General features: G+C 68.8%; 57 protein-coding genes (2 of these 57 running past the window's edge). 40 read left to right on the top strand and 17 right to left on the bottom strand.

The genetic code is table 11. From position 1 onward, the window contains the following. Positions 1-88: the end of a LysR family transcriptional regulator gene (locus tag WIX39_RS05190; protein WP_081267392.1), read on the top strand. It extends 893 nt beyond the left edge of the window; the window shows 88 of its 981 coding nt (coding positions 894-981); its start codon lies beyond the left edge, outside the window; the stop codon is at positions 86-88. A 20-nt stretch (positions 89-108) separates the two neighbouring features. On the opposite strand, the gene WIX39_RS05185 is transcribed toward WIX39_RS05190, so the two are convergent. Then, positions 109-282 carry a hypothetical protein gene (locus WIX39_RS05185; protein ID WP_172839818.1) on the bottom strand — a complete coding sequence of 58 codons (174 nt, stop codon included), beginning with the start codon at positions 280-282 and terminating at the stop codon, positions 109-111. 126 nt (positions 283-408) lie between these two features. Between WIX39_RS05185 and WIX39_RS05180 the strand changes: the two genes are divergently transcribed. Then, a complete protein-coding gene (locus WIX39_RS05180) occupies positions 409-1,215 on the top strand; it encodes a metallophosphoesterase (RefSeq protein WP_409194606.1) in 807 nt (268 codons plus the stop codon). Positions 1,216-1,455: 240 nt separating this feature from the next. After that, a complete protein-coding gene (locus WIX39_RS05175) occupies positions 1,456-2,826 on the top strand; it encodes an amidase (RefSeq protein ID WP_409196319.1) in 1,371 nt (456 codons plus the stop codon). Between the two features lie 17 nt (positions 2,827-2,843). On the opposite strand, the gene WIX39_RS05170 is transcribed toward WIX39_RS05175, so the two are convergent. Next, on the bottom strand, positions 2,844-3,461 hold the full coding sequence (locus WIX39_RS05170) for a TetR/AcrR family transcriptional regulator (RefSeq protein ID WP_081267389.1): 618 nt from the start codon (positions 3,459-3,461) through the stop codon (positions 2,844-2,846). A gap of 85 nt (positions 3,462-3,546) precedes the next feature. Continuing rightward, positions 3,547-4,281, bottom strand: a complete 735-nt coding sequence (locus WIX39_RS05165; RefSeq protein ID WP_081267388.1) for a GntR family transcriptional regulator — start codon at positions 4,279-4,281, stop codon at positions 3,547-3,549. Positions 4,282-4,543: 262 nt separating this feature from the next. Between WIX39_RS05165 and WIX39_RS05160 the strand changes: the two genes are divergently transcribed. The 8 genes from WIX39_RS05160 to WIX39_RS05125 all read left to right on the top strand — a co-directional run bounded on the left by WIX39_RS05160 (position 4,544) and on the right by WIX39_RS05125 (position 12,321). Beyond that, positions 4,544-5,878 carry an aromatic ring-hydroxylating dioxygenase subunit alpha gene (locus WIX39_RS05160; RefSeq protein ID WP_106936175.1) on the top strand — a complete coding sequence of 445 codons (1,335 nt, stop codon included), beginning with the start codon at positions 4,544-4,546 and terminating at the stop codon, positions 5,876-5,878. Between the two features lie 10 nt (positions 5,879-5,888). After that, positions 5,889-7,343 (top strand): glutamine synthetase family protein, encoded by a 1,455-nt coding sequence (locus WIX39_RS05155; RefSeq protein ID WP_106936176.1) that lies wholly within the window; start codon positions 5,889-5,891, stop codon positions 7,341-7,343. Between the two features lie 19 nt (positions 7,344-7,362). Then, positions 7,363-7,686: a 2Fe-2S iron-sulfur cluster-binding protein gene (locus tag WIX39_RS05150; protein ID WP_081267385.1), complete on the top strand. Its 324-nt coding sequence runs from the start codon at positions 7,363-7,365 to the stop codon at positions 7,684-7,686. Positions 7,687-7,792: 106 nt separating this feature from the next. Further along, positions 7,793-8,992: an ABC transporter substrate-binding protein gene (locus tag WIX39_RS05145; RefSeq protein WP_106936177.1), complete on the top strand. Its 1,200-nt coding sequence runs from the start codon at positions 7,793-7,795 to the stop codon at positions 8,990-8,992. A 45-nt stretch (positions 8,993-9,037) separates the two neighbouring features. Then, on the top strand, positions 9,038-9,898 hold the full coding sequence (locus WIX39_RS05140; RefSeq protein WP_081267383.1) for a branched-chain amino acid ABC transporter permease: 861 nt from the start codon (positions 9,038-9,040) through the stop codon (positions 9,896-9,898). Next, positions 9,895-10,857, top strand: a complete 963-nt coding sequence (locus WIX39_RS05135) for a branched-chain amino acid ABC transporter permease (RefSeq protein ID WP_081267382.1) — start codon at positions 9,895-9,897, stop codon at positions 10,855-10,857. The genes WIX39_RS05140 and WIX39_RS05135 overlap by 4 nt, the downstream gene beginning before the upstream one ends. Further along, on the top strand, positions 10,854-11,624 hold the full coding sequence (locus tag WIX39_RS05130; RefSeq protein WP_106936178.1) for an ABC transporter ATP-binding protein: 771 nt from the start codon (positions 10,854-10,856) through the stop codon (positions 11,622-11,624). The genes WIX39_RS05135 and WIX39_RS05130 overlap by 4 nt, the downstream gene beginning before the upstream one ends. Further along, positions 11,617-12,321, top strand: a complete 705-nt coding sequence (locus WIX39_RS05125; RefSeq protein ID WP_106936179.1) for an ABC transporter ATP-binding protein — start codon at positions 11,617-11,619, stop codon at positions 12,319-12,321. Before WIX39_RS05130 ends, WIX39_RS05125 begins: the two co-directional genes overlap by 8 nt. Here the strand turns inward: WIX39_RS05125 and WIX39_RS05120 are convergent. Next, positions 12,318-13,478 (bottom strand): ABC transporter substrate-binding protein, encoded by a 1,161-nt coding sequence (locus WIX39_RS05120; protein ID WP_081267379.1) that lies wholly within the window; start codon positions 13,476-13,478, stop codon positions 12,318-12,320. The genes WIX39_RS05125 and WIX39_RS05120 overlap by 4 nt on opposite strands. 104 nt (positions 13,479-13,582) lie before the next feature. Continuing rightward, positions 13,583-15,166 (bottom strand): phospholipase D family protein, encoded by a 1,584-nt coding sequence (locus WIX39_RS05115; protein ID WP_106936181.1) that lies wholly within the window; start codon positions 15,164-15,166, stop codon positions 13,583-13,585. Between the two features lie 75 nt (positions 15,167-15,241). Here WIX39_RS05115 and WIX39_RS05110 point away from each other — a divergent pair, with 75 nt between their 5' ends. Next, positions 15,242-16,471 carry a nucleoside recognition domain-containing protein gene (locus tag WIX39_RS05110; RefSeq protein ID WP_106936182.1) on the top strand — a complete coding sequence of 410 codons (1,230 nt, stop codon included), beginning with the start codon at positions 15,242-15,244 and terminating at the stop codon, positions 16,469-16,471. 210 nt (positions 16,472-16,681) lie between these two features. Here WIX39_RS05110 and WIX39_RS05105 read toward each other — a convergent pair whose 3' ends face one another. Then, a complete protein-coding gene (locus WIX39_RS05105; RefSeq protein WP_106936183.1) occupies positions 16,682-18,658 on the bottom strand; it encodes an alkyl/aryl-sulfatase in 1,977 nt (658 codons plus the stop codon). 73 nt (positions 18,659-18,731) lie between these two features. Here WIX39_RS05105 and WIX39_RS05100 point away from each other — a divergent pair, with 73 nt between their 5' ends. Genes WIX39_RS05100 through WIX39_RS05090 form a run of 3 tightly spaced genes read left to right on the top strand, consistent with a single transcriptional unit; the run spans position 18,732 to position 20,721 of the window. Further along, on the top strand, positions 18,732-19,670 hold the full coding sequence (locus WIX39_RS05100; protein WP_081267375.1) for a LysR family transcriptional regulator: 939 nt from the start codon (positions 18,732-18,734) through the stop codon (positions 19,668-19,670). A 44-nt stretch (positions 19,671-19,714) separates the two neighbouring features. Beyond that, complete coding sequence (locus tag WIX39_RS05095; RefSeq protein ID WP_081267374.1) at positions 19,715-20,224, top strand: flavin reductase family protein; 510 nt, start codon at positions 19,715-19,717, stop codon at positions 20,222-20,224. Further along, complete coding sequence (locus WIX39_RS05090) at positions 20,221-20,721, top strand: BON domain-containing protein (RefSeq protein WP_234382165.1); 501 nt, start codon at positions 20,221-20,223, stop codon at positions 20,719-20,721. The genes WIX39_RS05095 and WIX39_RS05090 overlap by 4 nt, the downstream gene beginning before the upstream one ends. Positions 20,722-20,734: 13 nt before the next feature. Here the strand turns inward: WIX39_RS05090 and WIX39_RS05085 are convergent, their stop codons facing one another. The 4 genes from WIX39_RS05085 to WIX39_RS05070 are packed head-to-tail and all read right to left on the bottom strand — an operon-like array spanning position 20,735 to position 24,402. Continuing rightward, positions 20,735-21,538, bottom strand: coding sequence for an ABC transporter permease (locus WIX39_RS05085; RefSeq protein WP_106936184.1), 804 nt, complete (start codon positions 21,536-21,538; stop codon positions 20,735-20,737). Positions 21,539-21,548: 10 nt separating this feature from the next. Beyond that, entirely contained in the window at positions 21,549-22,316 is a 768-nt protein-coding gene (locus tag WIX39_RS05080; protein ID WP_106936185.1) for an ABC transporter ATP-binding protein, read from the bottom strand. Then, on the bottom strand, positions 22,313-23,278 hold the full coding sequence (locus tag WIX39_RS05075) for an ABC transporter substrate-binding protein (RefSeq protein WP_106936186.1): 966 nt from the start codon (positions 23,276-23,278) through the stop codon (positions 22,313-22,315). Before WIX39_RS05075 ends, WIX39_RS05080 begins: the two co-directional genes overlap by 4 nt. Next, positions 23,275-24,402: an aryl-sulfate sulfotransferase gene (locus WIX39_RS05070; RefSeq protein ID WP_234382168.1), complete on the bottom strand. Its 1,128-nt coding sequence runs from the start codon at positions 24,400-24,402 to the stop codon at positions 23,275-23,277. Before WIX39_RS05070 ends, WIX39_RS05075 begins: the two co-directional genes overlap by 4 nt. Positions 24,403-24,514: 112 nt before the next feature. On the opposite strand from WIX39_RS05070, the gene WIX39_RS05065 reads away from it, so the two are divergent. From WIX39_RS05065 to WIX39_RS05055, 3 genes are all read left to right on the top strand, one after another. Next, on the top strand, positions 24,515-25,468 hold the full coding sequence (locus WIX39_RS05065; RefSeq protein WP_409194605.1) for a LysR family transcriptional regulator: 954 nt from the start codon (positions 24,515-24,517) through the stop codon (positions 25,466-25,468). 73 nt (positions 25,469-25,541) lie between these two features. Continuing rightward, complete coding sequence (locus WIX39_RS05060; RefSeq protein ID WP_106936189.1) at positions 25,542-26,450, top strand: DMT family transporter; 909 nt, start codon at positions 25,542-25,544, stop codon at positions 26,448-26,450. Beyond that, positions 26,447-27,400: a glutaminase gene (locus WIX39_RS05055; protein WP_199851867.1), complete on the top strand. Its 954-nt coding sequence runs from the start codon at positions 26,447-26,449 to the stop codon at positions 27,398-27,400. Before WIX39_RS05060 ends, WIX39_RS05055 begins: the two co-directional genes overlap by 4 nt. Before the next feature lie 13 nt (positions 27,401-27,413). Here the strand turns inward: WIX39_RS05055 and WIX39_RS05050 are convergent, their stop codons facing one another. Next, positions 27,414-28,406 carry an SDR family oxidoreductase gene (locus tag WIX39_RS05050; RefSeq protein WP_106936190.1) on the bottom strand — a complete coding sequence of 331 codons (993 nt, stop codon included), beginning with the start codon at positions 28,404-28,406 and terminating at the stop codon, positions 27,414-27,416. A gap of 95 nt (positions 28,407-28,501) precedes the next feature. Here WIX39_RS05050 and WIX39_RS05045 point away from each other — a divergent pair, with 95 nt between their 5' ends. From WIX39_RS05045 to WIX39_RS04990, 12 genes are all read left to right on the top strand, one after another. Continuing rightward, the gene (locus WIX39_RS05045; protein ID WP_106936191.1) at positions 28,502-29,449 is read left to right on the top strand and encodes a LysR family transcriptional regulator; all 948 of its coding nucleotides are present in this window, start codon (positions 28,502-28,504) and stop codon (positions 29,447-29,449) included. After that, complete coding sequence (locus WIX39_RS05040) at positions 29,446-29,940, top strand: hypothetical protein (RefSeq protein ID WP_081267362.1); 495 nt, start codon at positions 29,446-29,448, stop codon at positions 29,938-29,940. Before WIX39_RS05045 ends, WIX39_RS05040 begins: the two co-directional genes overlap by 4 nt. 377 nt (positions 29,941-30,317) lie before the next feature. Continuing rightward, positions 30,318-31,511, top strand: coding sequence for an urea ABC transporter substrate-binding protein (gene urtA / locus WIX39_RS05035; protein ID WP_106936192.1), 1,194 nt, complete (start codon positions 30,318-30,320; stop codon positions 31,509-31,511). A gap of 5 nt (positions 31,512-31,516) precedes the next feature. Beyond that, a complete protein-coding gene (gene urtB / locus WIX39_RS05030) occupies positions 31,517-32,419 on the top strand; it encodes an urea ABC transporter permease subunit UrtB (RefSeq protein ID WP_106936193.1) in 903 nt (300 codons plus the stop codon). 4 nt (positions 32,420-32,423) lie between these two features. Then, positions 32,424-33,479 (top strand): urea ABC transporter permease subunit UrtC, encoded by a 1,056-nt coding sequence (urtC, locus tag WIX39_RS05025; RefSeq protein ID WP_106936194.1) that lies wholly within the window; start codon positions 32,424-32,426, stop codon positions 33,477-33,479. 14 nt (positions 33,480-33,493) lie between these two features. Beyond that, positions 33,494-34,276, top strand: coding sequence for an urea ABC transporter ATP-binding protein UrtD (urtD, locus tag WIX39_RS05020; RefSeq protein ID WP_106937606.1), 783 nt, complete (start codon positions 33,494-33,496; stop codon positions 34,274-34,276). 18 nt (positions 34,277-34,294) lie between these two features. Then, on the top strand, positions 34,295-34,984 hold the full coding sequence (gene urtE, locus WIX39_RS05015) for an urea ABC transporter ATP-binding subunit UrtE (RefSeq protein WP_081267357.1): 690 nt from the start codon (positions 34,295-34,297) through the stop codon (positions 34,982-34,984). A 45-nt stretch (positions 34,985-35,029) separates the two neighbouring features. After that, complete coding sequence (locus WIX39_RS05010) at positions 35,030-36,067, top strand: aliphatic amidase (protein WP_081267356.1); 1,038 nt, start codon at positions 35,030-35,032, stop codon at positions 36,065-36,067. After that, positions 36,064-36,882: a CbbQ/NirQ/NorQ/GpvN family protein gene (locus WIX39_RS05005; RefSeq protein WP_409194604.1), complete on the top strand. Its 819-nt coding sequence runs from the start codon at positions 36,064-36,066 to the stop codon at positions 36,880-36,882. The genes WIX39_RS05010 and WIX39_RS05005 overlap by 4 nt, the downstream gene beginning before the upstream one ends. Continuing rightward, complete coding sequence (locus WIX39_RS05000; RefSeq protein WP_409194603.1) at positions 36,879-38,525, top strand: nitric oxide reductase activation protein NorD; 1,647 nt, start codon at positions 36,879-36,881, stop codon at positions 38,523-38,525. Before WIX39_RS05005 ends, WIX39_RS05000 begins: the two co-directional genes overlap by 4 nt. Positions 38,526-38,565: 40 nt before the next feature. After that, positions 38,566-39,720: a transporter substrate-binding domain-containing protein gene (locus WIX39_RS04995; RefSeq protein WP_081267353.1), complete on the top strand. Its 1,155-nt coding sequence runs from the start codon at positions 38,566-38,568 to the stop codon at positions 39,718-39,720. Between the two features lie 315 nt (positions 39,721-40,035). Then, a complete protein-coding gene (locus WIX39_RS04990) occupies positions 40,036-40,686 on the top strand; it encodes an ANTAR domain-containing response regulator (RefSeq protein ID WP_172839817.1) in 651 nt (216 codons plus the stop codon). Positions 40,687-40,701: 15 nt separating this feature from the next. Here the strand turns inward: WIX39_RS04990 and WIX39_RS04985 are convergent, their stop codons facing one another. Further along, positions 40,702-41,592 (bottom strand): LysR family transcriptional regulator, encoded by an 891-nt coding sequence (locus WIX39_RS04985; RefSeq protein ID WP_081267351.1) that lies wholly within the window; start codon positions 41,590-41,592, stop codon positions 40,702-40,704. Positions 41,593-41,717: 125 nt separating this feature from the next. Between WIX39_RS04985 and WIX39_RS04980 the strand changes: the two genes are divergently transcribed. The 3 genes from WIX39_RS04980 to WIX39_RS04970 are packed head-to-tail and all read left to right on the top strand — an operon-like array spanning position 41,718 to position 44,007. Further along, positions 41,718-41,912 carry a DUF1127 domain-containing protein gene (locus WIX39_RS04980; RefSeq protein WP_081267350.1) on the top strand — a complete coding sequence of 65 codons (195 nt, stop codon included), beginning with the start codon at positions 41,718-41,720 and terminating at the stop codon, positions 41,910-41,912. 57 nt (positions 41,913-41,969) lie between these two features. Beyond that, entirely contained in the window at positions 41,970-43,643 is a 1,674-nt protein-coding gene (locus WIX39_RS04975; RefSeq protein ID WP_106936196.1) for a hypothetical protein, read from the top strand. 16 nt (positions 43,644-43,659) lie between these two features. Next, a complete protein-coding gene (locus WIX39_RS04970; RefSeq protein WP_409194602.1) occupies positions 43,660-44,007 on the top strand; it encodes a hypothetical protein in 348 nt (115 codons plus the stop codon). A 16-nt stretch (positions 44,008-44,023) separates the two neighbouring features. Here WIX39_RS04970 and WIX39_RS04965 read toward each other — a convergent pair whose 3' ends face one another. Next, positions 44,024-45,061, bottom strand: coding sequence for a LacI family DNA-binding transcriptional regulator (locus tag WIX39_RS04965; protein WP_081267347.1), 1,038 nt, complete (start codon positions 45,059-45,061; stop codon positions 44,024-44,026). 130 nt (positions 45,062-45,191) lie between these two features. Between WIX39_RS04965 and WIX39_RS04960 the strand changes: the two genes are divergently transcribed. The 7 genes from WIX39_RS04960 to WIX39_RS04930 all read left to right on the top strand — a co-directional run bounded on the left by WIX39_RS04960 (position 45,192) and on the right by WIX39_RS04930 (position 52,171). Further along, complete coding sequence (locus tag WIX39_RS04960) at positions 45,192-46,058, top strand: dioxygenase (protein ID WP_409194601.1); 867 nt, start codon at positions 45,192-45,194, stop codon at positions 46,056-46,058. 20 nt (positions 46,059-46,078) lie between these two features. Next, on the top strand, positions 46,079-46,843 hold the full coding sequence (locus WIX39_RS04955) for an SDR family NAD(P)-dependent oxidoreductase (RefSeq protein ID WP_409194600.1): 765 nt from the start codon (positions 46,079-46,081) through the stop codon (positions 46,841-46,843). Then, positions 46,840-47,724, top strand: coding sequence for a 3-keto-5-aminohexanoate cleavage protein (locus WIX39_RS04950; RefSeq protein WP_106936201.1), 885 nt, complete (start codon positions 46,840-46,842; stop codon positions 47,722-47,724). The genes WIX39_RS04955 and WIX39_RS04950 overlap by 4 nt, the downstream gene beginning before the upstream one ends. Before the next feature lie 318 nt (positions 47,725-48,042). Next, positions 48,043-49,050 carry a quinone oxidoreductase family protein gene (locus WIX39_RS04945; RefSeq protein ID WP_234382170.1) on the top strand — a complete coding sequence of 336 codons (1,008 nt, stop codon included), beginning with the start codon at positions 48,043-48,045 and terminating at the stop codon, positions 49,048-49,050. Between the two features lie 28 nt (positions 49,051-49,078). Continuing rightward, the gene (locus WIX39_RS04940; protein ID WP_106936202.1) at positions 49,079-49,435 is read left to right on the top strand and encodes a cupin domain-containing protein; all 357 of its coding nucleotides are present in this window, start codon (positions 49,079-49,081) and stop codon (positions 49,433-49,435) included. Between the two features lie 65 nt (positions 49,436-49,500). After that, positions 49,501-50,490, top strand: a complete 990-nt coding sequence (locus WIX39_RS04935) for a tripartite tricarboxylate transporter substrate binding protein (RefSeq protein WP_106936203.1) — start codon at positions 49,501-49,503, stop codon at positions 50,488-50,490. 1 nt (position 50,491) lies between these two features. Further along, positions 50,492-52,171, top strand: a complete 1,680-nt coding sequence (locus tag WIX39_RS04930; protein ID WP_106936204.1) for an amidohydrolase — start codon at positions 50,492-50,494, stop codon at positions 52,169-52,171. A gap of 6 nt (positions 52,172-52,177) precedes the next feature. Here WIX39_RS04930 and WIX39_RS04925 read toward each other — a convergent pair whose 3' ends face one another. The 4 genes in view from WIX39_RS04925 to WIX39_RS04910 are tightly spaced (at most 55 nt apart) and all read right to left on the bottom strand, a layout consistent with a single transcriptional unit that may run on beyond the window. After that, complete coding sequence (locus WIX39_RS04925; RefSeq protein ID WP_106936205.1) at positions 52,178-52,753, bottom strand: uracil-DNA glycosylase family protein; 576 nt, start codon at positions 52,751-52,753, stop codon at positions 52,178-52,180. Between the two features lie 4 nt (positions 52,754-52,757). Beyond that, positions 52,758-53,588 (bottom strand): isocitrate lyase/PEP mutase family protein, encoded by an 831-nt coding sequence (locus tag WIX39_RS04920; RefSeq protein WP_106936206.1) that lies wholly within the window; start codon positions 53,586-53,588, stop codon positions 52,758-52,760. Between the two features lie 55 nt (positions 53,589-53,643). Further along, on the bottom strand, positions 53,644-55,029 hold the full coding sequence (locus WIX39_RS04915) for an L-serine ammonia-lyase (protein WP_199851978.1): 1,386 nt from the start codon (positions 55,027-55,029) through the stop codon (positions 53,644-53,646). Continuing rightward, on the bottom strand, positions 55,026-55,722 hold the 3' portion of the coding sequence (locus WIX39_RS04910) for a M20 aminoacylase family protein (RefSeq protein WP_409194599.1). The gene runs 494 nt beyond the window's last position; 697 of the gene's 1,191 nt are visible here — the last part of the coding sequence; the start codon falls outside the window, past its right edge — the gene reads right to left on this strand; the stop codon is at positions 55,026-55,028. The genes WIX39_RS04915 and WIX39_RS04910 overlap by 4 nt, the downstream gene beginning before the upstream one ends.

Raw genomic sequence — 55,722 nt, 5'->3', positions numbered from 1 at the left:
TTCGCACGAGTGGCTGCGCACGGCGCTGTTGCGCTCGGCAGCAGCGGCTTTCGCCGGATCGGTCCTCGGGCAGAGGGTGCCCGACTGACCTGCCAGCCCGTCGACCGCTCAGCGGACGACGCTGAGCCAGGCCGAGGCGGCGGCGCGCAGTTCCTGCGCGTGGTGGGCTCCGCGACCGGCGCGAATGTCGGCGCTTTCCATCAGTGCTGCGGCGTGGCTGGCCGGGGCGTTGACGGTCGAGGAGCGAAAGAAACGTGCCACTTGGGCGATGAGGCTGAACATGGTGTTGCGCGGCTTGTGGCCGTGCTCTGAGTGGTTGATGTACCAAGAATAAGGGTTATCCCTAGGTTTTCAACCCAGACCTTATGCACTTCATGCATGGGTCAATTCCCCTAGACTGGTTCGACGATGAAGTTGCAACTGTTGTCCGACCTTCACCTGGAATCCCATCCCCGCTTCCATGCCGAGCCCGTTCCGGGCGCCGACATGCTGATCCTGGCGGGGGACATCGGCTCCTACCAGCAAGGCTCCCGCCTGACCGACACCGACTTCGGGCTGGGCCGCTTCTCTCCCCGCAACGGCTGGCCGACGCCCGTGATCTACGTGCCGGGCAACCACGAGTACGACAACGCCGACTTCGACGAAACCCACGAACGCCTGCGCACCCTGTGCGAAGAGCTCGACATCCTCTGGCTCGAGCGCGAAACCCGCGTCATCGACGGCATCCGCTTCGTCGGCACCACGCTCTGGGCCGACTTCGACGCACTGGCCACCCCTGCCGACAGCCTCGCCGAAGCACTCAAGAAACGGGGCAAGGCAATGCGCGCGGCCGATTTCTACCTTGAAAAAGCGGCCACCATGCGTAACGGCCAGTTGTTCCTCGCCGGCCAGCTGCGGGAGCAGTCGCTCGCATGCCAGGCCTGGCTCGAACAGGCACTGGCCGAGCCTTTCGACGGCACCACGGTCGCCATTACGCATTTCGCACCCAGCCTCGACAGCGGCGATCCGCGCTACGGGCTGACTCCCGGCACCGCCGGTTTCTGCAATGCGCTCGACGAACTGCTCCCCCACGCCAGGCTGTGGTTGCACGGCCACCTGCACTGCCCGTCGGATTACATGAAGAACGGCTGCCGCGTCGTGGCCAATCCGCTGGGCTACGCGCGCAACGGCGAGCAGGAAGGCTTCAGGCCCCACCTGTTGATAGACATCCGCTGATGAAAAAGCGCGCGGCAGCCCGCGCGTGCTGTAACGGCCGGCAACGCACTGGCCGCACCCGCTGTGTAGACTGCCAGAGGCCCACCCATCCACCCGGAGGAGAGCGCCATGACGCAACAGCAACAGCAACAACAACGTCGGACTTTCCTTCAACAGTCGGCCGGCCTCGCAGCCGCCACCGGCATGCTCTCCTTCTGGCCCAAGGCATCGGCCCAGGCGCCCGAGACGGGCGGCAAGGCGATGGGCCAGTCGTCGATGGCCGAGCTGTCGCGCCGCCTCGCAGCCGGCTCGGTCAGCAGCAGCCAGTTGGTGGAAGAGGCGCTCGCGGCCATCCAGAACCCCGCCGGCGAAGGCGCGCGCGCCTTCATCCGCGTACACGCCGATTCGGCTCGCGCCGCCGCAGCCCGGCTCGACGCCGACCGCAAGGCAGGCCGCCCCGCCGCCTCTCACATCTCAGGCATCCCCATATCGCTCAAGGACCTGTTCGACGAAGCCGGCGTCACCACGCTCGGCGGCTCGACCGTGCTGGCCGGCCAGCCGCCGGCAGCGCGCGACGCCATCGTGGTCGAGCGGCTGCGGCGCGCCGGCGCGATCATCGTCGGACGCACCAACACGGTCGAGTTCGCCTACACGGGCCTGGGCATCAACCCGCACTACGGCACGCCGAAGAATGTCTACGACCGTGCCGTCGGCCGCATCCCGGGTGGATCGACATCGGGTGGCGCGATCTCGGTGGCCGACGGCATGGCGGCCGGCGCCATCGGCACCGACACCGGCGGCTCGCTGCGCATTCCCTCGGCGCTCAACGGGCTCGTGGGCTTCAAGCCGACGCAGCGGCGCATTCCGCTCGACGGCGTGCTGCCGCTGTCGACCTCCTTCGATTCCGCCGGGCCGATCGCCTGGACGGTGGAAGACTGCGCCCTGCTCGACGCCGTGATGGCTGGCGAACTGCCACGCCCGATCCGCGTGCCGCCGCTGCGCGGCCTGCGCTTCGCGGTGCCCAGGACCTTCTTCCAGGATGAGCTGTCGCCGGCAGTGGCCGCGGCGTTCGCGGCGGCGCTGTCGAAGCTTTCCGCCGCCGGGGCCACGGTCACCGAACTGCCGATGGCCGAGTTCGCGAAGGCGCCCGCCATCAACCCGCGCGGCATGATCACCGCCGCCGAGGCCTTCACCTGGCACCGCGAATTCATCAAGACCGGCGCCGCCAAGTACGACCCGCGCGTGCTGGCCCGCATCAGGACCGGCGAGACCATCACCGCGCCCGACTACCTGCAGCTGCAGGCGCTGCGCCGCCAGTTCATCCGCTCGATCAACACCGCGGCCGCCGGTTACGACGCGATGCTGATGCCGACCACGCCAGACACCGCGCCGACCATTGCCGAGGTGCTGAAGGACGACGAAACCTACTACCGCATCAACGGCCGCATGCTGCGCAACCCGTCGGTGGTGAACCTGTTCGACGGCTGCGCGCTTTCCGTGCCTTGCCACGAGGCGGGCAGCGCGCCGGTCGGGCTGATGATCGCCGGCATCGGCAACACGGACCACCGCTTGCTGGCGGTCGGCTGGGCCGTCGAGGCCGCGGTGACGCCGCGCCGAGTGCTCAGCAGCTGAGCAGCCGAGCCGAGCCTTCAGCGCGAGGCCAGGCCCTCGAAGCAGGTGGCGAGCACCAGCTCGACGATCTGCTCGTCGGTCTGCAGCCCGCCGGCCTTGAGGAAGCCCAGCACCGGATCGCAGGCCCGCGCGAACAGCGTGTAGAGCACGGCGAGGGCCGGCAGCTTCGGGTTCAGCGAACCGTCGGCCTGCGCGGCCTGGATCCAGCCGCCGAGCTGGTCGCTGATGGTCACCAGGCGGTCGAGGTAGGCGCGGTTGTTCATCAGCGCGGCGCGCAGGGTCGAGTTCTGGTGCGGCAGCGACGGCATCTCGCCGGCCAGCTGAACCTGCATCGACCAACGCACCACGGCGCGCAGCTTGGCGATCGGCTTGTCCTCCGGCGGCACCGAGGCAAGGAACTCCATGGTGCGCTGCATGATGCGCACCATGGCCGCGGCGGCAAGGTCTTCCTTGCTGGGAAAGTGCTTGTAGAGACTGGCCTTGGCGATGCCGACCGCGGCAGCCACCTCGTCGACCGTCATCGATTCGAACCCCTTTTCGGCCAGCAACCGGTTCGCGGTCTGCACGATGGCCTCCTCGCGGGCCTGGAGCATCTGTTCCTTGAACGAGGTCTTGGCGGGGGAAACGGCATTCATGCCGGAAATTCTAGTCTTGTGCGTCGCCAATCAGACGACATGCCCGCCGAAATACCAGCCAGTCTTTTACAGACTGAACAGTAGCTCAGGTGTTGCGCCCCTTGGAGACAAGCCGGATCCCCGGCATCAGCTCGGCCGCCAGCTCGGGCCGTTCCAGCGCGTAGTCGAGATTCATGCGCGCGATTTCGACGTGCTCCTCGCCCAGCGCCTGGGCACGCGAGCCCTGTCCGCGTTCGATGGCCTGCACCATCGCGTGGTGCGTGCGGTGCGCTTGGCGCATCCACTGCTGGCCCTCTTCCATCGACGACTGCATCGGCAGCATCGCGCTGGGCGCGGCGAATGGCTGGCCGCCGAGCATGTCCATCACCCGCTTGAGCGCGAGGTTGCCGCAGCCTTCGAGGATCAGCTTGTGGAAGCGGTCGTTCATTTCGACGTAGGCCGCGTAGTCGTCCAGATCCATGCTGGGCTTGTTGACCGCGCGGTCGCCGGCGTCCAGGCAATCCTTGAGGTCGCGCAGCAGCTGGCGCGGCGCGCCGTCCTCGGCCAGCAGGCGGGCGGCAAAGCCTTCGATCACGCCGCGCACGCGGATGGCGTCGGCCACTTCCTGGGAGGTGAAGCGGCGCATCTGGTAGCCGCCGGAAGGCGACTGCTCGATCAGCCCTTCGTGCTCCAGGCTGGCCAGCGCCAGCCGCACCGGGGTGCGCGATGCCTCGAGCTTCTCGGCCAGCGGGATCTCGGCCAGCCGCTCTCCGGGCACGAATTCGCCCTTGAGGATCATGTCGCGCAACTGCACGAGGACGCGGGATTGTTGGGAGTCCATCGGCGAATTCTAGGAGACGCACCTGACACTGCACGCAGCATATTTGCGCTGGCTCGGTTGTTGCATGCACTTCATGTAAACAAGTGTCAAAAACCGACGTTACGCTCAGCGTTTACCCTGATTTTTGGCGTTTCATGCCCCATTCCGGGGCGAAACCGCAGATGGAAGTTTGACCGGAATCCGGGATCACCAAGACAATGCATACAGTTGCATGCAATGCCTGCAGATCCCTTCCACAGCCCCCAAAGATGGAGCCCGCACGATGATCAGCGCCGAGCAGAACGATTTCATCACCCGCGTCGGACCCGACGCTCCCGCCGGCAAGCTGCTGCGCCGCTACTGGCAGCCGGTGGCACTGGCCGACGAGCTCGCCGGCCCGCGACCGGTGAAGCCGGTGAAGCTCATGGGGCAGGACTTCGTCCTGTTCCGTGACGAAAGCGGCCAGCTCGGCATGCTCGACCGCGACTGCCCGCACCGCGGCGCCGACCTCGCCTTCGGCCGGCTCGAGAACGGCGGCCTGCGCTGCGCCTTCCACGGCTGGCTGTTCGACGCCAAGGGCAACTGCCTCGAAACCCCCGCCGAGCCCGCCACCAGCAAGCTGTGCAGCCGCATCAAGCAGTCGGCCTATCCGGTGGTCGAGAAGGCCGGAACGATCTTCGCGTACATCGGCGAGGGCGAGCCCCCCGCGTTTCCCGACTTCGACTGCTTCGTCGCGCCCGACAGCCACACCTTCGCGTTCAAGGGCCTGTTCGAGTGCAACTGGCTGCAGGCGCTCGAAGTGGGCATCGACCCCGCGCACGCCTCGTACCTGCACCGCTTCTTCGAGGACGAGGACACCTCCGGCAGCTACGGCAAGCAATTCCGCGGGGCTTCGGCCGACTCCGACATGCCCATCACCAAGGTGCTGCGCGAGTACGACCGCCCCGACATCAGCGTCGAGCCGACCGACTACGGCTTCCGCCTGAAGGCGCTGCGCAAGCTGAGCGAAGACACCACCCACGTGCGCGTGACCAACGTGGTGTTCCCGCAGGCCTTCGTGATTCCGATGAGCGCCGAGATGACCATCTCGCAATGGCACGTGCCCGTGGACGACACGCACTGCTACTGGTATGCCATCTTCACCAGCTTCACCGGCCCGGTCGACAAGCAGCAGATGCGAGACCAGCGCCTGAAGCTCTACGAGCTGCCCGACTACACCTCGCGCAAGAACAAGCGCAACGACTACGGCTACAGCATCGAAGAGCAGCTGACCGAGACCTACACCGGCATGGGCGACGACATCAACGTGCACGACCAGTGGGCGGTGGAGTCGCAGGGCGCCATCCAGGACCGCACGCGCGAGCACCTCGGCAGCACCGACAAGGGCATCGTCGCCTATCGCCGCCTGCTGGTGAAGGCCATCGAGGCCACGCTGGCCGGCGAAAGCGCGCCGATGCTCATCGACGCCGAACAGGCCAGCGCGATGACCGGGCCGCCCTCCATCGACGGCATCGGCCGCAACGTCAGCGACGAAGCCGCTACCGAGGCCTACTGGCAGGAGGCCGACCGGGCACGCCGGATGAAGTCCGACTGGGCCTCGGCACGGCTCGCCGCCTGAAGCCCGCGCCATGAGCAGCATCAGCAGCAACAAATTCGTCGACCGCTTCGGTCTCTGGTCCGACGACCAGCATGCGCAGGCCAGGGAACTGGTGCGCCGCATCGACAGCGGCGAGGTCGATCTCGTGCGCTTCGCCTGGCCCGACCAGCACGGCATCCTGCGCGGCAAGACGCTGGTCGCCAGCGAGGCGCGCTCCGCCCTCTGGGAAGGCGTGAACCTCACCTCCACCCTGCTGGCCAAGGACACCTCGCACAAGACCGTGTTCCCGGTGTTCACACAGGGCGGCGGCTTCGCCATCGAGGGCCTGCAGGGCGGCGCCGACTTCACCATCGTGGCCGACCCCGCCACCTTCAAGGTGCTGCCGTGGTCGCCGCGCACCGGCTGGGTGATGTGCGACGCCTACATGGCCGACGGCAAGCCCTGCCCCTTCGCCACGCGGCAGATCCTGCAGCGCGCGGTGCGCCAGCTCGACGAGCTGGGGCTGGACTTCATCGCCGGCCTGGAAGTGGAGTTCCACGTCTTCAGGCTCGACGACGCGCGCATGGGCCTGGCCGACTCGGGCCAGCCCGGCGAACCGCCGCGCGTGTCGCTGCTGTCGCACGGCCACCAGTACCTGACCGAGCTGCGCTACGACCGCGTCGACACGCTGATGGAGCTGCTGCGCTCGCAACTGCTGGCGCTCGGCCTGCCGCTGCGCTCGCTGGAAATCGAGTTCGGCCCGAGCCAGTTCGAGCTGACTTTCGGCCCCACCGCCGGCGTGATGCCCGCCGACACCATGGTGCTGCTGCGCAGCGCCATCAAGCAGATCTGCCAGCGCAACGGCCTGCACGCCACCTTCATGTGTCGCCCGAAGATCCCGAACGTGATGTCCAGCGGCTGGCACCTGCACCAGTCGCTGCGCCGCAAGAGCGACGGCGTGAATGCCTTCATGCCCGAGACCGAGGGCCAGACGCTCAGCGAGATCGGCATGCACTACCTCGGCGGCCTCAAGGCGCACGCCTGCGGCGCGGCCGCGCTCGCGAGCCCCACCATCAACGGCTACCGGCGCTACCGCCCCTTCTCGCTAGCGCCCGACCGCGCGATCTGGGCAAGAGACAACCGCGGCGCGATGCTGCGCGTGCTCGGCGGCATGGGGCAGAGCGCCTCGCGCATCGAGAACCGCGTGGGCGAGCCGACGGCCAATCCGTACCTGTACCTCGCGTCGCAGCTCTTCTCGGGACTGGACGGCATCCGCCACAAGACCGACCCCGGGCCCTCGGCCGATGCGCCGTACGAAACCCCGGCGGAGCAGCTGCCGCGCTCGCTCGGCGACGCCCTCGCCTGCCTGCGCCGCGACGAGATGCTCAACGCGCAGATGGGCAAGACCTTCGTCGACTACCTCTGCCACATCAAGGAAGCGGAAATCGCCCGCTTCAACCTCGAAGTCTCGGAGTGGGAACACCGCGAGTACTTCGACATGTTCTGAACGAGCCCCAAGAACAACAATGCCCACGATCCACTACATCCTCAAGGACGGCACCACGCGCGACGTCGACGCCAAGGTCGGCGCCAGCGTGATGGAAACCGCCATTCGCGCCAACGTGCGCGGCATCGACGCCGAGTGCGGCGGCTGCTGCTCCTGCGCCACCTGCCACGTCTACGTGGACGACGCCTTCATCGACCTGCTGCCGCCGCCCGACGACATGGAAAGCGCGCTGCTCGACGCCGTCGCGTCCGAGCGCAGGCCCGGCTCGCGCCTGAGCTGCCAGCTCGGCATCACCGCGGCCTTCGATGGCCTCACGGTGCGCGTGCCCGATACGCAGGTCTGACAGGCAGCTCGGGCATCATCGCCCGCTTTGCACATCCGGTTACACGACAGCGGCGCCCCGAGGGGGCGCATCCATTCCACCTGAAAGGCGTTTTCAAATGACGGCAATGACGATGACCAAGAGAACCATCCTCTCGACCCTGCTGCTGGCGAGCTTCGGCGTGCTGGGCACGACCGCCGCGCAGGCGGCCGACGAGCCCCTGCGCATCGGCCTGATCGCGACCTACTCCGGACCCTATGCCGACTACGGCCGCCAGTTCGACGCCGGCATCGCGCTCTACCTGAAGGAGCACGGCGGCAAGATGGGCGGCCGAACGGTCGAGATCATCAAGAAGGACACCGCCGGCCCCGCGCCCGACGCCGCCAAGCGCATCGCGCAGGAACTGATCGTGCGCGACAAGGTGAGCGTGCTCACCGGCCTGGACTTCAGCCCCAACGCCTACGCCGTGGGCGCCATCGCCACGCAGGCCAAGATCCCGACCATCGTGATGAACGCCGCCTCCTCGGCCATCACCACCAGCTCGCCCTACGTGGCGCGCCTGTCGTTCACCGTGCAGCAGGTCACCGACCCGATGGCGCGCTACATGCTCAAGGAAGGCATCAAGGACGCCTACACCGTGGTCGCCGACTACGCTTCGGGCGTCGACGCCGAGACCGCGTTCAAGAAGACCTTCACCGCCGGCGGCGGCAAGGTGTCGGGCGAAGTGCGCACGCCGATGAACAACCCCGACTTCTCGGCCTACGTGCAGCGCATCAAGGACGCCAAGCCCCAGGCCGTGTTCTTCTTCTTTCCCTCGGGCGTGATGCCGCCGGCCTTCCTGAAGGTCTGGAAGGAACGCGGCATGGAGCAGGCCGGCATCAAGCTCTACGCCACCGGCGAAGCCACCGACGACAGCTACCTCGACGCCACCGGCGACGTGGCGCTGGGCCTGGTCACCAGCCACCACTACTCGTTCGCGCACCCCTCGCCCAAGAACCAGAAGTTCGTGCGCGATTTCGCCGCCGACAACGGCGCCAAGCTGCGCCCCAGCTACTTCGCCGTGACCGCCTACGACGCCATGGCCGCCATCGACCTCGCGCTGGCCAAGACCAAGGGCGACACCGGCGGCGACAAGTTCATGGAGGCGCTGAAGGGCCTGAGCTTCGAGAGCCCGCGCGGCCCGATCGAGATCGACCCGGCCACGCGCGACATCGTGCAGACCGTCTACATCCGAAAGACCGAGCGCGTGAACGGCCAGCTGGTGAACGTCGAATTCGACAAGTTCGACCGCGTGAAGGACCCGGCGAAGGAAGCCGCGGCCAAGTAAACGCAAAGAACAGAAGCCAGCATTCAGCCAGCGAGCGGGAAATTCATGGGCATCGTGATCTTCGACGGAGTGGCCTACGGCATGCTCCTGTTCCTCATCGGCGTGGGCCTGTCCATCACGATGGGGCTCATGAATTTCGTCAACCTCGCGCACGGCAGCTTCGCGATGGTCGGCGGCTATGTGGCCGCCGTGCTGATGAACCACTTCGGGCTCGGTTTCGGCCTCTCGCTGGCGGCGGCCTTCGTCGCGGCGGCGCTGGTGGGCGCGGTGCTGGAGTTCGTGTTCTACCGCCGGCTGTACCGCGCGCATCCGCTCGACCAGGTGCTGCTGTCGATCGGCGTGGTGTTCGTGTCGATCGCCGCGTTCACCTATTTCTTCGGCCCGACGATGCAGCCCTTCACGCTGCCCGCGGCGCTCGACGGCCAGGTGTCGCTGCTGGGCCTGGAGGTGGGCCGCTACCGGCTGTTCCTGATCGCCTGCGGCGCGGCGGTGCTCGTCGCCCTGCTGCTGGGCCTGGGCAAGACCCGCTACGGCGCGATGGTGCGCGCGGCGGTGGACAACCAGCGCGTGGCCGGCGGCACCGGCATCCACGTGCAGCGCCTGTTCTTCCTGACCTTCTCGCTGGGCTGCGGCCTCGCCGGCCTGGGCGGTGCGCTGAGCCTGGGCATGCTGGGGCTGGAGCCTTCGTTCCCGCTCAAGTACCTCGTGTACTTCCTGATGGTGGTGTGCGTGGGCGGCGCCGGCACCGTCACCGGGCCGTTCATCGCGGCGCTGCTGGTCGGCATCGTCGACGTGGCGGGCAAGTACTACCTGCCCGAAGCCGGCGCCTTTCTCATCTACGTCTTCATGATCGTCATGCTGCTGGTGCGCCCGAACGGCATCGTCGCCAAGAAGGGGCTCGCATGAAAGCCCTGACCGTCTCTCCCGCGCAGTTGCGCGCCGCGGAAGCCGTCTTCTGGATCGCGCTCGCGTCGAGCTTCTTCCTGCTGCCCGACAAGCTCACGCTGATGAGCCAGATCATGATCTTCGGCCTGTTCGCGGTGTCGCTCGACATGGCGCTGGGCTACGCGGGCATCCTCACCGTCGGCCATGCCGCGTTCTTCGGCGCTGGCGCCTACGCGGCCGGGCTGCTCGCCAAGTACGGCTGGAGCGAGCCCTTCACCGGCCTCGCGTTCGCACTGGTCGTCAGCGGCCTGCTGGGCTATGCACTGAGCTACTTGGTGGTGCGCGGCGCCGACCTCACGCGGCTGATGATCACCATCGGCGTGTGCGTGCTGCTGTTCGAGGTGGCCAACCGGCTCTCGGGCATCACCGGCGGCACCGACGGGCTGCAGGGCGTGGTCATCGCGCCGGTGCTCGGCATGTTCGACTTCGACCTCTACGGCAAGACCGCCTTCTGCTACGCCTTCGGCGTGGTGTTCGCGATGTTCCTGCTGGTGCGGCTGGTGCTGCGCTCGCCTTTCGGGCTGGCGCTGCGCGGCATCCACGACAGCCGCAAGCGCATGCTGGCCATCGGCTCGCCGGTGGAAGCGCGTCTGCGCATGGCCTACGCCTTCTCGGCCGCGGTGGCCGGCGTGGCGGGCGCGCTGCTGGCGCAGACCACGCAGTTCGTCGGCATCGAGTCGATCGGCTTCAACCGCTCGGCCGAGGTGCTCATCATCCTGGTGCTGGGCGGCACCGGCCGGCTGTACGGCGGCATGATCGGCGCCATCGTCTACATGCTGGTGCACGACTGGTTCGCGGACATGAATCCGCAGTACTGGATGTTCTGGCTCGGCATCTTCCTGATCGCGGCGGTCATGCTGGGGCGCGGCGGCATCATGGGCGCGCTGTCGCGCTTCGTCCGCACGGGGAAGGCGCGATGAGCCCGGCAACCAAGACGCACACCCTGCGCACCCAGGGCCTGGGCATCCGCTTCGGCGAATTCCAGGCGGTGAGCGACGTGAATCTCTCGCTCGAGCCCGGCGCGCGGCAAGCGCTGATCGGCCCCAACGGCGCGGGAAAGACCACGCTCATTAACCTGCTCACCGGCGTGTTCAAGCCCACGAGCGGATCGATCCACATGGGCGAGCACGACCTCACCCGCCTGTCCGCCGACAAGCGCGCGCGCATGGGCCTGTCGCGCACTTTCCAGATCAACACGCTGTTCCCCAGCCTCACGCCGCTGCTGTCGGTGGTGCTGGCGATCAGCGAGCGCGAGGGGCTGGGCGCCACCTGGTGGCGGCCGCTGAAGGGTTGCACCAAGGTGTTCGACGAGGCGCACTCGCTGCTGGGCATATTCAGGCTCGACAGCCTGGCCGACGTGCCGGTGTCCGAGCTGGCCTACGGCAAGCAGCGCCTGCTCGAGATCGCGCTGGCGCTGGCCGCCAAGCCCCGCATCCTGCTGCTCGACGAGCCCGCGGCCGGCGTGCCGCAGGACGAGAGCGGCGAGCTGTTCGAGGTCATCGCGGCGCTGCCGCAGGACATCAGCGTGCTGTTCATCGAGCACGACATGAAGCTCGTCTTCCGCTTCTCGCGCCGCATCTCGGTGCTGGTCGGCGGACGCATCCTCACCGAGGGAACGCCCTCGGAAATCAGCGCCGACCCGCGCGTTCGCGAGGTCTACCTGGGAAGTTCGCACCACCATGCCTGAAGCACTCGCCTTCGACCGCGTCACCGCCGGCTACGGCAATGCGGTCGTGCTCGACCGACTCGATTTTTCCGTGCAGCAGGGCGAGAGCCTCGCCATCCTCGGGCGCAACGGCGTGGGCAAGACCACGCTGCTCGAAACGCTGATGGGCAACACCCGCGTGATGCAGGGCGCGATCCGCTGGCAGGGCGCGGACATCACGCGCTGGCCCTCGCACCAGCGCGTGCGCGCCGGACTGGGCTGGGTGCCGCAGGAGCGCGAGGTGTTTCCGTCGCTCACCGTGGAAGAAAACCTCACGGTGATCTCGCGGCTCGGCGGATGGAACCTGAAGCGCGTCTACGACTTCTTCCCGCGCCTGCGCGAGCGGCGCGGCAACTACGGCAACCAGCTCTCGGGCGGCGAGCAGCAGATGCTCGCCATCGGCCGCGCGCTGATGACCAACCCCAGGCTGCTGCTGCTCGACGAGCCGATGGAAGGCCTCGCGCCGATCATCGTGGAAGAACTGGCGGCCGCCATCCGCCGGCTGTGCGAATCGGAAGGGCTGGCCTCGATCGTGGTCGAGCAGCACCCGGTGCTGGCGCTGGAGATGACGCACAAGGCCATCGTGCTGGAGCGCGGCACCGTGGTGCACGCGGGGCCGAGCAGCGAACTGGCGTCGGACCAGGAGCTGCTCGAGGGTTTGCTGGGCGTCGGGGTCTAGCTCAGCATCTGGCCGCGGCTGCCGATCACCGCCACGTCCACGAACTGGCCGCCTTCGCGGTTGGTGCGGCCGTAGTTGATCTTCACCCCGCCCAGGTCGAAGCTCTCGATGCTGGCCAGCCCCGACATCACCGACGCGCGCGTCAGCGAGCCACCGGCGCGGCGCATGCCCTCGGCCAGCACGGCGGCATTGATGTAGCCCTCCAGGCTGGTGAGCGAGAACTCCTTGATGCCGCTGGCCACCATGTCGGCCTGGTAGCGGCGCACGATCTCGAACCGGGTCGAATACGGCGAAGGCACCACGATCACGAAGCCCAGGCCCTTGGCCAGATCGCCCATGGCCGACAACGCACTGGCCGTGATCGACAGGCCGTAGGCCGAGCTGCTGTTGCCCGCCTCGCGCAGCGCCTTCAGGAACACCGGCGCGGTGCCGGCCAGCCCGACCACCACCACCTGCGGCTTGGCCTTGGCGATGGCTTCGGCGGCTGGCCCTACTTCCATGCTGGTGGTGTTGGGCGTGGTCGCGATCACCGCCGGCTCCAGCTTGGCCTTGGCCAGCGCGGCCTTGAAGGCCGCCAGCACCGACTGCCCCAGCGGATCGTTCGAATGCACGAGGCCGATGCGGCTCTGGCCCAGCACGGCGGCGGTGCTCACGAGCTTGTCGACTTCCTGGTCGTAGTTGGCACGCACCCAGAAGGTGTTGGGCGAGTTCTTCTTGCGCAGCGCAATGGTGCCGGTGATGGGGCCCACCACGGCCATGCCGGGCACCGCGTCCATCACCTCGGCGGTCTGGCGCGTGCCCAGCGGGTGCACCAGCGCGAGCACGGAACTGTCTTTCTCGAAGGCCAGCGCGTTGGCCTTGGCCACTTCGGGCTTGAAGGTGTCGTCGGCCATCACGAGCTCGACCTTGGTGCCGTTGATGCCGCCCGCCTTGTTCAGCGCCGCGAAGAAGGCGCTCGAACCCTGGTAGAGCCCCTGGCCGTTGGCCTTCTCGACGCTGCTGTTGTCGAAGGTGGTCCCGACGCGAACCGCCTTGTTCTGCGCCAGGGCCGGGAATCCCAGGCCTGCTGCGGCGGCGGTTGCTGCCAGTCCGGTCAGCGCACGCCGACGGCTGGTGGAAAGCGGCGCAATCGACTCGCGCGGCACGGGAACGGTCATGGTCGAAGTCTCCGGATGGGGATGTTTTGGTGACAAAAACTCACACTCTTTCGAGGAATGTAACGCACCTTCCCTCAATCCGGAATGACACGACGGCGGCTTCGCTAGAGCAATTCCTCGCCCACGATGGGCAGCAGCAGCCAGTTCTTGAAGCGCAGCCAGAGGAACTCGCCAGGCTCGTCCTCGTGCACGATGTCGCCGCCGGCATCGTCGTATTCCAGCCACTGCACGCGGCGGCCGTCCGGCCCGAGGCGCAGGCGGTAGCCGAGGTTGACGCGCTCGCCGCCCATGAGCCTGTCGTAGTCCTTCACCAGCTCGGGACTGTCGATGACCAGCCCCATCTCGGTGTTGACCGCCGCCGAGCGGTGGTCGAGGTTCATCGAGCCGACGAAGAAGCGTTCGTCGTCCACCACCGCGAGCTTGGCGTGCAGCCGGCTGATCGACTTGCCGAAATCGCCGAAGCGCCCCGAGCGCCCGGTCAGCGTGGGCGCGATCTCGTAGATGGTGACGCCGATCTTGAGCATGTCGGCGCGGTAGCGCTCGTAGCCTGCGTAGGCCAGCGGCTCGTCGGTCGCGCCCAGCGAGTTGGTGACCACCGTGATGCGCCCGCCGCGCTGGATGGCCGCCTTCATCATCGCCATGCCGCGCGCGCCCGGAATGAAATACGGCGAGCCGATCTTCACCTCGCGCTTGGCCGAATTGATGACGCCCAGCGCGCCCTCGGTCACGCTGCCTTCGTAGGCTGCGTCGGGCTTGCGCGTGATTTTCTCGGGGTCGTCCACGAACAGCGTCGACGGCGCCCAGTAGCGCTCCACGTTGCCGGCAATGAGCTGCTGCCCCACCGGCGACTTGTCGAGCACGTCGCGCTGGTGCATGGCCACGTCGGGCACCGCCGTGCGCGCGATGGCGTCGAAACGCTTCTGCGCCTCTTCCACCGGCATGCGCAGCGGCGCGATCTGCTCGATGGGGCGCACGTGCTCGCTGTTCCAGTAGCGGTCGAAGCCGGCGGACATCTGGCGCACCACCGGGCCGCTGGACAGCACGTCCATGTCGATGAAATTGGCGGCCGTGCTGCGCATGAAGTACTCGTTGGCGATGTTGCGGCCGCCCGACACCGCGAAGCTGTTGTCGGCCACCAGCAGCTTGTTGTGCATGCGGTGGTTGATGCGGCCGAAGTCGGTCAGCGACAACAGCAGCCGCGTCGCCAGCGAATCGGCGCGCGAGGGCAGCGGGTTGAACAGCCGCACCTCGATGTTCGGGAACGCCGACAGCGTGCTGAACACCTCGTCCTCGCCCGCCGTGTAGAGGTCGTCCACCAGCAGGCGCACGCGCACGCCGCGCGCGGCGGCCTCGCGCAGCTCCTTGAGGAACAGCAGGCCGACATCGTCTTTCTGGATCAGGTAGTACTGCACGTCGAGCGACTTCTCGGCGTGCCGCGCGAGCGAGATGCGCGCGTCGAACGCGAAGGCCGCCTCCGGCAGCAGCCGGAAGCCAGACAGCGACGTGGATCCGCCCGGCGTGCCCCGGGCCGCGAGCTGCGCCAGTTCGGTCTGCGCCACGTCCGCGGCCGTGAAGGCAGTGGCCACGGGCATCGGCTTGCCCGGCGGGAGGCTCACGCAGCCGGCAAGCCAGAGGGAGGCCGCGCCCAGTGCCAGGGCGGCAAGTCGGCGGAGGTTGGCAGCACGCATGGGCCGAACTGTAGCTCGCGGCGGCCCGGCGTGTTCAGCGCCCTATGATCGACCCGCACAAAAGGGAAAAGAAGCGTGCTCAACGGCTTGTGGCTGGGTTTCTTCGGGGTGGCGGCGCTGGCCGCGCTGGGGCGCTGGCTCGTCGGCGGCGACCCGACGGTGTTCGCGGCGCTGGTCGAAAGCCTGTTCGCGATGGCGCGGCTCGCGGTCGAGGTGATGGTGCTGCTTTTCGGCACGCTCACGCTGTGGCTGGGCTTCCTGCGCATCGCCGAGGCGGCGGGGCTGGTGGGCTGGCTGGCGCGGCTTTTGGGGCCGCTCTTCCGGCGCCTGATGCCGGGCGTGCCGGCCGGGCACCCGGCGCTCGGCCTCATCACCATGAACTTCGCCGCCAACGCGCTCGGGCTTGACAACGCCGCCACGCCCATCGGCCTGAAGGCCATGCGCGAACTGCAGCGGCTCAACCCCGACCCGGTGACGGCCACCAACGCGCAGATCCTGTTCCTGGTGCTGAACGCCTCGTCGCTCACGCTGCTGCCCGTGACCATCTTCATGTACCGCACGCAGCAGGGCGCGAGCGACCCCACGCTGGTGTTCCTGCCGATACTGCTGGCCACCAGCGCCTCGACGCTGGTCGGGCTGCTGTCGGTGGCGGTGGTGCAGCGCCTGCGGCTGTGGGACCCGGTGGTGCTGGCCTACCTGTTGCCCGGCGCGCTGCTGCTGGGCGGCTTCATGGCGCTGCTGGGCACGCTGTCGGCGGCGGCCATCGCGTCGCTGTCGTCGCTGCTGGGCAACCTCACGCTGTTCGGCGTGATCGTGTTGTTCCTGCTGGCCGGGGCAATCCGGCGCATCAAGGTGTACGAGTGCTTCATCGAAGGCGCGAAGGAGGGCTTCGACATTGCGAAGAACCTGCTGCCGTACCTGGTCGCGATGCTGTGCGCGATCGGCGTGCTGCGTGCCTCGGGCGCGCTCGACTTCGCATTGAACGGACTGCGCTGGCTGGTGACGGCGGGCGGCTTCGACGCGCGCTTCGTCGACGCCATGCCCACGGCGCTGGTCAAGCCTTTCTCGGGCAGCGCGGCGCGCGCGATGCTGATCGAGACCATGAAGAGCCAAGGCGTCGACAGCTTCCCGGCGCTGGTGGCCGCCACCATCCAGGGCAGCACCGAGACCACTTTCTACGTGCTGGCGGTGTACTTCGGTGCGGTCGGCATCCAGCGCACGCGGCATGCGGTGTCTTGTGCGCTGCTTGCCGAGCTGGCCGGGATGATTGCTGCTGTCGCTGTCTGCTATTGGTTCTTTGGGTAGGTTTGGCGCCGATTCAGGGCGCGCGCACGCCGACGGGGTGAGCGTTGGACAGAGCAGTCGTTGATCGGCCGAACACAAGCAGCGTGCCCTGTGCACAGGACACCGGGTGCTCCCCGCAGCGAAATAAAGGAGGAGGCCGCAGGCCGGGGGACATTCGCGGAGGGGAGTACCCGGTGGCCTGTGCACTCGCCCTGAACAACGAACAGCGAACTACCGCCGCGGCTCCACCACAGGAAACATGGGCTCGAAGGTATCGAGCATCGACATCAGCTCGGCCAGCTTGGAGCGATCCCCTTCGATCTTCACTTTCCCGGTCAACACGGCAGCCGGAAAGCTCGTCTCCTTCAGCGTCACCGCATCGAGCGTGGCCCGGCTCAATGTCACCGTCGCATCCGCGCCCGGCTGCTGTCCCGCGATGTGCGTCAAAGCAGAGTTCTCCAGCGTCAACACGAACTGCTGGTTCGAATCGGTGAAGTTCCAGTTGATGACCAGCTTCTTGCCCTCCGCCTTGGCCGCGTCGAGCCGAACGCCCAGGAAATCGAAGAACAGGTCGTTGCTCACCGCCTTGAGCGTGTCAGCGTTCGCGCTGCTGCCGATCGAAATCTTAGGCACGCCATTGCGCAGCTCCATCGCGCCCACCAGGTAGGCGCTGCGCCAGGTGCCGGCCTCCGACTGATAGCCCAGCTGCTCCAGCGCATCGGCGCCCAGTTCGCGGGCCGCGCGGTTCGACGGGTCCGCGTATACCACCTGGTTCATCGCGCTGGCCACCCAGCGGAACTCGCCCTTGCGGAAATCGTCGCGCGCACGCGCGATCACCGCGTCGGCGCCGCCCATGTACTCGATCGTCTTCTTCGCATACGCCACCGGCGGCAGCGGATCCAGGTTGGCGGGGTTGGCGTCGTACCAGCCCAGGTACTTCTGGTAGACCGCCTTGGCGTTGTGGCGCAGCGTGCCGTAGTAGCCGCGCGCCGACCACTCCTGCGACAGACTCGCGGGCATGCGCAGCGTCTCGGCGATGTCGGCCGCGGTGTAGCCCTGGTTCAGCAGGCGCAGCGACTGGTCGTTGATGAACTTGTACATGTCGCGCTGCTTCTTCAGCAGGTCGACGATGCGGTCCTGCCCGAAGGTGGGCCAATGGTGCTGCGCGATCAGCACGTCGGCCTTGCCGCCGAAGGCCACGCGCGCCTCGTCGATGTACTTCGACCACAGGTTGCCGTCGCGCACCTCGGCGCCGCGGATCGTGTACAGGTTGTGCATGTTGTGCGTCACGTCTTCCGCCATGTTCAGCACGCGGAACTGCGGCAGGTACATGAGCATTTCCGAAGGCGCCTCGGAGCCCGGCACCAGGTGGAACACGAACTCCACGCCGTCGATGGTGCGCGCCTCGGTCGGCTTGCCGATGCTGGCCGTGGGCGCGATCAGCGTGACCGTGCCGCGCGCCAGCGCCTTGCCCAGCCCCGTGTCGACCTGCCCGCGCACGCCCGGCGGCAGCAGCGAGCCGAACTGGTACTGCGAGCGCCGGCTCATCGCGTTGCCCGCGAGGATGTTCTCGGCCACCGCGGTTTCCATGAAGCCGGCGGGCGCCAGCACCTGCACCTTGCCGGCCGCCACGTCGGCCTCGGTGGTCACGCCCTTCACGCCGCCGAAGTGGTCGGCATGGCCGTGCGAATAGATCACCGTGCCCACCGGCTTCCTCGGCCGGTGCTGGTAGTACAGGTCGAGCGCGGCGCGCGCGGTCTCGGCGGTGAGCAGCGGGTCGATGACGATCAGCGAGCTGTCGCCTTCGACGATGGTCATGTTCGCCAGGTCGAAGCCGCGCACCTGGTAGACCCGGTCCGTCACCTGGAACAGCCCGTGCATGGCGTTCAGCTGTGCCTGCCGCCACAGGCTGGGGTTGACGGTGTCCGCGGGCACGTCGGCCTTGAGGAAGTCGTAGGGCTTCATGCTCCACGCCGGGCGCGGGCCGGCGCCGGGCACCAGCGCGTCGGGCACGGTGGCGATGAAGCCGCGCATGGCGTCTTCGAAGTCGCGGCGATCGGCGAAGGGCAGCGTCTTCGCCATGTCGGCGTTGGCCTGCAGCGTGGAAGGCTCGGGCGGCTTGGGGGCCGTCTGCGCGGAAACCGGCGGGGCACCCAGCAAGCAGGCCAGCGCGACGAACCCGGCTGTACGGGAAAGGGAGGAAATCATGGCGCGATTCTCCGAACCGCTGAAAGCATTGGCAAATGCAAAATACGAGGTCTGATCTTCAGGAATTTGCAAAATGCAGCTGCGCCAGCTCCAGCATCTCGTCGCCCTCGCGGACCAGGGCAGCTTCGGCCGTGCGGCCCAGGCCGTGCACCTGTCGCAGCCCGCGCTCTCGCGCAGCATCGACACCCTCGAAGAAGGCCTGCAGGCCCGCCTGATCGACCGCGCCTACGGCACCGTGCGCTTCACCCAGGCCGGCGAGCTGGTGCTGGCCCGCGCCCGCGAGCTGCTGGCCGATGCCGCGCAGATCGAGCGCGACGTGCTGCAGCTCGAAGGCCTGGCCATCGGCAGCCTCGCGGTGGGCCTCGGGCCGTTCGCGGCCGGCACGCTGGGGCGCATGGCCCTGTCGCTCATGACCCAGCGCCATCCGCAACTGCTGATGCGCATGGAAGTGGCCGACACGGCCAGCCTGTGCGAGCGCCTGCATCGCCGACAGCTCGACCTGTTCATCGCCGACACGCGCGACCTGAACAAGCAGCCCGGCTTGAAGCTGGCGCGGCTGCCCGACGTGCCGGTGTCGTTCTTCGTGCGGCCGAAGCATCCGCTGCTGAGGCTGAAGCAGGTCACGCTCGAGAGCCTCATGGACTATCCCGTGGCCGGCCCGCAGTTGCCGGCCGAGGTGGCGGCGCAGTTCGACCGGCAGGCCAGGCACGGCAAAGGCGGCAAGAGCGTCAAGGGCGGCGACCGCAGCCTGTTCAACGTGAGCTGCGACGACGCAGGCACGCTGCGGCACCTAGCGCTCACGGCCAACGCTGCCATCCTTGCGCCGCTGGCGCCCGCGCCGGGGCACGAGACCGGCGCGCTGGTGCCGCTGCCGGTGGCCGGCCTCACGGGCATGCAAACGCATTACAGCCTCGTGACGCTCGCAGGGCGTACCCTCTCGCCTGCGGCCACCGCCTATTCCCGGTTGGTGACCGAGTTGATGAGCCCCGCCAAGCAGCCCCCGGGTCGCTGAGCCAAAATGGCCTTCTGCCCTCCAAGCCCTCGCAGCCTTTTTCAGTGACCACTCTCCGCCGGGCCCAGCCGCCCTCCTTTTCTCCCGACGAGTTTCGTGAAGCGCTCGGCATGTTCGCCACCGGCGTCACCATCGTCACCGCCCGGGCGGCCGACGGCACGCTGGTCGGCCTCACGGCCAACTCCTTCAATTCCGTCTCGCTCGCGCCGCCGCTGGTGCTGTGGAGCCTGGCGCGCGCGGCCGGATCGATGCCCGCGCTCAGCGCCGGTTCGCACTACACCGTCAACATCCTGGCGGCCAGCCAGAAGGCGCTGGCCGAACGCTTCGCCACCAAGAACATCGACCGCTGGGCCGACGTGGCCTTCACCGAAGGCCTGGGCGGTGCGCCCGTGCTGGCCGGCGCCGCCGCGAGCTTCGAGTGCTTCAACCGCAGCCGCTACGACGAAGGCGACCATGTGATCTTCGTCGGCGAAGTGGAGCGCTGCACGCACGACATCGGCGCCTCGCCGCTGCTGTTCCACGGCGGGCGCTTCTACACGGAACACCCCTTGTGACCCTGCGCCCTGCGCTGATGGCCATCCTGCTTCTCGCAGCGCAGGCCGGCATGGCGCAGGAAGCGGGCGGGCCGCTCAAGCAGAACTGGTTCGACGACCCGTTCTTCCAGGTGTCGGCGGGCCTGCCGGCCTGCCCAATGCCCGAGGGGCCGTTCTATACCGCCGAAGAACGCCGCGTGCAAACCCATTCGCGGCTGGAACGCGGCACCAGCTGCTGGCTGGCCGGCAAGTGCACCGACAGCAACGCCTACCGCTACGACAAGCCGCTGGCGCCCAAGGTGCGCGCCGCGCTGCGGGCGGTGCCCGGCGTGGACAAGGGCAGCGTGTGGGTGATGATCCAGCGGCGCTGGGTGTACCTGCAGGGCTGCGTGCCCAACGCCGCGCTGGCAAAAAGACTGGAGCGCACCGCCCGCGCCCTGCCCGACGTCGAGGCCGTGGTGCCCGACCTGATGGTGGGCACGCGCGGCAAGCCGCCCTACCCGCTGGCCGCGCAGTGACAGGCCCGGGGCGCTAGAGCGCCGACTCGTGCCAGTGCCGCAGCAGCAGCCGGCCGATGGCGCTCACCGCCAGGAAGAACACGAAGCCCAGCAGCGTCGCCGCGATCACCTCGGCGAACAGCAGCGCGGTGTACATGCGCCCCTGCGCGAACACGATCTGCACGCCCAGGCCGCCTTCGGCATTGCCCGAGCCGATGATGAACTCGCCCACGATGGCGCCGATCACCGACAGCCCCGCCGAGATGCGCAGCCCCGCGAAGATGTGCGGCAGCGCGCCCGGCAGCCGCAGTTTCCAGAACGACACCAGCCCGCCCGCGCGGTGCAGCGCGAACAGCTCCGCCAGGTTGCGCGAGGTCGAACGCAGGCCCAGCATCGTGTTGTTGATGATAGGGAACAGCGACATGATGAAGCTCACGATCACCACCGACAGCTCGTTGTAGCCGAACCAGAGCACGATGAGCGGCGCGATCGCCACCACCGGCACGGTCTGCAGCAGCACCGCATACGGATACAGGCTGCGCTCCAGCAGCCGCGACTGCGCCAGCACGGCCGCACCCGCGATGCCGAGCACGATGGCCATTGCATAGCCCAGCAGCGCCTCCTTCAGCGTCGACAGCGTGGCGCCGATCAGCACGCCGGCGTTCTCCGCCGTGGCGGCCGCCACTTCCTGCGGCGACGGCAGCAGGTAGCCCTTGCCCTGGTAGACGGTGGCGCTCAGCAGCCACCAGAGGCCGATGGCCAGCAGCGCGACCACCAGCACCGGGGCGGCGTTGCGCACGAAGGCTGCGGCGGGGGAAGAAATGGATCCTTGCGTCATCGCCTCCTCCTCATGCCAAGGCCTGTGCGTGGTGCTGCGCGCGCAGCACCGCCGTCACCTGCCCGGTCAGCGCCGCGAAGCCCGCGCTGGCGCGCAGCTCCGGCGCGCGCGGGAATTCGAAAGGCACGTCGATCACGTCGAGGATGCGCCCCGGCCGCGGCGACATCACCACCACCCGGTTCGACAGGTACACCGCCTCATGCACGTTGTGCGTCACCAGCACGCCGGTGAAGCCGGCCTGGCGCCACAGCGACGACAGCTCTTCCTGCAGCACGTCGCGCGTGAGTTCGTCGACCGCGGCCAGCGGCTCGTCGAGCAGCAGCAGCCCCGGCCGCAAGGCCAGCGCGCGCGCCAGCGACAGCCGCATGCGCATGCCGCCCGAAAGCTGGTGCGGGTACGACTTCTCGAAGCCGGCAAGCCCCACCAGCTTCAGCGCCTCGGCCGCGCGGGGCCGGTAGCTGGCCGGCGCGTGGCCTTCGAGCTCCATCAGCAGCTGCGCGTTGCGCTCCACCGTGCGCCAGGGCAGCAGCGCGGCCTCCTGGAACACGAAGGCGGTCTCCATGCCATCGGGCCGGGTGCAGCGCCCGGTGCTCGGCTCCACGAGCCCCGCCATGATGCGCAGCAGGGTCGACTTGCCGCAGCCCGAAGGCCCGACGATGGAAACGAACTCGCCCGGGCGCAGCGCGAAGTCGACCGTGCCCAGCGCCAGCAACCCGCCATCCTTGCGCGTGTCGAAGCGCTTCGACACGCCCTCCAGCCCGACGGCCGCGCCGCTCATGGGGCGCAGCCCGGCACCAGCGTGCGGTCGTAGCCCTGCTTCGCGTCGAAGTTCGCCGGCAGGAAATTCACGCTGCGCAGCTGGCCCGCCAGCTCGTTCCAGCGCGCGTCGCTCATGCAGCCGATGCGGCCCAGGTCGTGGGAGATCAGCGTCTCGATCATTTCCTTGTTGGCCGCATCGTAGATCTCGGGCGTCATCTGCTTGTTCATGCCGGTGATCAGCGGCTTGAGCCCCTGCGGGTTGCGCACGTAGTTGGCCCAGCCCTTCTGCACCGCCGCGATGGTGGCCTTCACCAGCGCGGGGTTCTTGCGGATCATGTCGTCGGTGGTGAAGAGCACGTCGTACGGCCGGTAGCCCAGCGACGCCAGCGTGATCTGCTGCACCTGCACGCCGGCCGCGGCCATGCGCGCGGGCAGGAAGAGCGAGTAGCCCTGCTGCACCATCTTCGGGTCGTTGCGGAACAGGCTGAGGTCGCCGCTCACCGGGATCTCGCGCGTGCCCGCGAGCTTGTACTGCTTCTTCGTCCACTCCCAGTAGGCGTTGCCGAGGTTCACCGCGAAGGTGCGGCCCTGCAGGTCGGTGATGGACTTCACCGCCGGGTCGGCGTGGTAGACCAGCGTGTAGGGCACGTAGTCGAGGTGCGCGAACACCGCGCGCACCGGCGCGCCGCGCAGGCGGGCCAGCAGCACGTCGTCGGCGTTGCCGATGCCGAACTCGGCCTGGCCCGAGGCCACCTGCGGAATGGTCTGGATCTTCGGGCCGCCCTGCAGCACGCTGATCTCGATGCCGGCCTCCTTGCCGAGCTTGTCCTGCTGGGCCTGCCAGTAGCCGGCCTGGTCGGGCTGGGCGAACCAGTTGCTGAGGATGCGCACCGGCTTGGGTGCATCCGCGGCCTGTGCGGAAAGAGGCAGCACCGCCGCCAGCGCCAGCGGGATTGCGATACGAAGGGCGGAAGAAATCATGATGCGGACACCTTGAGCCAGGGAAGTTGCGCCGCCGTGTAGCGGAAGGTCTGGAACACGCTGTTCTGCCGGCCGGGCACGTATTTGCGCGCGGCTTCGTCGGGGTATTCGGCGAACCAGGGAATCACGTACTCCCACACCACCTCGCCGGCCGGCGTGACCTCGAACAGGCGCCCGGTGGCCGACTCGGTGACGTGCGTGTTGCCGTTGGGCAGTCGCTGCGCGCTGCCCATGTAGGCGGTGTAGAACGCGTTGACCAGTTCGTCCGCGTACTGCCACACGACCTCGTTGGAGGCCGGGTCGATTTCGAGGACGCGGGAGAACGCCACATGCTTGCCGGTGCGGAAGTTGCCGTTGTCGAAAGCAAGAATGTTGCCGTTGTCCAGAGCGACCGGCGCATGCTGGTGCGACAGCACCGACGGCGGAATGTGCAGCTTCACGCCGCCCGTGGCGCGGTCGACGCCCACGATGCCCGAGGTGGTGCGCAGGCTCATGAGCACCAGCCCCTCGCGCGTCACGTCCAGGCCGTTCACCAGCGGCCAGTGGGTGCGGCCGAAGCCGGGGTGGATGGGGAAGTCTTCCGGCTTCAGGTGCTCCCAGGCCTTCCATTCCCACACCAGCTTGCCGTCACGGTCGACCTCGCGGATCACGTCGCCGTACATCGTCTCGTCGGGGCCGTGCGCCGTGCCGCCGGGCACGCGCTCGGCAAATCCGGGCGGCACGGGGGCGCAGCCTGCGTACAGCAGGTGGCCGTTGGCCAGCCAGCGGGCGTCGTGGTGGTGCGTCGGATCCTGGTAGCGCCAGACGATCTCGCCCGCGGGCGTGGCCTCGTAGAAATCGCCGCCGTGCCACAGCGACCAGGCGCCGTAGATCTCGGGCGAATCGGCGTGGTTGCCGTTGTAGCCGAGGTTGCCGTTGGGCAGGATCACGGCCGCGCGGCCCGGGCGCACCGGCATCTTCCACTGGTGCGCGACGCGGCCCTCGATGTCGATCAGGTAGACGTTGCCGTCGTCGGTCTGCGGCGCGATCAGGGTATAGCCGCCGGCGCTGAGCGCCGGGTCGTGGGCGATCAGGCCGACGCCGCGGCGGCGCTGGGTGATCTGGTCTACGGTGGTGGTGGGCACGGAACGAACCTCGGGGAGATTGAAGAATGGCGCGAATGTAGGCCGCATCGCCCGTCAGGAAAATCTGTTTGTTTTGTACGGTGCGTATGGAAATTCCATACACTCTCCGGCCATGCGCGCCATCTCTCAGACCTTCCGCTGTTTCGACGAAGTGGCCCGCCGCGGCTCGGTGCGCAAGGCCGCCGAGGCGCTGCACCTCACGGCGGCCGCCGTACACCAGCAGGTGCTCAACCTCGAGGAACAGGTGGGCACGCCGCTGTTCGACCGGCTGCCGCGCGGCATGCAGCTCACCACGGCCGGCGAGATCATGGTGGCCGCCGTGCGGCGCGGCCAGCGCGACTTCGACAACGCCCTGGCCCAGGTGGAAGACCTGCGGTCGCTGCGGCGCGGGCACATCAACCTGGCGGTGTCGCATTCGTCGGCCGAGCAGCTGGTGCCCGAGGTCATCGAGGCCGCCATGAAGCACTACCCCGGCGTGACCTACAGCGTGCGCTCGGGCAGCGGCGAGAACATCCTGAAGTGGGTGGCCAACGGCGAGTCGGACATCGGCTTCTGCCTGCGCCGCAAGCCGCCGCCCGGCGTGGAAGAGATCCGCGCGTTCCCGCAGCACCTGGGCCTGGTCACGCCGCCGGGCCATCCGCTCACGGCGGCCAGCAAGCTGCCGCGCCTGCGCGACTGCCTCGATCACCCGCTGATCCTCATGACGCCCGACACCGAGCTGCGCGCCATGGTCGACCAGATCGACCACCGCGAGCACCGCAAGGTGCGCCCGCTGGTGGAGACCAGCTCGGTCGCGATGGTGCGGCGCCTGGTGGCCGGCGGCACCGGCATCGGCTTTCTCATTCCAGAGAACGTGGCCGAGGACGTGGAGCGCGGCACGCTGGTGTGGACCGGCCTGACCGACGCGGGCGCGCGCTCGTTCAGCTGCCTCTACCAGCGCGCCGGCCAGACCACGGCGGTGGCCATGGGCATGTTCCTGCAGTTCCTGGAAGCCGCGCTGCTGGCCATCGAGAAGCGCTTCGAGCGGCAGGCGCCGCTGCCGTCGCTGAACGGCTTCGCGCAGTAAAAACGCCGGCGCGATACGATCATCGGACGAATTACGCGGCTTTTTTTCAGCCGCGACCGACCGACAGCAGCGAATGATCCAGCGCAAGACCCACCTCGACTCCCTCGCCATCGGCCTCCTGATCGCCTGCTGCGCGTTCTGGGGACTCCAGCAGATCCTCATCAAGACCACCGTGGCCGAGGTGCCGCCGATGTGGCAGGCCTCGATCCGCATGGTGGGCGCCACCGCGCTGCTGTGGCTGTGGTGCGTGTGGCGGGGCGTGCCGCTGTTCGAGCGCGACGGCACGCTGTGGCCGGGGCTGCTGGCCGGGCTGCTGTTCTCGGGCGAGTTCGCGGGCATCTACCTGGGGCTGCAGAACACCAGCGCGTCGCGGCTCACGGTGTTCCTCTACACCGCGCCCTTCTGGGTGTCGCTGCTGCTGCCGCGCTGGGTGCCGGCCGAGCGGCTGCGCGGCTTCCAGTGGCTGGGCCTGTTCATCGCGTTCTCGGGCGTGGTGCTGGCCTTCAGCGAGGGCTTCGGCCACATGAGTTCGTCGCAGCTGGTGGGCGACGCCATGGGCCTCGCGGCCGGCGCCCTGTGGGGCCTGACCACGCTCACGCTGCGCACCACCAAACTGGCCACGGCCAGCGCCGAGAAGACGCTGTTCTACCAGGTGGCGGTCACCGCGGCGATGTGCCCGCTGCTGTCACTGGCGCTCGGCGAGCACTGGGGCTTCGCCTATTCAGCCGGCGCCTGGACCTCCATCGGCCTGCAGACCGTGATCGGCGCCTTCGCGAGCTACCTCACCTGGATGTGGCTGCTGCGGCACTACCCGGCCACGCAGATGTCGTCCTTCACCTTCCTCACGCCGCTGTTCGCGCTGGTATTCGGCGTGGTGGTGCTCAAGGAGCCGCTCACGGTGCAGCTGATCGTGGCGCTGATCGGCGTGGCGCTGGGCATCGTGCTGGTGAACCGGCGGCCTGCGGTACAACGCGCCGCATGAACGGCAACACCATGAACTTCCAGCCGGTGCTCGACGAGATCGTCGCCACCCTGCGCCCGCAGATCGACCAGGGTTGCCCCGGCGGCACCGTGGCCAGCTACATCCCGGCGCTGGCGCGCATCGACGCGCGGCAGTTCGGCATCGCGCTGCGCACCTGCGACGGCATCGAGGCAGGCGCGGGCGACTTCGAGACGCCCTTCTCCATCCAGAGCGTGTCCAAGCTCTTCACGCTCACGCTGGCCATGCAGCGCATGGGCGACGCGCTGTGGGAGCGCATCGGCCGCGAGCCCTCGGGCAATCCGTTCAACTCGCTGGTGCAGCTGGAGAACGAACAGGGCAAGCCGCGCAACCCGTTCATCAATGCCGGCGCCATCGCGGTGGCCGACCGGCTGGTGAGCCAGGCCAAGGCCGGCGGCGGCAGCGCCAAGGCCGACATCCTCGCGCTCATGGCCAACCTGTGCGGCGAGCCCATCGCCTTCGACGACGAGGTGGCGCAGTCCGAAGCCGACACGGGCTTTCGCAACTTCGCGCTGGCCAACTTCATGAAGAGCTTCGGCAAGATCGACAACGACGTCGCCACCGTGCTCGACACCTACTTCCACCAGTGCGCGCTGCGCATGAGCTGCCGCCAGCTGGCGCGCGCCGCCGCCTTCCTGTGCCGCGACGGCGCGCACCCGGTCGACGGCCAGCCCGATATCACCGGCGAGCGGCAGACCCGCCGCATCAACGCGCTGATGCTCACCTGCGGCACCTACGACGCGGCCGGCGACGTGGCCTTCTCCATCGGCCTGCCCTGCAAGAGCGGCGTGGGCGGCGGCATCGTGGCCGTGGTGCCCGACAAGCTCACGCTGTGCGTCTGGTCGCCGGCGCTCGATGCCACCGGCAATTCGCTGCTGGGCATGAAGGCGCTGGAGCTGTTCGTGGCGCGCACGGGGCTGTCGGTGTTCTGATCGACGTTGCGCCTCAGGCCGCGGCCGCCACCGGCGCCGTCGCCAGGCAGCCCATGCCCTCGAGCGATGCCTCGACCGCCTCGTCGAGCGGCGTGTGCGGCTCGCGGCCCAGGAAGGCCACCAGCTTCGCGTTGTCCATGCCCACGGGCGTTTGCCACAGGTAGCGCATCTCGCGCATTTCACGGAAGGTGGCGACGAAGGGCGAAGCCAGCGTCAGCAGCCACCACGGAAAGGCCGACACCCGCGCCTCGGTGCCCGTGCGGCGCATCACCGCCTTGCGGATGGCGCCGCTCATGCGCGTGCCGTCGGCGTCCCAGTGGCCGGCCATGTGGAAGCGCGCGAAGGGTTCGAGCCGGTCGCGCCGCGCCAGCAGCTCGACCATGGTGCGCGCCACGTCCGGCAGGTACGACCACTGGTGGCCGATGCCGGCGCGGCCGGGGTAGCTCACCGCCTTGACCGGCTGCCCGGCCTTCACCAGCCCCTGAGAGAACCAGTTGTTGCCGGCCCGGGGGCCGAAGAAATCGCCGGCGCGCACGATCAGCACGCGGGCGCCCTCGCGGCTCGCGTCTTCGAGGCGCTTCTCCATCTCGACGCGGATCGCGCCCTTGCGGGTGGCCGGATGCTGCGGCGATGTTTCGGCCAGCAGCGGAAAGGCGTCGGGGCCGAAGTTGTAGACCGTGCCCGGCAGCACGATGGTCGCGCCCTCGGCCTTGGCGGCGTCGATGGTGTTGTCGAGCATCGGCAGCACCAGCTGCGACCAGTTGCGGTAGCCCGGCGGGTTGACCGCATGCACGATGACCGAACAGCCCCTCGCGGCCTGCCGCACGGCCTGCGCGTCCATCGCGTCGCCGGCCAGCCAGGTGATGCCGTCGCGCTTTCCTTCGCTCGCGCCGCGCTTCAGTGCGCGCACCTCCCAGCCCGCGTCGCGCAGCTGGCGGGCCACCTCGCCGCCGATGCCGCCCGTCGCGCCAAGGACCAGAACCGTGTTGTCGTTGCCGTGTGCCATGGAATGCTCCAGAACAGTTGTCGATGGATGAATTCTGGAACCGGGCCGGTTCGATTGGAATTGCCGAACATGAGCCAGCAGCTATACATTTATGCATGACTTCGAACATCGGCTGGGAGCTCTACCGCTCCTTCCTCGGCGTGCTGCGTGAGGGCTCTCTCTCGGGCGCGGCGCGCGCGCTGGGCATCACCCAGCCCACGGCCGGACGCCACGTGGCGGCGCTCGAGGAAGCGCTGGGCGTGGTGCTCTTCACCCGCTCGCAGGTCGGCCTGCTGCCCACCGAAGTGGCGCTGGCGTTGCGCACGCATGCCGAGGCCATGGAAAGCACCGCCGCATCGCTGCAGCGCGCCGCCAGCAGCCAGGGCGAAGGCGTGCGCGGCGTGGTGCGGGTGTCGGCCAGCGAGGTGATCGGCGTCGAGGTGCTGCCGCCCATCGTGGCGCAGCTGCGCGAGGCGCATCCGGCGCTGAAGGTCGAGCTGGTGCTGACCAACCGCGTGCAGGACCTGCTGCGGCGCGAGGCCGACATCGCCGTGCGCATGGTGCGCCCCCGGCAGGAGCAGCTGGTGGCGCGCCGCATCGGAAACATCGAGCTCGGCTTCCATGCGCACCGCGACTACCTCGCGCGCCACGGCACGCCGCGCCGGTTCGAGGAACTGGCCGGCCACGCGGTCATCGGCTACGACCAGCCCTCGGCCTTCGTGCGCAACGCGGGCAAGTCGCTGCCGGGCTACAGCCGCGACAGCTTCTCGCTGCGCACCGACAGCGACCTCGGGCAACTGGCGCTCATACGCGCCGGCGCGGGCATCGGCGTGTGCCAGGTCGGCCTGGCGCGGCGCACCGAGGCGCTGGTGCGGCTGATGCCGCGCGCCATGGCGCTCAAGCTCGACACCTGGGTCACCATGCACGAGGACCTGCGCAACAGCCCGCGCTGCCGCGCCGCCTTCGACGCATTGGCCGAGGGACTGCAACAGTACGTTGACGGCCAGGAAGACGCCGGCGCGCGGGGGAAAATGGCCCGCGCAAGCAAACAGGCCTCCGAATGACAGAACCATCGAACGAATCCGACACCCTCCCCCTGCAGGAAGCCCGCCTCTGGCGCGACGACACCTGGACCGCCCGCGTCATCAAGAACGAGGAAGACGACGGCTGGGCCGTCGAGATGACCCGCCACGGCGACCCCGAGCCGGCCCTGGTCGGCCCCTGGACCATGGGCCGCGACAAGAAGAACCCCAAGCCGCTGGACGGCCCCGCCTTCTCCACGCTGGTGAAGACCGCCGCCGAAGTGATCCGCCGCCACGAGCAGCAGCTGCACGCCACGCTCAACAAGAGCGTGACGGTCACAGCGCGCAACGACCAGCGCGTGCGCGTGGCGCTGGCCATCGTGCCCGACGAGGACAACCCCTCGGCCACGCTCAGCGCCTACGACGACGCCGACGACGCCGAGCTCGCCAGCGTGAGCGTGTCGCCCGCCTTCAGGCTCACGGCCGCAAGCGCCAGCGCATGGATCGAGTCGGGCTACGCGCGCCCGCGCTGAGCGCGAATAACACATGAATCGCGATTTCGCCAATTAGCGAAACAGCGTATGTTCATGCCGGGGTGAGTTGAGAAGAATCCGCCCCAACGAGCAATCGTTACCAGTCATACGACACCCGCTGCCAGTGCTGCCAGCGAGGCGTCGGGCAATAAAGCCCGAATCGGTTTCACCACCGGTTCGGGCTTTTTTGTTTTCTCGGCCGCAAGGAAACTTTTCGAAACGGATGCGCTGCATCCGGTGGCGAAGCCTTGCCCAAAGAAAACGCACTGGCAGCCGAACGCCCGTTTGCAGGGCCGCGCCGCGGGAGGAGACACCCAATGCGCGGTTCCGAAGGTCGGATCTTCCTGATGACTCGCACAAACACAAAGGAATTTGACATGACGAACGCTTTCAACCGCCGCCAGATCATGAAGACCGGCGGCTCGATGATCGTGCTGGGCGCCGCGGGCGGCGTGGCCGGCATCGCATCGGCGCAGGACGGCGGCACCGTGAAACTCGGCCTGCTGCATTCGCTCTCGGGCACCATCGCCATCGCCGAGGCCTCGCTGGTCGATGCCGAGAAGCTCGCCATCGAGGAGATCAACGCGTCCGGCGGCGTGATGGGCAAGAAGATCGAGGCCGTGGTGGAAGACGGCGCCAGCGAGAACCCGGTGTTCGCCGAGAAGGCGCGCAAGCTGCTGGAGCGCGACAAGGTGGCCGCCATCATCGGCTGCTACACATCGGCCTCGCGCAAGGCGCTGCTGCCGGTGCTCAACCAGGCCAAGGGCCTGCTGTTCTACCCGACCTACTACGAAGGCCAGGAGCAGGACAAGCGCGTGTTCTATCCCTCGCAGGAGGCCACGCAGTCGGTGATCGCGGCGGTCGAGTGGATGGCGCGCGAGAAGGGCAAGAGCTTCTTCCTGGTGGGCTCCGACTACATCTACCCGCGCACCTGCAACAAGATCGCCAAGCCCGCCATCGCCAAGGCCGGCGGCAAGGTGCTCGGCGAGGAGTACGCGCCGCTGGGCCACACCGAGTTCTCGTCGATCATCAACAAGATCAAGGCGGCCAAGCCCGACTGCATCTACAGCACCGTGGTGGGCGGCTCCAACGTGGCCTTCTACAAGCAGCTGCGCGCGGCGGGACTGGACGGCGCCAGGCAGGTGCTGCTGTCCACCGTGGTGTCGGAAAACGAGATCGACGGGATCGGCAAGGACAACGCGGCCGGCTACTACGCCTGCATGGGCTACTTCCAGAGCATCAAGTCGCCGGCCAACGAGAAGTTCGTGAAGGCCTTCAAGGCCAAGTACGGGCAGGACCGCGTGATCGGCGACCCGATGGAGGTGGCCTACAACAGCGTCTACCTGTGGAAGCTGGCGGTGGAGAAGGCCAAGTCCTTCGACGTCGACAAGGTCACGGCGGCAGCGGCGGGCGTGGAGATAGAAGCGCCCGAAGGCACGGTGCGCGTGCACGCCACCAACCACCACGTGTGGAAGAAGGTGCGCGTGGGCCGCGCCCGGCCCGACGGGCAGTTCGACATCGTGTGGGAATCGCCCCAGCTCGTCGAGCCCAACCCCTTCCCGAAGGTCTGAACGCGATGAACTTCGACATCGCGGTGATGCAGGTGTTCAACGGCGTGAGCCTGTTCACCATCCTGCTGCTGATGGCGATCGGGCTGGCCATCGTGTTCGGCCTGATGGGCGTCATCAACATGGCGCACGGCGAGCTGATGGCCCTGGGCGCCTACATGACCTACCTGGCCGCGCGCTTCTTCGAGCACTTCGCGCCGGGCTTCATGGACCTGTACCTGTTCGCCGCGATTCCGTTCGCGTTCGCGGTGACCTTCGCGTTCGGCTATGTGCTGGAGCGCGGCTTCATCCGCTTCTTCTACGACCGCCCGCTGGACACCCTGCTCGCGACCTGGGGCCTGAGCCTGATGCTGCAGCAGGCCTACCGCTCGATCTTCGGCGCGCAGGAGGTGAGCGTGCCGCTGGCCTCGTGGCTCGCCGGGGCGTGGGAGCCGACGCCGGGCATACAGCTGCCGCTCACGCGCATCTTCATCGTGGGGCTCACGGCCCTGGTCGCGACCGGCGTGTACCTGCTGCTGTACCGCACGCCGTGGGGGCTCAAGGTGCGCGCGGTGACGCAGAACCGCGCCATTGCCGGCGCGGTGGGCATCGACACGCACCGGGTGGACGCCATGACCTTCGCGCTGGGCTCGGGCCTGGCGGGCATCGCGGGCGCGGTGTTCACCATGATCGGCTCGACCAACCCGGGCACGGGGCAGCTCTACATCGTCGACTCGTTCATCGTGGTGGTGTTCGGCGGCGTGCAGAGCCTGGTGGGCACCGCCCTCTCGGGCTTCTCCATCGCGCAGTCGCAGACCTGGCTGGAGTACCTCATGAGCGGCTCGATGGCCAAGGCGACGATCCTGCTGCTGGTGATCGTGGTGCTGTACTTCCGGCCCAACGGGCTGTTCGCCACGCGGTCGAGGAGCTGAGGGCATGTTGTCGAAACTCTCTCCCCAACGCAGGCGCGACATCGGCGCGATGGCCGCGGTGCTCCTGCTGCTGGCCGTGGTGCTGCCTGCCGCACTCGATCCCTTCCGGCTCAACCTCGTGAGCAAATACCTGGCCTTCGCCTTCGTCGCGGTCGGCGTGGTGCTGACCTGGGGCTACGGCGGCGTGCTGAGCCTGGGCCAGGGCATGTTCTTCGGCCTGGGCGGCTACATGATGGCGATGTTCCTCAAGCTCGAAGCCTCGGCGCCCGAGCTGCCGGACTTCATGGTGTGGAGCAGCGTCGACCAGCTGCCTTCGTGGTGGGTTCCGTTCCACTCGCTGGGCTGGACCGTCGTGGGCATCCTCGCCGTTCCCGCGGTGCTGGCTTACGTGTTCTCCTACGCCATCTTCAAGCGGCGGGTGAGCGGCGTGTACTTCGCGATCGTCACGCTGTCGCTGGCGCTCACGCTCACCGTGGTGGTCATCGGCCAGCAGGGCGACACCGGCGGCGCCAACGGCATCACCGATTTCCGCACGCTGCTGGGCCTGGACATCGCGGGCGACGACGCCAAGCGCACGATGTATTTCGTCGAGGTGCTGGCGATCGCGCTGGTGATGGCGGTGTCGCTCGTCATCGTGCGCAGCCGCTTCGGCAAGATCCTCATCGCCATCCGCGACCGGGAAGACCGCGTGCGCTTCAGCGGCTACAACACGGCGCACATGAAGGCCTTCGTGTTCGCGGTGGCCGCGGTGCTGTCTTCCATCGGCGGGGCCTTCTACAGCCTGCAGGTGGGGTTGATCGCCCCGGGCGTGATCGGCGTGGTGGCCTCGGTGGAGATGGTGATCTACGCGGCGGTGGGCGGCCGGCTGTCGATACCGGGTGCTGTCGTCGGCGCGCTGCTGATCGGCTTTCTCAAGTCGTACCTGTCCGAGACCTTCCCGGAAGGCTGGCTGTACTTCCTGGGCGCCGTGTTCATCCTCGTGGTGTGGGCCATGCCCGAGGGGCTCGCGGGCCTGGGCGCGAGGCTGCTGCGCCGGCGCGGCGCGGAGGCCACGCCATGAACGCGACCATGACCATGCCCAACGGCGGCCTGCCGCAGGCCGCCTCGGCGGTGCCGCCTTCGAACGAGCAGATCCTGCGCGTCGAAGACCTGACCGTGTCCTTCGACGGCTTCAAGGCGGTGGACGGCCTGAGCCTTGCGGTCGAGCGCAACGAGCTGCGCGTGATCATCGGGCCGAACGGCGCGGGCAAGACCACGCTGCTCGACATGATCTGCGGCAAGACCCGCCCGAGCGCGGGCCGCGTGCTGTTCAACGGCCAGGACCTCGGCCGGCTGAACGAGTACGAGATCGTGCGTGCCGGCGTGGGCCGCAAGTTCCAGACGCCCTCGGTCTACGAAGACCTCACGGTGCTGGAGAACTTCGAGATCTCGCTGCCGCGCATGCACGGCCTGCTGCAGTCGCTGGCCTTTCGCCGTACGGCCGCGCTGCGCGAGCGCATCGACGCGATGGCGGCCGACGTGTTCCTGCTCGACCAGCTCGAGCGCCGCGCGGGCCAGCTCAGCCACGGCCAGAAGCAGTGGCTGGAGATCGGCATGCTGCTGATGCAGGAGCCCGAGCTTCTTCTGCTCGACGAGCCCGTGGCCGGCATGAGCCCGCGCGAGCGCGAGCAGACCGGCGACCTGCTGCGGCGCATCTCGGTGGGCAAGTCGGTGGTGGTGATCGAGCACGACATGGACTTCGTCAAGCGCATCGCCCACCGCGTGACCGTGCTGCACCAGGGCCGGCTGCTGAGCGAGGGGACGGCCGCCGAAGTGCAGTCCGACCCGCGCGTGATCGACGTGTACCTGGGCCATTGAGCACAAGGAGAAACACAGATGCTCGAAGTCTCCGAACTCGACGTCGCCTATGGCGAGTCGCACGTCATCCGCGATGTGTCCCTGCGCGTCGCGCCCGGCGAGGCGGTGGCCATCATGGGCCGCAACGGAATGGGCAAGACCACGCTGCTGAAGTCGCTCATCGGCCTGCTGCCTGCGCGCGGCGGCAGCATCCGCCTGGGCGGCGCCGACATCACGAAGCTGCCGAGCTACCAGCGCGTGGCGCAGGGCCTGGCCTTCGTGCCGCAGGGGCGCATGGTGTTCCCGTTCCTCACGGTGGAGCAGAACATCCTCTCTGGCGCCGCGAAGTCCGGCCACCGCACGGTGCCCGACTACCTCTACCGCTTCTTCCCCGTGCTCAAGGACATGAAGCAGCGCAAGGCCGGCAACCTCTCGGGCGGCCAGCAGCAGATGCTGGCGATTGCGCGCGCGCTCATCTCCGAGCCCAAGCTGCTGATCCTCGACGAGCCGACCGAGGGCATCCAGCCTTCGATCATCAAGGAGATCGCGCAGACGCTGAACGTGCTGCGCGCCGAGCGCGGCTTCGCCATCGTGGTGTCGGAGCAGGTGCTGAGCTTCGCGCTCGACCTGGCCGACCGCTTTCTCGTCATCGACCGCGGGCGCCTCGTGCACGACGAGGCGCGCGCAACGCTCGACCAGGACAAGGTCAGGTCTTTCCTGACCGTGTGAGAGCCCTTCCCTTTTTTCTTCAACCCCTCTTTCAGGAGCAGCGTCATGAGACATGGTGATATTTCGAGCAGCAACGATTGCGTGGGTGTCGCGGTCGTCAACTACAAGATGCCCCGCCTGCACACCAAGGCCGAGGTGCTGGACAACGCCCGCAAGATCGGCGAGATGCTGGTCGGCATGAAGAAGGGCCTGCCGGGCATGGACCTGGTGGTGTTCCCCGAATATTCCACCCACGGGATCATGTACGACGCCAAGGAGATGTACGACACGGCCGCCACCGTGCCCGGCGAGGAAACCGCCATCTTCGCCGACGCCTGCCGCCGCGCCAACGTGTGGGGCGTGTTCTCGCTGACCGGCGAGCGCCACGAGGAGCATCCGAACAAGGCGCCCTACAACACGCTGATCCTCATGAACAACCAGGGCGAGATCGTCCAGAAGTACCGCAAGATCATGCCGTGGGTGCCCATCGAGGGCTGGTATCCGGGCGACTGCACCTACGTGAGCGAAGGCCCCAAGGGCATGAAGATCAGCCTGATCATCTGCGACGACGGCAACTACCCCGAGATCTGGCGCGACTGCGCGATGCGCGGCGCAGAACTCATCATCCGCTGCCAGGGCTACATGTACCCGGCCAAGGAGCAGCAGATCATGGTGTCGAAGGCCATGGCCTTCATGAACAACACCTACGTGGCGGTGGCCAACGCGGCGGGCTTCGACGGCGTGTACTCGTACTTCGGACACTCCGCGCTCATCGGCTTCGACGGCCGCACGCTCGGCGAATGCGGCGAGGAAGAGATGGGCATCAACTACGCCGAGCTTTCCATGGGCCTGATCCGCGACGCGCGCAAGAACGGCCAGTCGCAGAACCACCTGTTCAAGCTGGTGCACCGCGGCTACACCGGCACCATCAACTCCGGCGACGGTGACAAGGGCGTGGCGGCCTGCCCGTACAACTTCTACACCCAGTGGATCAACGACCCCGAGGGCACGCGCGAGATGGTGGAGTCGTTCACGCGCAGCACGGTGGGCACGCCCGAATGCCCGATCGAAGGCATTCCGAACGAGCCGGCCAAGCACCGATGAACGCGGCGGTTCCCGATCCGCTGGTCGCCTACCGCATCGAGGCCGAGCCCTTCTACCGCCCTGCCGGCAACGAGGTGGCGCTCTACCGGCAGGCGTACCGCCACCGCATGCCGCTGATCCTGAAAGGCCCGACCGGCTGCGGCAAGACGCGCTTCGTGGAGCACATGGCGTGGTCGCTGGGCCGGCCGCTGGTGACGCTGGCCTGCAACGAGGACATGACGGCCTCGGACCTCGTCGGGCGCTACCTGCTCGACGCCAACGGCACCGCCTGGCACGACGGGCCGCTGACGCTGGCGGTGCGGCACGGCGGCATCTGTTATCTCGACGAAGTGGTGGAGGCGCGGCAGGACACCACGGTGGTGATCCACCCGCTGACGGATGCGCGGCGCATATTGCCGCTCGACAAGAAGGGCGAGCTGGTGCACGCGCACCCCGATTTCCAGCTGGTGGTGTCGTACAACCCCGGCTACCAGAGCAGCGCGAAGGACATGAAGCCATCGACGCGCCAGCGCTTCGCGGCGCTGGAGTTCGACTACCCCGGCAGCGCGCTGGAGGCGAAGATCGTCGCGCACGAGGCCGGCGTCGAACCCGGGCTCGCCGCGAAGCTGGTGGCCATCGCGCGCTGCTCGCGCGAGCTGAAGCACCGCGGGCTCGACGAAGGCGTGTCGACGCGCATGCTGATCTACGCGGGCGTGCTGATACGCGACGGCGTGACGCCGCGCGAGAGCTGCGAGATGACGATGACGCGCGCATTGACCGACGACCCCGACATGGCAAGCGCGCTGCAGGGCTTCGTCGAGGCGCAGTTCGGATGAACGACGCGTACGGCGGCCTCGGTGCGCTGTCGCTGCTGGCGCGCGGCCTGGCGGGCGTCGACGTGGAAGTGCAGGCGCTGACTGGCGCGGGCACGCGCGCCGTGCTCACGGGCCGCAAGCTGCTGCTGCCCGAAGGCACAGGCGAGCCGGGCCTTCGCCGCGCCATGCTCGCGCATGCGGTCGCGCACCTGCGGCACTCGCGGCCCGCGCGCCCGGCACACGGACTCAAGCCGATGGGCATCGCCGTGGTCTCTGCCATCGAGGACGCGCGCGTGGAGCGCCTGCTGTGGCGCGACTTCCCCGGCCTGCACGGCTGGTTCGCCGCATCGCTGCCGCCCGCGTCCGACCCGCTCGACCTGCGCTTCGCAGCACTCGTCTCCCGGATGGACCGCCTGCTGCTGCTGCCCGACGCGATCGACGACAACCACTGGGTGAACAAGGCACGCCGCCTGTTCGACGAGACCGCCGCCAGCGCGGGCCTGGAGGACTACGACGCCTTCCGCGCCATCGCGTCGATCCTCGCCAACGACCTGGGCCAGATGCGCGTGCGCTTCGAGCCCCAGCACTACGCCGTGCCCGCGCCCTGGCGCGACGACAACAGCTACCTGTGGGAATTCGCCGAGACGGAGACCGCGCCCGACGAAGCCATCGCGCTGCAACAGGCAGGCGCACGGCCGCCACCGCCTTCCGATGCACCGGACGAAGGCAGCGGCCCGCCTACTTCCGATGCGGCGGACGACATCGAACTCGGCCGCTACACATACCCCGAATGGGACCGCAAGCTCGAGCGACTGCGCCCCGACTGGTGCACGGTGATCGAAAAGCTGCCGGCGTGGCAGGGCCTGCTGCCGGGGCGCGAGCAGGCCGCGCCCGGCAACGGGCGCATCGCCCCGCTCGCCTTGCCCCGCGCGCGCCACCTCGACCGCACGCACCGCCTGCGCCGCCAGTGGGAAGGCGACGACATCGACCTGAACGCGGCCATCGAAGTGCTGGTCGACCGGAGCCTTCGGCTGCGGCCCGATGCGCGGCTTTTCATGCGCCCGGGCAAGGGCCCGCGCCCGTCGAGCGTGCTGGTGCTGCTCGACCTGTCGGCCTCGGCCAACGACCCGGGGCCGCACGCAGCCTCGCTGCTCGACATCGAGAAGCAGGCCGCGCTGCTGCTGGCCGCGTCGAACGCGCGCGGCATCGACCGGCTGGCGATCCACGGCTTCTCGTCGAACACGCGCGCCGAGGTGTACTACTACCGCCTGCTCGAAGCCGGCCGTCCGCTCGACGCACCGACGAGCGCCATGATCGGCGCGCTGCGCGGGCGCTACTCGACCCGCATGGGCGCTGCGCTGCGCCACGCCGCCGCGCTGATGCAAGCCGAGCCGCCCGGCCAGCGCGCGGTGCTGCTGGTGACCGACGGCGCGCCTTCCGACATCGACGTGCACGATCCGCAATACCTGATCGAAGACGCCCGCCAGGCCGTCGCCGAGGCCCGCGACGCCGGCGTGCGCGCCGCCTGCATCGCGGTGGACGGGGCGGCCGACGCCTATGTGCGGCGCATCTTCGGCTGGCGCAACTATTGCATCGCCGACGACGCGCGCAGCCTGCCGGTGCGCCTCGCGCGCATGAGCGCACGCCTTGCCGCGGCCCACTGACTGAAGACTATGATGATTCGACACCCCAGGAGACTTCAGCGTGGCTGACAAGGACCCCATACGCGTCGGCATCCTCTATTCGGAAACCGGCGTCACATCGACCATCGGACTCTCGCAGCTGCAGGGCGCGTTGCTCGGCATCGAGGAGATCAACGCGGCAGGCGGCGTGGACGGCCGCGAGATCGTGGCGGTGCGCTACGACCCGCAGTCCAACCCCGCGCGCTACGCCCAGCTTGCGGAAAAGCTGATCGTGCAGGACCGCGTGAACGTGATCTTCGGCTGCTACATGTCGAGCAGCCGCAAGGCGGTGATACCGGTCATAGAGAAGTGGAACAAGCTGCTGTTCTACCCCACGCTGTACGAGGGCTTCGAGTACTCGGGCAACGTGATCTACACCGGCGCGGCGCCCAACCAGAACAGCGTGCAGCTGGCGGAGTTCATGACCACGAACTTCGGCGCGCGGGTGTACCTGATCGGCTCCGACTACATCTACCCCTACGAGTCGAACCGCATCATGGGCGAGCTGGTGATGCAGCGCCCCGGCAGCGAGAAGCTGGGCGAGCGCTACGTGGCGCTGGACGCCGGCGAGCGAGACTACCGGGCCATCATGGACGACATCCGCGACAAGCGGCCCGACTTCATCTTCTCGACGGTGGTGGGCGACTCCACCGCGAGCCTGTACCGCGCGTATGCCGAGGCGGGCTTCGACCCGAAGACGATGCCGATCGCCAGCCTCACGACTTCGGAGGCGGAGATCTCTCAGATGGGCCACGGCGTGGCGACGGGGCATTTCACGGCGGCGCCGTATTTCCAGTCGATCGACTCGGCCGCGAACCGGCGCTGCCTGGCGATGCTGCGCGCGCGCTTCGGCGACGGCTGCGTGCCCAACCTGTGCTGGGAGGCTTCGTATTTCCAGATGCACATTTTTGCGAACGCCTACCGGCAGGCGGGGAGCGACGGCATCGCGGAGATTCTTCCGTACATCCTGGGCAGCGAGTTCGATGCGCCGCAGGGGCTGGTGAAGATCGACCCGGCCAACCATCACACATGCCTGTACCCACGCATCGGGCGGGTCGACGCGCACGGGCAGTTCACCATCGTGCGGCAGGCGACGCGGGCGGTGTACCCGGATCCTTATCTGGTCACCCACTCGCTGGGCGACTGGACGGCCAAGCTGGATACGCTGGAGATCTAGGATGAACTTCAGTTCCTCCATTTGTTGCTCCAGGAGGCATTCGGGGCGCGCTCACGCCGACGGGGTACCTTGCTCCGCGAATGTCCCCCGGCCTGCGGCCTCCTCCTTTATTTCGCTGCGCAAGGCACCCCATCGGCGTGATCGTCGGACAGAGCGCTGGTTGATCAACTGCGAACCAGCAGCGTGCCCTGTGCACAGGACACCGGGTGCTCCCCGCAGCGAAATAAAGGAGGAGGGGCGCAGCCCCGGGGGACATTCGCGGAGGGGAGCACCCGGCGGCCTGTGCACACACCCCGAACAAAAGAAGGCCTGAAAGTGGAAGGCACAGCCCCCAAACGGCACACCCTGCGCGTCACGCCGCCGCAGCTGAAAGAGCTGCGCCTGCTGAAGATCGCCGTGATCCACCCCGACGACAACGACGGCCGCCAACTCACGCAACAGCTGCAACGCATCGGCTGCCAGGTGCAGGCCTTCTGGCCGCCCGTGCAAGTCCTGCCCGAAGGCATCGACGTCGCCTTCATGGCGGTGCAGCCCGACTTCATCAACATGCGCTTCGAATGGACCAAGAGCGAAGACGCGCCGGCCATCATCGCGGTCGTCACCTACGAGAACCCGACCATCATCGAGGCCGTGCTGGAAATCGGCGCCAAGGCAGTTTTGCCTTCGCCGGTGCGTTCGTTCGGTCTGTTCTCGGCGCTGGTGGTGGCGCGCGAGGCGCACAAGGAGGCACGCTCGCTCGCCAAGCGGCTGCGCAAGGTCGAAGCCAAGCTGCTGGGCCAGCGCCGCATCGCCGAAGCCAAGGCCATCCTCATGAAGACGCACGACGTGTCCGAGGGCCAGGCCTACGACCTGATCCGCGACCAGGCCATGAGCAAGCGCACCACCACCGAAGAAATAGCGACCGCCATCGTCAACGCCAACGAGATCCTCTCGCTGGGCATGCGCCCCAAGCCCGACGCGGGCTGATCCACCAGGTTCGGCTCAGGCCTGGCGGAAGGCCGTCAGCACCTTCAGCACGCTCAGCGTGGCGCCGTCGAGCGCCGCGTGCTGGCGGTGCGCGATGCCCACGCGCCGCGTGAGCCTGGGGCTCACCGGCAGGATCTGCATGCGGTCGCCGCGCACGTTGTCGGTGCTCTGCTGCAGCGGCAGCAACGCCGCGCCATAGCCGGCCGCCACCAGGCTGCGGATGGCGGCGTCGTAGTTGAGCTCGATGCGCGCACGCGGCGCAAAACCCGCCTCGGCAAACCACTCCATCGTGAGCCGGTACATGTGCGTGGTGGCTTCGTTGAAGATCAGCGGCTGCGCCGCCAGCCAGGCCGGCGTGACGCGCTTCGGCGCCTTCCAGCGCGGGGGCACGAAGGCCATCATGGGCTGTTCGCACCACGGCGTGACGACGATGCCGCGCACCGGCGGCTGCGGAATCGCGACCAGCCCGATGTCGAGCGTGCCGGCGGCCAGCCGCTCCATGGCCTCGTAGGAGCCGCGGATGCTCACCTCCACGTCGATGCCCGAATGCTCCGCGCCCAGCGCCTCCAGCACCTGCGGCAGCAGGTCGACCAGCACGCCGGTGGAGGTGCCCAGCCTCACCCGGCCGGTGCGGCCCTCGGCCTGGCGCTTGACGGCTTCCACGGCGTCGTCGGTGTCGCGCAGCAGCTTGCGCCCGCGCTCGACCAGTGCGGCGCCGGCGGCGGTCGGCGTGATGCGGCGGTTGCCGCGCACCACCAGCGGCGCCTCCAGCCGCGACTCGAGTTCGCTGATGTGCAGGCTCACCGTCGGCTGCGCCAGGTGCAGCGCCTTGGCCGCGGCCGAGAAGGTGCCGAGGTCGACGATGGCGATGAGGGTGCGCAGTTGGTCGAGGTTGAGTTGTCGCATCGGGTCGCCGTGTTGGGGGTGAAGGATCGCGCCATCAGCAAAGCTGATTGCAAGCCTCAGGATTCTCAACTTCCACAATATCACGCACCGCCGGAAGATGAGCGCTCCCAACCAAGGAGCCCATCGTGACCGCGCCGAAGCCATCGACTTTTCACCAACGCCTGATCCATGCCCTGCGCGGCTGGCGCCGCCGCGTGGTGAATCGCCGCCGCGCGCGCGCCGACATGCGGCACCTGGCCGGCATGAGCGAGCACGAGCTGCGTGACCTGGGCATCGGGCGCAGCGAAGTGCCGGAGCTGCTGGACCGCCACCGCTACTGAGCCGCTGCGGCGCTTTTTCTTCAGGTATCGCGCCGGTTTTGAGGTTCAATCCGGGGCGTGCCCAAGCCCTCTCTTCTCTCCATCGAACTCACTTCGCCGCAGTCGGTCAATGGCCGGCGCGCGGCTTTCCAGTCGCTCTGGCTGCTGGTGCGCATGCAGCACGCCCACGAAGCCGGCACCGGCGTCGTGCGGCTGGCCGACCTGCGCGGCGAAGTCTCCGACGCCAGCACGCTGCGCATGGTCGTGAGCCGCGCGTTCCGCGACTTCAAGGCCTGGAACATCGAGGTCGGCTGGGGCGAAGACACGCTGCGCGAGCCGCGCTTCCTGAATGCCGAGCGGCGCAGCCAGGGCCCGTTCTGGCTGCCGTCCGCCGAAGCCAGGCGCGTGCGCGTGCTGGTGGAAGGCCGCGCGGCCACCGCCGCCGAGGTGGCGTCGTTCCTCGGCTTGCGCGCGCGCAAGTCGCAGGCCGCGGCCGGCTCGCCGCCGCCCGACGCGGTGCACCTGCAGGACGCGGCCTTCTGGAAGCAGCTGGTCGCCTCCCAGCAGGCGGCGCGGCAGGGCCGGCTGATGGCGCCGGTGGCCGGCATGAACGCCGGCGATGCGAGTGCCAGCGGCCAGCCGGCCAGCGCGCTCGAATCGATACGCCTGGCCGGCACGCTGGCCGCCACCGATTTCCAGCGCGCGCTGGTCACGCTCAACGAGGCCATGCTGTGGCGCCGGCTCGGCGACAACGAGCAGGCACGGCGCCGGCTGCAGGCGCTGAAGAAGCAGCGGCTGGCGCATCACGTGGCGGGCAACGACTACCTCGGCGCGATGGAATGCATCGTCGCCGCATGGTGCGCCTACACCGCGCGCGACCTGCCGCTGGCGCAGTCGCTGCTGGGCGGCATGGCCGACGACGCGGCGCGCGGGCTGGTGCTGCGGCACCACCCCGACGTGCGCTTCGAGTGGTGCAACCTGTGGGCGCTGGTGTGCCGCTCGCGCGCGCTCGGGCTCTCGGCCGACGACAAGCCGGCCGCCGCGGCGCTCGCCGAAGAGTCGCTGCGCCGCTTCGGCGAGGCGCTGGCGGCGGCGTTCGAGTCGCATTCCTTCGACGCGGCGCAGCACGTGGCCGCCAACATGGGCATGGCCGCATGGCTGTTCGACCGCGTGGGCCTGTCGGACCTGCCCGCGCTCGCGCAGGACGGCAACACCGACACCACCCGCCGCGCAGTGCAGTGGATCGCCTTCTCCGAATGGCTGTGCGGCCACACCGACGGCCAGGGCCGCTCGGCGTGGAACGCGATCTACCTGATGCGCATCGCGCGCGGCCACTGCCGGCCCGAGAAACAGCCCACGCTTGCGCAGTTCCGCGCGCAGAAGCCGCTGGACCCGGCCGCCATGTCGAAGCTCGCGGGCCCGCTGGCCGATGCCTTCGACGCGACGAACTGGCCCGCGCGCTGGGTGCAGGTGGCGCAGGCGCGGCTGGCCGACCACCAGGCCGGCCGTCGCCGCTACCCGGGCCTGCAGCATTGCAGCCTGCTGTTCGAGCACGCCTGGTACGCCGCGCATGCCGGCGAACTGAAGGCCGCGGAGCAATCGCTCGCCCTGCTGCGCGAGGCGCTGCCGCAGCTGGTGCCGAGCGACCGCGCCTACTTCACCGAATCGTGGAACGACACGCTGCCGGCCGAACTGGTGCTGGAGGCAAAGCCGCCGCGCCGGCCGGCTGCGCGAAAGAAAAACGCGTCCTAGACTTCGGGGTCCGACCATGCCCGACAACTCCCACGAACCCATCGACCTGGCCGCGCACCGCGAGCGCCGCGCCCGGCAGCAGCAACAGCGTGCCGCGGAGCAGGCCACGCGCGACGCGGCCTCGGCGTCCGCGTCCGAACCGGGCCCCGGCGAAGTGCCCTGCATCCGCTGCGGCGAGCCGATCTTCGGCTACGTGCTGCGCTGCCCCTATTGCGGCGTGCATTTCAGCGGCCGTGCCGAAGACTTCGCGCCCAGGGAAGGCATGTCGCGGCGCGCGAAGGCGCTGGTCGTTCTGGTTGCCGTGGCGCTGCTGCTGGCAGGCCTGAGCGACGACATCGCCGCCCTGTGGTGGCGCATGAAGTAAGTCGCTTCGCCGCCCGTCAGCGCGGTGCGGCGGTCGACTGGCGCACCACCAGTTCCGGGCGCAGCACCACGGTCGATGCCGACATCGATCGGCCGTCGATCTCGTCGAACAGCATCTCCGCCGCGCGCCAGCCCAGTTCGCGGTGCGGCAGGCGGATGGTGGTGAGCGGCGGGTCGACCATGTCGACCAGCGGCATGTCGTTGTGGCCGGTGATGGAAATGTCCTTGGGAACACGCAGGCCGGCCGCGCGCAGCGCGTCGTAGGCGCCCAGCGCGACGAGGTCGTTGCAGCACACCACCGCCTGCGGGGCCGCGCCGGCATCGAGCATCTGCTTCATGGCCAGCGCGCCGGCCTCGCGGCTGTAGCTCGCGCACTCGACCACGCGGAAGGGCTTCATGCGGTGGTCGCGCAGGGCCTGCTCCACGCCCAGCCGCCGGCCCACGCCGGTCGGGATGGTCTGCGGCCCCGCCAGGTGCGCGATGCGCTTGTGGCCGAGCGCCACCAGGTGGTCGACCGCGAGCTTCATCGCCAGCCGGTCGTCGCTGACCACGGCCGGCAGGCGACCGGTTTCGTCGGCGCGGTTGACCAGCACGGCCGTCATGCCGGCCTTGGCGACGAAGTCGACCAGCGGGTCGTCGCGCGTGGCGGTGGCCATGACCACGCCGTCGACGCGCTGCGCGAGCATGCGCTCGAGCACCGGCCGCGCCAATGCCGGGTCGGCCACGTTGGTGACGAACACGAAGTACCCGCGCGCCGCCGCGCTGGCCTCGATGCCCTGCAGGATCGGCGGGAACACCGCGTTGGTGATGTCGGGCACCAGCACGCCGATGGTGTGGGTGCGGCCCGTGCGCAGCGCCGAGGCCGCGCGGTTGGGCCGGTAGCCCAGGCGCTGCGCCGCCTCCTCGACCACGCGCAGCACCTCGTCGCTGATGAGCGAGCGTTTCTCGGGGCTGAGCGCGCGCGAGACGGTGGACACATGCACGCCGGCGGCACGCGCGACGTCGCGGATGGTGACGGTGCCGGAAGAAGGGGCAGTAGGCGGGCTGGTGCTCATTGGTGCAAACGATTGTCGCAAAGGCGGCCGGCCTCGGGTGTCAATGCTTCCCTCAGGGTCTGCCGGAAACCTCCATTTTACTTTTCGGCAAATCTGGCTAATATCGTGCAAACGATTGCACAAATCCACCATGAACATCGCCACCTCCCCCGACTCGGTGCTGGGCCATGTGCTCGACGCCATGAAGCACACGCCCGACCCGCGGCTTCGCACAGTGATGGAAGCGGTCACGCGCCACCTGCACGCGCTGGTGCAGGAAGTGAAACTGACGGAAGACGAGTTCGAGCAGGCGCTCGAATTCATCGTCGCCATCGGCCATGCCACGGGCGAGACCAAGAACGAAGTGGTGCTGGCGGCGGACATCCTGGGTGTGTCGACCGTGGTCGCGCTGCAGAACAACCAGGACCCGCACGGCGAATCGCCTGCCGCGCTGCTCGGGCCGTTCTGGCGGGCGAATGCACCGGCCTGCGCGCCGGGCGACAACATCGCGCGCTCGGGCACGCCCGGCACGCCGCTCGAAGTGACGGGCACGGTGCGCGACCACCAGGGCCGGCCGGTGGCCGGCGCCACGGTCGACGTGTGGCAGGCCTCGCCCGTCGGCCTCTATGAAAACCAGGACCCGTCGCAGGAGGACATGAACCTGCGCGGCCGCTTCACCACCGACGCCGAAGGGCGCTTCCATTTCCGCAGCGTGCGCCCGGCCGGCTACCCGGTGCCGACCGACGGGCCCTGCGGCGTGCTGCTGCGCGCGCAGCAGCGCCACCCCAACCGCCCCGCGCACCTGCACTTCATGGTGAGCAAGCCCGGCCACAAGGTGCTGATCACGCAGGTCTTCGCGGACGACGACGAGAACCTGGAAAGCGACCCGACCTTCGGCGTGACGCGCAGGCTGATCGGGCGCTTCGCGCTGGCGCCCGATGGCAAGAGCGCGTCGATGCACCACGACTTCGAACTCGAACCCGGCGAAATGAAATTCCCGCGCCCCCCGATTCCCTGAACCAACTCCCCCCTATCGATATGAGCTTCGATCCTGTCTCCAGACTCGACGGCAAGGTCGCCGTCATCACCGGCGGCCTGGGCGCCATCGGCTATGCCACGGCCACGCGCCTGGCCGCGCTCGGCGCCACCTGCGTGCTGCTGCACCGCAAGGGCGACGACGCGGCGGCGCGCGCGGCCGCCCTGCCCTCGGCCAACGGCCAGCGCCATGCGGCGATCCGCGCCGACATCGTCGACTCGGCGAGCCTCGTGGCCGCCGCGGCCGAGGTGCAGGCCACGCACGGGCGCTGCGACATCCTCGTCAACAGCGCGGGCCACACGCAGCCGGTGCCGGCCGCCGACCTGGACGCGCTGACCGACGAGCTCATCGACGACATCGTGCGCGCCAACTTCCGCGGCGTGTTCGCCACCATCCGCGCCTTCGCGCCGATGCTCAAGGCCAGCGGCGACGCGCTGGTGGCCAACATCTCGTCCATCGCGGGCTTCACGGGCGTGGGCAGCAACCTGGCCTACGTGGCGGCCAAGGCCGGGCTCGACGTGGTCGGCGACGCGCTGGCCAAGGCGCTGGCACCCGCCGTGCGCGTGGTGTCGGTGTCGCCGGGCGCGGTGGAGTCGGGCTTCGTGCCCGGGCGCGGCGCGGAGTTCGCCAGCAAGATGGCCAGCACCACGCCGCTCGGCCGCATCGGCAAGCCAGACGACGTGGCGGCCACGGTCGAGGCGCTGGCCACCACCCTGCGCTTCGTCACGGGCACGCGCATCGTGGTCGACGGAGGACGCCACCTGTGAGCGCCGCCAAGACACTCATCACCTGCGCCGTCACGGGCAATCTCGTGAAGCCGGAGCAGACGCCGCACCTGCCGATCACGCCGGTGCAGATCGCCGACGAATGCCTGGCCGCCGCCGAGGCCGGCGCGGCCCAGGTGCACATCCATGTGCGCCATCCGGAAACCGGCAAGCCGTCGATGGAGGTGGAGCTGTACCGCGAGGTGGTGGATCGCATCCGCCGCAGCAACCGCGAGCTGATCGTCAACCTCACGACCGGCCCGGGCGGGCGCTTCATCCCGAGCGAGGACGACCCGAAGATCGCCGCGCCCGGCACCACGCTGCTGCCGCCGGAGAAGCGCGTGGAGCACATCGCGCTCATCAGGCCCGACGTGTGTTCGCTCGACCTGAACACCATGAACTCCGGCCCCGACGTGGTCATCAACACGCCGAAGAACGTGCGCCGCATGGCGAAGGTGATGCGCGAGGCCGGCGTGAAGCCGGAGCTGGAAATCTTCGATTCGGGTGACATCAACCTGGCGCTGGACCTGATCGCGGACGGCACGCTCGACGGCCCGGCCATGTGGACCTTCGTGCTCGGCGTGAAATACGGCTTTGCGCCCACGCCCGAGACGCTGCTCTACGCGCGCAACATGCTGCCGCGCGGCGCCTTCTGGAGCGCCTTCGGCATCGGCCGCATGGAGTTCCCGATCGTCGCGCAGTCGTGGCTGCTGGGCGGCCATGTGCGCGTGGGCATGGAAGACAACATCTACCTCGAGAAAGGCGTGCTCGCCGAGAGCAACGCGCAACTGGTGGCGAAGGCGCGCGACATCCTCGTGAGCCTTGGCGGCGAAGTGGCCAACCCGCGTGAGGCGCGCGCGATGCTGGGGCTGGCGAATGCCTGAGGTACGTTGTTCGGGGCGCGCTCACGCCGACGGGGTGCCTTGCTCCGCGAATGTCCCCCGCCCTTCGGGCTCCTCCTTTATTTCGCTGCGCAAGGCACCCCGCCGGCGTGAGCGTTGGACAGAGCAGTCGTTGATCGGCCGAGCACCAGCAGCGTGCCCTGTGCACAGGACACCGGGTGCTCCCCGCAGCGAAATAAAGGAGGAGGGGCGCAGCCCCGGGGGACATTCGCGGAGGGGAGTACCCGGTGGCCTGTGCACGCGCCCCGAACAAGAGCGCCCAAGAAAACCCCAGAAACCCCAGCAAGCAGGAAAACAGAAATGAACGTCGCTGCCATGCACACGACCCACACATCCCGCGCATTGCGCGTGGACGAAAAAGCCGCCACCCTCGACGCGCTGCATCTGCACGCCACGCCGCAGGCCGAACCCACACCGCCCCCGGGCCACGCCGTCGTGCGCGTCGAGGCCGCCGCAGTGAACCCCAGCGACGTCAAGGCGACGCTCGGCATCATGCCGCAGGCCGTGTGGCCCAGAACCCCCGGCCGCGACTTCGCGGGCACCGTCGTCGGCGGCCCTTCCGAATGGATCGGGCGCGAAGTCTACGGCTCCGGCGGCGACATCGGCATCACCCGCGACGGCTCGCACGGCCGCTATCTCGTGCTGCCCGAACAGGCGCTGCGCGCCAAGCCCCGCGGCATCTCGATGGACGAGGCCGGCGCCGTGGGCGTGCCCTTCGTCACCGCGTATGAAGGCTTTCGGCGCAGCGGCATGCCCCAGGCCGGGCAGACCGTGCTGGTGCTCGGCGCCAACGGCAAGGTCGGGCAGGCGGCAGTGCAACTGGCGTCGCAGGCCGGCGCGCGCGTGATCGCGGTGCAGCGGCACGCCGGGCCTTACGCGGGCTTTGCGAACGGACCCGTGGACCTCATCGACGCCCGCCACCACACCGACGTGGCCGCACGGGTGCGTGAACTCACCGACGGGCGCGGTGCGCACATCGTCTACAACACCGTGGGCAGCGCCTACTTCGAGGCCGCCAACAAGGCCATGGCCAAGGGCGCGACGCAGATCTTCATCGCCACGCACGACCGCGCCGTGCCCTTCGACATCTTCGCGTTCTACCGCGGCATGCACACCTTCGTGGGCATCGATTCGCTGGCGATGGACTGCATCGCCAGCACCGCGCAGCTCGACGCCATGCGCGATGGCTTCGAGCGCGGCACGCTGAAGCCCTTTCCGGTCGCGCGCCACTTCACGCTCGACGAAGCCATGGACGCCTACCGCCTGGTGCTGTCGGGCAGCACCGACCGCGTCGTGCTGCGGCCCTGAAGAACCGCCCCCTACTGGAGCACATCCCATGCACGTGACCCGTTTCAGCGAGGCGCCGCACTACGAGGCGCCCAACCATTTCGACATGCGCTGCCTGCGCCTGCAAGGCAAGGAAGCAGGCCCCTCCACGCAGATGTGGATGGGCATGAGCCAGATCCTGCCCGGCGGCCGCACGGGCCTGGACGGCTCGCCGATGGAAAAGCTCTACCTCGTGCTCGAAGGCCGGCTTCACGTGGTCGGCGAAATCGACGGGGCGCACCAGGAAGAAGTGCTCGAGCAGTACGACAGCTGCCGCTTCGCACCCGGTGAAAAGCGCCAGCTGGAGAACCGCACCAACCGGCCGGTGCTGGTCGCGCTGGTGATGCCCAACGCGCCGCCGCCGTAGCAGCTCTTTCGTCGGTCGGTCAGTCATTCATCGCTCAACCAAATAAATCAACGGAGACAAGACGCATGAAGAAGACACTCAACTGGAGCCGCCGGCGCACGCTGGCCGTGGCGGCGACTCTCGCGGCCTGCGCGCTCACCGGCACCCACGCGCAGGGCCCGTGGCCCGGCACGCAGCCGGTCAGGCTGGTCGTGCCGTTCACGGCGGGCAGCGGCACCGACATCGTCGCGCGCCTGGTGGCAGAGAAGCTGGGGCCCGCCCTGGGCACCAGCGTGATCGTGGACAACAAGCCCGGCGCGGGCGGCACGCTGGGCGCGGCCATCACGGCCAAGTCGCCGGCCGACGGCTACACGCTGCTGGTGCATTCGGCCGGCCACCTCGTGAACCCGTGGATCTACAAGGGCCTGTCGTACGACACGCTCAAAGACTTCACCGGCATCACGCCGATGGCCAGCCTGCCCAACGTGCTGGTGACGGCGCCCTCGCACTTCACCGACGTGAAAGACCTGGTGGCCAAGGTGAAGGCCAAGCCGGGCGGCTTCAACTACGGCTCCGCTGGCAACGGCTCGGCCACGCACATGAACGCCGAGGTGTTCCGCCTCGCGGCCGGCATCGACGCGCAGCACGTGCCCTTCCGCGGCACGCCCGAGGCCATGACCGAGGTGATGGCCGGGCGCGTCGACTGGTTCTTCGCGCCGATGGTGTCTGCGCTGCCGCTCATCAAGACCGGCAAGCTGCAGGCACTGGCGGTGGGCACGGGCAAGCGCTCGTCGGCATTGCCCGATGCGCCCACGACGGTGGAGGCCGGCGTGCCCGGCTCGGAATACCTGTTCTGGGTCGGACTGTTCGCGCCCGCGAAGACGCCGCAGCCGGTGGTCGACCGGCTGCAGGCAGAGGTCGCGAAGATCATGGTGTCGCCCGAACTGAAGGAGCGGCTGGAGAAGCTGGGCGCCGAGCCCTTCACGATGTCGTCGGCGCAGTTCAACAAGTTCATCGTCGACGAGACGGCAAAAGCCCAGCAGGTCGTGAAAGCCGCAAGCATCAAGGTCGACTGACATGACACCACGCACACTCTTCACGGCAGCCGCCCTCGCCGCCAGCCTGCTGCTGCCCGTCGCCGCGCAGGCGCAACCGGCGGACCTCGTCGTCACCAACGCGAAGATCGTCACGCTCGACAAAGCCGGCAGCACCGCGCAGGCGCTCGCTGTGCGGGACGGGCGCATCCTGGCCGTCGGCAACGCCGCGCAGGTGCGCGCGCTGTCGGGCCCCGCCACGCGCACGGTGGACGCGGGCGGACGCACCGTCATTCCCGGCCTCATCGACTCGCACATGCACGCGGTGCGCGCCGCGCTGAGCTATTCGACCGAGGTCAACTGGATCGGCGCCGGCACCATCGCGGAGGCCATGGCGCGCCTGCGCACCGCAGCGGCCAATGCGCGCCCCGGCGGCTGGCTGATCGTGGCCGGCGGCTGGACCGAGCAGCAGTTCGCAGAACGCCGCCGTCCCACGCTGGCCGAACTGCAGGAGGCCGCGCCGAACAATCCGGTGTACGTGCAGCTGTTCTACGAAGCGGTGGTGATGACGCCCAAGGCGCTCGAGGCGCTGGGCGTTCCCGCCGGCACGCTGCCCGCGGGCATGAAGCCGTCGCCCGACGGCGCGCCGGGCTGGATGACCGGCGACATCGTCGGCATCTCGGCGCTGTTCGACAAGCTGCCCAAGCCGACCTACGACGACAACGTGGCCGGCACGCGCGCCTTCTTCACCGAGCTGAACCGGCTCGGCATCACCGGACTGGTGGACCCGGGCGGCTTCAGCATCGCGCCCTCGCAGTACGCGGCGCTGTTCGAGCTGTGGCGCGAGAAGGCGCTGACGCTGCGCGTGGCCTACAGCGTGTTCGCGCAGAAGCCCGGCGCCGAGCTGCAGGAGTTTCGCGACCTCACCCAGATGCTGCCGATGGGCTTCGGCGACGACATGCTCAAGTTCAACGGCCTGGGCGAGCGCGTGACGCTCGCGATGTACAACAACAACTTCCCCGACGAAGCGGCGAAGGCGAAGTTCTACGAGCTCGTCAAGTGGGCGGCGCAGCGCAGGCTGGCCGTCACCATCCACTGGCAGGAGAACGGTTCGGTCGACCATCTGCTCGGGCTGTACGAGAAGCTGAACGCCGAGGTGCCGATCAAGGATTTGCGCTGGTCCATCGCGCACCTGGACGACGCCTCGCCCGAGACGCTCGCGCGCATGAAGGCGCTGGGCATCGGCTGGACGATGCAGGACGCGATGTACTTCCAGGGCGACCGCGCGCTCGCCGTGCGCGGCGACGCGGCAAGGCGCATGCCGCCCATCGGCACCGCGCTGCGTGCCGGCGTGAACGTGGGCGCGGGCACCGACGCGCACCGCGTGGCCTCGTACAACCCCTTCGTCGCGCTGCAATGGATGCTCGACGGCAAGACGGTGAGCGGCAAGGCCATGCGCGGCCCCGACGAAACGCCCTCGCGCGAAGAAGCACTGCGCCTGTACACGGCGGGCAGCGCATGGTTCAGCTTCGACGAGAACCGGCGCGGCACGCTGGAGGTCGGCAAGATGGCGGACTTCGCGGTGCTCGACCAGGACTTTCTCAGCGTGCCGCTGGAGCGCATCGGCAAGACCACGTCGCTGATGACGGTGGTGGGCGGGCGCGTGGTGTACGCGGCGCGGCCGTTCGATGCGGCGGCAGTGCCGGTGGCGTCGGCGCGCTGACTTCCGTCAGGTGCCGAGCGCCAGTCGCACCCGCTCGCGCAGCGCGGGCAGCACGTCGCTCTCGAACCACGGGTGGTGCTTGAACCAGCCGGTGTTGCGCGGCGACGGATGCGGCAACGGAATGAAGCGCGGCGCGTAGTCAGCGAAGGCCTCGACCGTGTCGGTCACGTTGGCGCGCGCGGTCTTGCCGAGGAAGTGGCGCTGCGCGTACTGGCCGATGAGCAGCGTCAGCTCGATGTGCGGCATCCGCGCGAGCAGCTTGCCGTGCCACAGCGCGGCGCACTCGCGGCGCGGCGGCAGGTCGCCGCTGGTTCCGCGGCCGGGGTAGCAGTAGCCCATGGGCATGAGCGCGATGCGCGCGGGGTCGTAGAAGACGGCACGGTCCACGCCGAGCCAGCGCCGCAGCTGCTCGCCGCTCTTGTCGTCCCATGGCACGCCGGTCTTGTGCACCGTGAGGCTGGGCGCCTGCCCGACGAGCAGCAGCCGCGCGCTCGCGCCGGCCTGCACCACGGGACGCGGCCCGAGCGGCAGGTGCACCGCGCATGCGCGGCAGGCACGCACCTCGGCGAGCAGCGCATCCACCGCGTCAGCCGGCGAACGGGCGGAAGAAGGCGTTGAGTTCGCTGCCCGCCGCGGCGTCCGCGAAGCCGTCGAAGCGGCCTTCGTCGGCGAGCGTGCGCGCGGCGCGCATGAAGCCGCCCCAGGCCGCGCGCGCCATGCCGCCGCCCACGCTGACGCGGCGCACGCCGAGCTCGGAGATGTCCACCATGCTCAGCTCGCTGGTTCCGCCGACCAGCAGGTTGACCGGCTTGGGCGCCACGGCCGCGACCACCGCCGCGATCTGCTCTCGGGTCTTGATGCCCGGCGCGTAGAGGCAGTCGGCGCCCGCGTCCGAATACGCCTTGAGCCGCGCGATGGCGTCGTCCAGATCGGGCCGGCCGGCGAAGAAGTTCTCCGCGCGGCCGATGAGCAATACGTCGGCGCCCGAGGCGTCGATGGCCTGGCGCGCGGCGCGCATGCGCTCGGCCGCCACTTCAATGGGAAAGAGCGGGTCGGCCGCGTTGCCGGTCGAGTCCTCGATCGACAGGCCCGCCACACCGGTCTCGATGGCCAGGCGCACGCTCTCAGCGACGCCTTGGGCGTCGGCGGCGAAGCCGTTCTCGAAGTCGGCGTTCACCGGCAGGTCGGTGGCCGCCACCAGCTCGCGCAGGTGGTCGAGCACCTGCGCGCGCGACAGCGCCCCGTCGGCCTGTCCGCGCGACCACGCGAAGCCGGAGCTGGTGGTGGCCAGCGCCTTGAAGCCCAGGCCTTCGAGGTAGCGCGCGCTGCCCGTGTCCCAGGGGTTCGGAATCACGAAGCAGCCTTTTTCGTGGAGGGCGCGGAAGTCGGCGCGCTTTTCGGCGACGGAGCGGGTCATGGGGCCTCGGCTTTCTGCATTGCACAGTGAGCCGGCCATTCTGACGCAGGCTCGGTCAGCACTCCACCACGTTCACCGCAAGCCCCCCCAGCGAAGTCTCCTTGTAGGTGGACTTCATGTCTTCGCCGGTCTGCTTCATGGTGCGGATCACCGCGTCGAGCGACACATAGTGGCTGCCGTCGCCGCGCAGCGCCATGCGCGCCGCGTTGATGGCCTTCACCGCGCCCATCGCATTGCGCTCCACGCAGGGGATCTGCACCATGCCGCCGACCGGGTCGCAGGTCAGGCCCAGGTTGTGTTCCATGCCGATCTCGGCGGCGTTCTCGACCTGCGCCGGCGTGGCGCCGAGCACCGCGGCCAGCGCGCCGGCAGCCATGGAGCAGGCCACGCCCACTTCGCCCTGGCAGCCGACCTCGGCGCCCGAGATGGAGGCGTTGGCCTTGTAGAGCATGCCGATGGCCGCGGCGGTGAGCAGGAAGTCGACGATGCCTTCATCGCCCGCCTGCTGCACGAAGCGCTGGTAGTAGTGCATGACGGCCGGCACCACGCCCGCCGCGCCGTTGGTGGGCGCGGTGACCACGCGGCCGCCGGCGGCGTTCTCCTCGTTCACCGCCATCGCGAAGGCATTGACCCAATCCATCACCGCGAGCGGATCGGCCGCGCCGGCCTGCGCCAGCAGTTCGCGGTTCAGCTCCGGCGCGCGGCGGCGCATGCGCAGCGGGCCGGGCAGCGCTTGCGCGGCCAGCGGGTTGTCGATGCCGAAGCCGCGCTGCACGCACTGCTGCATCACGCCCCAGATGCGCAGCAGCCCGGCGCGCACTTCGGCCTCGGGCCGCCAGACGCATTCGTTGCGCATGACCAGCGCAGCCACCGACAGGCCGGTGGCGCGGCATTGCGCCATGAGTTCGTCGCCCGTGGAAAAGGGATGCGGCACGGCGGACGCGGCGGCCACCGTCTCGGCCACGGCCTGCCCGCCCTCGACGACGAAGCCGCCGCCGACCGAGAAATACGTGCCCTCGGCCAGCACGGCGCCTTCGGCCGAGAACGCGGTGAAGCGCATGGCGTTGGGGTGCTCGGGCAGCGACTCTTCGCCGCGAAAGGCGATGTCGCGCACGCGGTCGAAGGCAATGGATTTGCGGCCGAGCAGGTCGAGCCGCCCGGTGCGGCGCAGCGCCTCCAGCCGGGGCTGCACGGTCTCGGGCCGCACGGTGTCGGGCGCGTCGCCGAAGAGCCCGAGGATCACGCCCTGGTCGGTGGCGTGCCCGGGCCCGGTGGCACCGAGCGAGCCGAACAGGTCGGCATGCAGCCGCGCCACCTGCGCCAGCACGCCCTGCCGCTCGAGCGACCGGGCGAACATGAGCGCGGCGCGCATCGGCCCCACGGTGTGGGAGCTCGACGGGCCGATGCCGATCTTGAAGATGTCGAAGGCGGAGAGCATCAGCGCATCATGCCCTCATCCCCTGATGCAGGAAGCTGCTGCCTGACCAGCGCCACCCAGTAGGCCGCGCCCAGCGGCAGGATGTTGTCGTTGAAGTCGTAGTACGGGTTGTGCACGTTCGGGTCGTTCGGGCCTTCCCCTGCGCCGATGCCGATGTAGGCGCCCGGGCGCTTCTGCAGCATGAAGGCGAAGTCTTCCGAGCCCATGGCCGGCGGGATGTCGGTCTTGACCTGCGCGCGCTCGACCAGGCTGGCTGCGGCGGCCACGGCGGCATCGGTCTCGGCGGGCGTGTTGACCACGCCGGGGTAGCCGCGGCGGTAGTCGAGCGCCACCTTCGCGCCGTGCGTGGCGGCCACGCCGTCGCAGATCTGCTGCATGGCGGCCTGGGTCTTGTCCTGGATGGCGGCGTCGAGCGTGCGCACGGTGCCGCGCAGCACCACGGTCTCGGGAATCACGTTCCAGGTGTCGCCGCCGTGGATCTGCGTGACGCTGACCACGGCCGAGTCGGTCGCGCCGGTGCGGCGGCTCACGATGGTCTGCAATGCATTGACGAGCTGGGCCGAGACCACCACCGAGTCGATGCCGGTCTCTGGCATGGCGCCGTGGCTGCCCTTGCCGGTAATGACGATCTCGAAGGTGTCGAGGAAGGCCGTCATCGTGCCCTTGCGGATCGCGAACTGTCCGCGCGGCAGGCCC

It is taken from the genome of Variovorax sp. AB1(2024), assembly GCF_037482385.2.
In the GTDB taxonomy this organism is placed as follows: domain Bacteria; phylum Pseudomonadota; class Gammaproteobacteria; order Burkholderiales; family Burkholderiaceae_C; genus Variovorax.
This window is presented reverse-complemented; position numbering and strand designations above follow the sequence as displayed.

Bases quoted from the DNA above. Each gene is read 5' to 3' on its own strand.
- WIX39_RS04945 (WP_234382170.1), top strand. From the start codon at position 48,043: ATGAACGTCGCTGCCATGCACACGACCCACACATCCCGCGCATTGCGC.
- WIX39_RS05180 (WP_409194606.1), top strand. From the start codon at position 409: ATGAAGTTGCAACTGTTGTCCGACCTTCACCTGGAATCCCATCCCCGC.
- WIX39_RS05150 (WP_081267385.1), top strand. From the start codon at position 7,363: ATGCCCACGATCCACTACATCCTCAAGGACGGCACCACGCGCGACGTC.
- WIX39_RS05115 (WP_106936181.1), bottom strand. From the start codon at position 15,166: ATGCGTGCTGCCAACCTCCGCCGACTTGCCGCCCTGGCACTGGGCGCG.
- WIX39_RS05145 (WP_106936177.1), top strand. From the start codon at position 7,793: ATGACGATGACCAAGAGAACCATCCTCTCGACCCTGCTGCTGGCGAGC.
- WIX39_RS04965 (WP_081267347.1), bottom strand. From the start codon at position 45,061: ATGAGCACCAGCCCGCCTACTGCCCCTTCTTCCGGCACCGTCACCATC.
- WIX39_RS04920 (WP_106936206.1), bottom strand. From the start codon at position 53,588: ATGACCCGCTCCGTCGCCGAAAAGCGCGCCGACTTCCGCGCCCTCCAC.
- urtD (WP_106937606.1), top strand. From the start codon at position 33,494: ATGCCCAACGGCGGCCTGCCGCAGGCCGCCTCGGCGGTGCCGCCTTCG.
- WIX39_RS05160 (WP_106936175.1), top strand. From the start codon at position 4,544: ATGATCAGCGCCGAGCAGAACGATTTCATCACCCGCGTCGGACCCGAC.
- WIX39_RS05155 (WP_106936176.1), top strand. From the start codon at position 5,889: ATGAGCAGCATCAGCAGCAACAAATTCGTCGACCGCTTCGGTCTCTGG.
- WIX39_RS05080 (WP_106936185.1), bottom strand. From the start codon at position 22,316: ATGAGCGGCGCGGCCGTCGGGCTGGAGGGCGTGTCGAAGCGCTTCGAC.
- WIX39_RS05010 (WP_081267356.1), top strand. From the start codon at position 35,030: ATGAGACATGGTGATATTTCGAGCAGCAACGATTGCGTGGGTGTCGCG.
- WIX39_RS05005 (WP_409194604.1), top strand. From the start codon at position 36,064: ATGAACGCGGCGGTTCCCGATCCGCTGGTCGCCTACCGCATCGAGGCC.
- WIX39_RS05050 (WP_106936190.1), bottom strand. From the start codon at position 28,406: ATGGCACACGGCAACGACAACACGGTTCTGGTCCTTGGCGCGACGGGC.
- WIX39_RS05045 (WP_106936191.1), top strand. From the start codon at position 28,502: ATGACTTCGAACATCGGCTGGGAGCTCTACCGCTCCTTCCTCGGCGTG.
- WIX39_RS04955 (WP_409194600.1), top strand. From the start codon at position 46,079: ATGAGCTTCGATCCTGTCTCCAGACTCGACGGCAAGGTCGCCGTCATC.
- WIX39_RS05060 (WP_106936189.1), top strand. From the start codon at position 25,542: ATGATCCAGCGCAAGACCCACCTCGACTCCCTCGCCATCGGCCTCCTG.
- urtB (WP_106936193.1), top strand. From the start codon at position 31,517: ATGAACTTCGACATCGCGGTGATGCAGGTGTTCAACGGCGTGAGCCTG.
- WIX39_RS05075 (WP_106936186.1), bottom strand. From the start codon at position 23,278: ATGATTTCTTCCGCCCTTCGTATCGCAATCCCGCTGGCGCTGGCGGCG.
- urtE (WP_081267357.1), top strand. From the start codon at position 34,295: ATGCTCGAAGTCTCCGAACTCGACGTCGCCTATGGCGAGTCGCACGTC.
- WIX39_RS04935 (WP_106936203.1), top strand. From the start codon at position 49,501: ATGAAGAAGACACTCAACTGGAGCCGCCGGCGCACGCTGGCCGTGGCG.
- WIX39_RS05085 (WP_106936184.1), bottom strand. From the start codon at position 21,538: ATGACGCAAGGATCCATTTCTTCCCCCGCCGCAGCCTTCGTGCGCAAC.
- WIX39_RS04930 (WP_106936204.1), top strand. From the start codon at position 50,492: ATGACACCACGCACACTCTTCACGGCAGCCGCCCTCGCCGCCAGCCTG.
- WIX39_RS05135 (WP_081267382.1), top strand. From the start codon at position 9,895: ATGAAAGCCCTGACCGTCTCTCCCGCGCAGTTGCGCGCCGCGGAAGCC.
- WIX39_RS05055 (WP_199851867.1), top strand. From the start codon at position 26,447: ATGAACGGCAACACCATGAACTTCCAGCCGGTGCTCGACGAGATCGTC.
- WIX39_RS05040 (WP_081267362.1), top strand. From the start codon at position 29,446: ATGACAGAACCATCGAACGAATCCGACACCCTCCCCCTGCAGGAAGCC.
- WIX39_RS05175 (WP_409196319.1), top strand. From the start codon at position 1,456: ATGGGCCAGTCGTCGATGGCCGAGCTGTCGCGCCGCCTCGCAGCCGGC.
- WIX39_RS05065 (WP_409194605.1), top strand. From the start codon at position 24,515: ATGCGCGCCATCTCTCAGACCTTCCGCTGTTTCGACGAAGTGGCCCGC.
- WIX39_RS05105 (WP_106936183.1), bottom strand. From the start codon at position 18,658: ATGATTTCCTCCCTTTCCCGTACAGCCGGGTTCGTCGCGCTGGCCTGC.
- WIX39_RS05165 (WP_081267388.1), bottom strand. From the start codon at position 4,281: ATGGACTCCCAACAATCCCGCGTCCTCGTGCAGTTGCGCGACATGATC.
- WIX39_RS04940 (WP_106936202.1), top strand. From the start codon at position 49,079: ATGCACGTGACCCGTTTCAGCGAGGCGCCGCACTACGAGGCGCCCAAC.
- WIX39_RS05125 (WP_106936179.1), top strand. From the start codon at position 11,617: ATGCCTGAAGCACTCGCCTTCGACCGCGTCACCGCCGGCTACGGCAAT.
- WIX39_RS05000 (WP_409194603.1), top strand. From the start codon at position 36,879: ATGAACGACGCGTACGGCGGCCTCGGTGCGCTGTCGCTGCTGGCGCGC.
- WIX39_RS05140 (WP_081267383.1), top strand. From the start codon at position 9,038: ATGGGCATCGTGATCTTCGACGGAGTGGCCTACGGCATGCTCCTGTTC.
- WIX39_RS05100 (WP_081267375.1), top strand. From the start codon at position 18,732: ATGCAGCTGCGCCAGCTCCAGCATCTCGTCGCCCTCGCGGACCAGGGC.
- WIX39_RS05185 (WP_172839818.1), bottom strand. From the start codon at position 282: ATGTTCAGCCTCATCGCCCAAGTGGCACGTTTCTTTCGCTCCTCGACC.
- WIX39_RS04970 (WP_409194602.1), top strand. From the start codon at position 43,660: ATGCCCGACAACTCCCACGAACCCATCGACCTGGCCGCGCACCGCGAG.
- WIX39_RS04960 (WP_409194601.1), top strand. From the start codon at position 45,192: ATGAACATCGCCACCTCCCCCGACTCGGTGCTGGGCCATGTGCTCGAC.
- urtC (WP_106936194.1), top strand. From the start codon at position 32,424: ATGTTGTCGAAACTCTCTCCCCAACGCAGGCGCGACATCGGCGCGATG.
- urtA (WP_106936192.1), top strand. From the start codon at position 30,318: ATGACGAACGCTTTCAACCGCCGCCAGATCATGAAGACCGGCGGCTCG.
- WIX39_RS05120 (WP_081267379.1), bottom strand. From the start codon at position 13,478: ATGACCGTTCCCGTGCCGCGCGAGTCGATTGCGCCGCTTTCCACCAGC.
- WIX39_RS05130 (WP_106936178.1), top strand. From the start codon at position 10,854: ATGAGCCCGGCAACCAAGACGCACACCCTGCGCACCCAGGGCCTGGGC.
- WIX39_RS04985 (WP_081267351.1), bottom strand. From the start codon at position 41,592: ATGCGACAACTCAACCTCGACCAACTGCGCACCCTCATCGCCATCGTC.
- WIX39_RS05170 (WP_081267389.1), bottom strand. From the start codon at position 3,461: ATGAATGCCGTTTCCCCCGCCAAGACCTCGTTCAAGGAACAGATGCTC.